The organism is Streptomyces finlayi (assembly GCF_014216315.1).
In the GTDB taxonomy this organism is placed as follows: domain Bacteria; phylum Actinomycetota; class Actinomycetes; order Streptomycetales; family Streptomycetaceae; genus Streptomyces; species Streptomyces finlayi_A.
Genome location: NZ_CP045702.1, coordinates 2,744,748 through 2,799,781 on the forward strand (window position 1 = coordinate 2,744,748; position 55,034 = coordinate 2,799,781).

The following is a 55,034-nucleotide window of genomic DNA, read 5'->3' on the forward strand; positions in this document are numbered from 1 at the left end:
GAGCAGCTCCGGTTCGTCCTCCACTGGTACGCCGTGGACGAGAACGGCCGGTTCACCAACCGCAAGGGCGTCCTTCAGCGCATGAAGGGGTGGGGCAAGGACCCGCTTCTCGCGGTGCTCTGCCTCGTCGAGCTGTGTGGGCCGTCGCGCTTCTCCCAGTGGGACGAGGCCGGCGATCCTGTCGGCGTTCCTCACCCTCGCGCGTGGGTCCAGGTCACGGCGGTCAACCAGTCGCAGACCACGAACACGATGGCGCTCATCCCGTCCCTGATGTCCGACCACTTCAAGGCGAAGTACGGGATCAAGGACGGTGCGGTACTCATCCGCGCCAACGGCGGGAAGTGCCGGCTCGAAGCGGTGACGTCCTCGTTCCGTGCCCTGGAGGGCAAGCGGACGACGTTCACGCTGCTCAACGAGACGCATCACTGGGTGCTGGGCAACAACGGGCACAAGATGTACGAGACGATCGACGGTAACGCGACCAAGCAGGACAGTCGCTATCTCGCGATCACGAACGCTTACCTCCCCGGCGAAGACTCTGTGGCCGAGCGGATGCGCGAGTCCTTCAACAAGATCGTTGAGGGCCGGGCGGTCGGCATCGGCTTCCTGTACGACTCGATCGAGGCTCACCCGAAGACGCCCCTGACGCCCGAGGCGTTGGAGATCGTTCTTCCGAAGATCCGCGGTGACGCGGTCTGGCTGGTGCCGGCCACGATCATCCAGTCGGTTCTCGACACGACGATCTCAGCCAGCCGGTCACGGCGTATGTGGCTGAACCAGATCGTGGCCGAGGAAGACGCGCTGTACGGGCCTGAGCAGCTCGCCGACATCCTTCATGAGGGTGCCGTCCTGGTGCCCGGCGACGAGATCGTCATGGGCTTCGATGGCGGCAAGACGGACGATGCGACTTGTTTGGTCGCGGTCCGCGTACGCGACATGTGCGCCTTCACCCTCGGGGTGTGGGAGAAGCCTGACGGCCCGCGCGGTGACGGCTGGTCCGTCCCTCGGGCCGAGGTCGACTCCTCCGTTCACGACGCGTTCCGCACCTTCAAGGTGCAGGGCATGTACGCGGACGTCGCCCTGTGGGAGTCCTACATCTCCGAGTGGGATGAGACGTACGGCGAGGGCCTGGCCGTGAAGTCGCCGGCCGGTAAGGACCGGATCGGCTGGGACATGCGTTCCAGCCTGAAGGCTTCGACGATGGCGCACGAGCGCCTCATGCGGTCGATCTTCGACCGGAAGCTGAAGTACGACGGCGACCTGACGTTGAAGCGACACACGCTCAACGCCCGGCGTCGCACGAACAACTACGGCCTGAGCTTCGGCAAGGAATCCCGCGAGTCCCCTCGCAAGGTCGACGCGTACGCGGCGCTGATGCTCGCGCACGAGTGCCTGTACGACCTGCGCGCCCGTGGCAAGAAGGTCCGTCAGCGGACTGGTCGCGGCTACTTCATCTAGCACTGTGATAGTGGTACAGAAAGGTGGTGAGTGCATGGCCGACACCAGTCCGGTATCGCTGGCGCGGGAACTCCTCGCCATCCTCGACCGCGACGAAGGCCGGCTGGCCCGGATCGATCGCTTCGTCCAGGGCAAGCACGACGACCCGTACATGCCGGCCCAGGCCGACGACGAGTACAGGATGCTGGCCAAGCGGGCGGTGTCCAACTGGATGCCGCTCCTGATCGGCACTCCGGCGCAGGCCCTGTACGTGGACGGCTTCCGGCCCGGCTCGGACGGTACGAGCCTGCCCGAGGCGCCGGCCTCCCGCTCTGTGGAGTGGTCGCACTGGCAGCGCTCGCGGCTCGACGCCCGCCAGGCCGCGATCTATCGCGGTGCCCTGTCCTTCGGTCACAGCTTCGTCCTGACGGAGAAGGCCCAGAAGGGCGTCATCTCGAAGGGCCTGTCCGCGCAGCGGACAGCCGCACTGTACGAGGACCCCGCGAACGACGAGACGCCCTATGCGGCCCTGACCGTCACCGCCTGGCCGAAGGGCGAGGCGCTCGGCAAGGCCCGGCTGTGGGACGGCAAGCGCGAGTACGCGGTGACGTTCCGGACGAAGACCGATGCCGAGGGCATCCGGGTCGGGGCCGGCAAGTCGCACGGCGCGAGTGAGTGTCCGGTCACCCGGTTCGCCGCCTCCGTCGACCTGGAAGGTCGCACGGTCGGTGTCGTCGAGCCGATGATCCCGCTCCAGAACCGCATCAACCAGACCGTCTTTGACCTCCTGGTCGCCCAGACGTACGCCTCGGTGAAGGTGCGCACGGTCACCGGCATGGCTCCGCCCATGCAGACCGAGCCGGTCATCGAGAACGGCGAAGTCGTCGGCAGTCAGGTCAAGCTCGACGCGAACGGCAACCCGATGCCGGCGCCGGTCTACCACAACGCCCGTCGCTTCCTCTTCGCCGAGGACCCCGACGTCAAGTTCGGCAGCCTGGATGAGACCCCGCTCGGCGGGTTCATCGAGTCGATCGACATGTCCATCCGGCACTGGGCGGCCGTCTCCCAGACGCCTCCGCACCACATGTTGGGGCAGATCGCCAACCTGTCAGCAGAGGCTCTACTGGCCGCCGAGCAGGCCCTTGCCCGCAAGGTCGCCGAGTTCCAGTCCGTCTTCGGTGAGTCCTGGGAGCGAGTCTTCCGGCTGGCCGCCGAGATGGAGGGCCACGAATCCGCGGCCGACGACTTCCACGGCGAGGTCAACTGGCGCGACATGGAGTCCCGTTCGCTGGCGCAGGCCGCTGACGCCCTGGGCAAGCTCGCCGAGACGCTCGGCATCCCGAAGCGTGCGCTCTGGAAGCGCGTACCCGGCGTGACCCAGCAGGAGTACGAGGACTGGGTCGACACGGCCGAGGACGATGACTCTGTCGGTCAGCTGGCGTCCGCGCTGACGCGGGCCACTCCGTCCGTCACCTCCATCCGGTCATCCCCCGGTAGCGAGGTGCTCGCCGCGTGACGTCCGCAGCCAAACAGGCTGAGGCCGATCAGGCGTCCACCGCCTTCCAGGTGGCCCTCACCCAGATCGGGGCGGGGACCGTCGAGGAGGCGCTGAAGCTGTGGCAGGCAGTCCCCGCGACCGCGAGGGCTGCCCAGTCCTCGGCGTGGCTGAAGCGGGCCATCACGATGGTGATGACCCGGCGCCGCATGAGCCGTGACCTGGCTCGTGCGTACTACCGCCTGGTGCGCGCTCTGCGCACTGGGACGACGGTGGCAGATCCGTACCACCCGGAGCCCACGTACGTGACTCTGGAGACCTTGCGTCGCGAGTTCGCCGCGCTGGTCGGAGATTCAGAGGATGGCTCCCTGGAGGGGTCTTCGTCTGACCCCGACCGGGCTGCAGCCAGTTCTGTTGAAGATTCAACGAAACCTCGTGATTCGGAATCGCCCGAGGAAGCGCCCGCCCAGGAGGCGGACGACGATCCGGACGACGACCAGATCCTGGTCGAGGAGCTGCCGAACCTGCGCGAGGACGAGGAGCGGATCGAGCGCGAGGCCGAAGAGGAAACGAGGCTCGTCCTCGAACTTCTCGGCCCGGCCAACCTGGACCGCAAGACCTCGGCTATCGACGAGAGCAAGCCCGCGACGGACGTAGACAAGGCCCGCGAGGAAGCGCACCAGCAGAGCGGCGGCCGGCAGGCTGCGGCGGCTGAGCGCCTCGTGAACAACGGTGGTCGCTCGGCAGTGTGGAACCACATGTCGAAGGACCGCCGAGTCCTCGGCTACATCAGACTTTCGCGTACCGGCACCCCTTGCGGGTGGTGCGCCATGCTCATCTCACGCGGCTTCGTCCGCAGTGACGCGTACCGCACACAGAAGGCCGCGGGGCCGACCCTGGCCCAACTGGATTCGGGCGAGTACGCCGATGGCGACAAGTACCACGACAACTGCCACTGCTACGCCGAGCCCGTGTTCTCGGCCGAGCAGTACGACAGCCCCGCCTACGCCCTGAACCGCTCCTATGCGGAGCTGTGGCCGAAGGTGACGCGGGGCCTGTCCGGCAAGGCGGCTGTGTCCGCCTGGCGCCGGTTCATCCGGCAGCAACAAAGGGCCGCAGCCCAGGAGGCGCGGCAGTCCACCACAGACGTCCAGGAGGCGTGAGCGTGCCCGAGCAGGAAACCCCCAGCACCGAGACCGAGACCGTTGAGACGCCCCCGGAAGGGGAGCAGTCGACGGGGCAGGAAGCCCAGGAGCCGGCCGAAGAGTCGGTCCCTGCGGACGTGCTGCGCAAGAAGCTGACCGACGCGAACGCGGAGGCGGCGAACTACCGCACCAAGCTCCGAGAGGTCGAGGCCCGGTTCACCGGCGCCAAGACGCCCGAGGAGTTCGAGACTGCGGTCGCCGAGCTGAAGGCGCAGAACGAGGCGCTGGAGCGGAAGATCCTGCTCTCCTCTGTGGCAGCGAAGTTCGAGCTGCCCGAGGCCCTGGCCAAGCGCCTTACCGGCGCGACCCCGGCGGAGCTGGAGGCCGACGCGAAGGAGCTTCAGAAGCTCGTCTCGCCGCAGGCCCCGGAGTCCCTCGGTGGAGGTCTGACCCCGGCTGACGGGGACGACACCTTCGACCCGGTCAAGGCCGCCCGTGCTGCGCGCAGGCGCAGTTACTGAGCCTTCCTTCTGGCCACGGTGTGATAGTCGTTCACGCCCCAGCCTCCCCCTTCCCAACTGACAGGAGAACCACCCCGTGGCTTACACCGAACACGATGTAGTCAAGCCGGACAAGATCGCCGCGACTGCGGCGGTCGCTCTCGAAGAGAGCCTCGTCGTCCCCGCCGTCTTCCAGCGCGAAGGCATCGACCAGTTCAAGGGCGCCAAGGACGACGCCATCAACGTGAAGGTCGAGGGAGTCCTTCCCTACCGCACGTACGGATGGCGCAACGACCGCAGCACCGAGATCCAGTTCGACACCTACGCCGAGCGGACCGTCCAGGTCAACTTCGGTGGGGACGTCTACTCGGGTGTTCAGCTCACCGACGAGCAGAACGAGATGGATCTCCAGGGCTGGGCCAAGCTCATGGCCAAGCAGACCGAAGCGGTCGGCAAGGGCCTTGAGTACCAGGCCGTCGACTACCTCCTGAACGCCCCGTACGAGGTCACCCTGGGCGGCGCGGTCTCCGGCCGCAGCCTGCGCAAGACGCTGATCCGGGCTCGCGAGGTCATGAACAAGCTCCGCGTCCCGAAGGAGGGTCGCACTCTCCTGATCGGTTCCGGTTGGGAGAACGAGCTTCTGTCCGACGCGGACCTGAACCTGGCGGTCAACGTCGGCGAGGCCGAGGCCGTGTCCGCGCTGCGTGAGGCCACTCTTGGCCGCCGGTACGGCTTCAACATCGTCACCTCTGACGAGCTGCCGGCCGACTTCGCCGTGGCGATGGTCTCCAGTGCGTTCATCTTCGCGACGGGCGCCCCGTCCGTCCCGCAGAGCGTTCCCTTCGGCGCCTCGGCCAGCTACAACGGCGTGGCCCTGCGCTGGATTCGTGACTACGACTCGACCCGTCTCATGGACCGGTCGATCGTCAACACGTACAAGGGCTTCCGTACCGTGTCCGACTTCCTGATCGGCCGCGATAACGCGAACCCGAGCCAGGGCTTCGTCTCCGAGCACGAGCACTTCGTGCGCGCGATCAAGCTGGACCTCGACGCGACCGCTGACGTGCTGCCCGACCCGGACGGCCCGGACGCGAAGCAGAAGGAACTGTTCGAGATCACCGGTATCGGTGGCACTGCGGACGGCGCCTCGGCCTAAGACCAGTCGATGAGTCGGGGCAGAGTGTGATAGTCGTGCGCTCTGCCCCTTCTCGCCCCACCGAGTAAGGAGACTCCCGTGGCTTTCGCCACCCTCGAAGACCTGAAGGGGCGACTGGACTGGACGCTGGACGCGGACGAGGAGCGGATCGCAGAGAACGCGCTTGAGGACGCCTCGGACCTCGCCACGCACTACGGCCGCGACTGGCCCGAGGCCACCGCCCCCCGCATGGTGCGCACGCTCGTCCTGAAGGCGTGCAAGCGGTACATGTCCAACCCGGACGGATACACCCAGTCGCGAGCAGGCGACGAGACCCTGGCCTGGAACGACAGCGCGGGGGAGAACGCGGGGACCGTCTACTTCACCGATGAGGAGATCAAGCTCCTCGCCGGTCTGGCCGGCCGAAGGGCCGGCCTCTACACCGCAGGCGTCACCGCCTGGCAGTCGGTACGTCGCCCCGTGACTGCCGGCCTGGTGCCCGTCGAGAACGGCTGGAAGGGCTTCCCGCTCTACGCCGACGAGACGGAGCCCTGGTGAGCAGTCTCCAGCGCAGGCGCGGAGTGCCAGCCAAGATCTTCCGGACCGTCGAGCGCATCGACGGCCGAGGCAACAAAGTCCTGGTCGCCGACATGGAGCACCCCATCGAAGTGCGCTGTGCGCTGATCCCCCAGCGCTCCTCGAAGGCCGAGGTGCCCGGTCAGCAGCAGATCAACATCACCCGCATGATCGTGGACGCCGAGCTTCCCGATGTGACCCTCTGGTCGCGCGTTGACTGCCTCGGCCGCCACTGGGACGTCGTCACGCCCCCGGCCTACCACCACGGCACCCGCAAGACCCGGCACTGGTCCATCGACATCCGGGAGCGGCCGTGAGCATCGAGTGGGAAAGGTCTGTCGACGGCAAGAAGCTCGAAGAGTTCCTCGCCCTCATGGACGGCGTCCAGGGCGAACTCGACGTGCAGCAGTTCGAGATGCAGGTCCGTGCGGAGGAGAACCTCCAGCGGGTCAAGGCGAGCCCGAAGACGCGAGGCTCTGTCAGCCAGTCGAGCATCGAGACCGAGCGCGGCCGGGTCGACCGGTACGTGATCCTCCAGGACATCACCAAGAGCGACTCCGCAAGCGTCAACTCCGCGATGTCGATCGAGGTAGGCCGCGGTGCCTACGACGTGACCCTCCTGAGCCCGGACGGCGAAACCGTCAGCGAGTACACGGTCGCCGGGTTCGAGGGCCTCTACATCCTCGCCAACGCGGCCAAGCTCCCGAGGAAGAACAAGGGCGGATCGAGGACCAAGCGTCACGTCACGATCCGCCGCAAGAAGGGGGTGAAGTATGGCCGGCCTTCCCGCAGGGATTAAGGCGCTCGCCGAACTCAGCCCCGTTGAAGACCTCCTCCTTGCCGTGCTCCGCGAGGGCCTGCCGGGCATCGCTGTCCGCTCGCTCATCGCGAAGGACCAGGACTTCCCCCTCGTCCTGGTCCGCCGAGACCCCAGCTTCGGAGCATGGACCGGAGACGCCCGCTTCACGGACTACGCCCGCGTATCCGTGCAGACCTTCTGTGAGGACCCGGACGGCGATGCCGACGCGGCCATCCTCGCCGAGGCCGTACGCGTGGTCATGCGCGACGCCTGGCTGAACCAGAAGGTCTACCCCGCCGGCCACATCACCCGCGTGGACATGGCCTCGGCCCCGCGCCGGGCTACCGACTGGGCCACGGCCACGGGCCCGGTCCAGTACGCGGACCTCCCGACAGGTGTCTGGCGCTACGAGACCCAGTACGACGTCGAGATCCGCAAGCCGCGCTCTCGCCCCTTCCCCATCCCGAACACCCAGCCCTAGGTGTGATAGTAGGACACGCCTGGGGTGAGTAAGGAGACCCCTCGTGGCACTGAACGACGCCGCAACCCTCGTCATCGGCAGCGGTAACTACCTCACCGCCCCCACCGGCACCGCGATGCCCGATGACCTTCTGACCCCGCTCTCGCCCTGGGAGGCCGTAGGCCACACCAGCCTCGAAGAGATCTTTTCGATCACCTCCGAGGGCGGCGAGGCGACCACCATCGGTTCGCTCCAGAACAAGAGCCTGCGCACGAAGTACAGCGCGAGGACTGAGTCGATGACTTTCACCTTGCAGCAGTTCGACGTGCCGGGCCTGAAGCTCTACTACGGCTCCAACGCCCCCGTTCTGCCTGACGGTTCGGTCGGTGTCCCGTCCGACCCGATCCCGACTTCCGCGGCCTTCCTGGCGGTGTTCGTCGATGGCGAGAACCACTTCGCCTTCTACGCCCCCAAGGCGGAGATCTACCGAGGCGATGACGTGTCCTTCGGTGACACCGAGTCCCTCGCCGGCCTCCCGCTCAGCGTGAAGCCCATGCCGCACGGCGCCAACAAGTGGTCGTACGCGATTACCCCGCTCGGCGGCGTGGCTGCGACCGGCGCCACGGCCGGCACCCCCGGCACCTTCACCCCGGCCGGCTCGAACGCCCCCTACGGGCTGACCGACCTGTCCGACGTCACCGCCTCCCCCGCTACCGCGTGGACCTCCGGTCAGTACGTGGTCCTCGGCGACGCGACGCACGCGTTCTGGGACGGCAACTCGTTCGAGGCCGGCGAAGCCGCCTAAGCCTCTCCAACTCCCTCGGTGTGTAAGTGGTGCGGACCTCCTTGCACACCGAGGGCCCCTCTCCTGGGGCTCCCTCCCGATGGTCCGCTCCCCCGCTCTTACTCCCGACCCTTGGAGGTCCGCACCTCATGGCCACGTTCTCTCTCGACGACATCCGTTCCGCCGCTGACGCGAAGTACGGGTCCACTGACATCCAGATCGACGACAAGACCACCGTCGTCCTGCGCAACCCGCTCCGCCTGAGCAAGACCGAGCGCGACGAGCTGGGCTCCCTCCAGGACAAGCTCGACGGCGACGACGCTCTCGACCAGGCCGACGTCCTGGCCGACGCGATCCGCCTGGTGGCCAAGGACAAGAAGATCGCCGAGAAGCTCATCGAGCAGATCGACGGCGACCTCGCCCTCCTGGCCCAGGTCTTCAGCACCTACAGCAAGGGCACCCAGGCGGGGGAAGCCTAAGCCTCGCGCACCTCATAGATGAGTACGGCGAGGGCCTGTACCCCGATCTCCTTCACTACTACGGGATCAACCTCGTAGACGTGATCGAAGGTCGGGGCCCTTCGCCGGCCCTCGTCCTCCTCATGGTGCAGAGGCTGCCTGACACCTCCCTGACCTACGCCCTCGCGTCGGGCGGTCGGGAGTACTTCGGCTGGGGCGTGGACCGCCACATGCGAGCCGACATCTTCGACGCGATCAACCAGAACACCCGAGCCACCGGCAACTGGGGCAAGAAGGCGCCCAAGTTCCCCGAGTGGCCCCGCCCCAAGGTCAAGAAGAAGGCCACGAAGGGCGAGAAGAAGCGCCGCTCCGTGGCGGAGATCTACAAGCAGTTCAGCGCCCGGAGGTAGGTCTATGTCAGATGCCCAGGTAGTCGGCCGCGTAGCGGTCAAGATCCTCCCGGACACCTCGAAGTTCAAAGAGGAGGCCCGCAAGGAACTGGCCGAGGCCGAGAAGGGCCTGGAGGTCAAGGCCAAGCTCGTCCTCGACGGCGACGGCCTCAAGGAGGAAGCCAAGAAGGTCCGGGCCGAGGCCCAGCAGGCGCTCAGCGACATCTCGATCAAGGTCAACCTCGACAACGAGAACTCCGTCAAGTCGGCCATCGCCCGCATCGAGAACGAGCTGAACAAGCTCGGTCAGATCGACATCCCGGTCGACCTCAACGAGGACGATCTCAACGCGGCGCTGGACATGTTCCATGACCGGCTCGGCGAGATCCAGACGGTCACGATCCGAGTCGACGAGTCGAGCCAGGAGTCCATCCGGCAGGCCATCGCGAAGATCGACGCCGAGCTGGCGAAGATGCGCGAGATCGAGCTGGACGTCCACCTGGACGAGGCTTCTCTCCAGTCCGCCCGCGACATGCTGGCGGACGACCTACGCCTGGACCTGAAGGTCGACTGGGACGACGACGCCTCCCTTCGTTCCGCCATCGCGAAGATCGAAGCCGAGCTGGCCAAGATCCGTGAGGTCGATCTCGAAGTCGGCCTAGACGAAGAGTCGCTCCGCAAGGCGCGGGACGATCTCCAGAAGCGCCTCGACCTCCAGGCCGAGGTCGAGCTGAACTGGAACCTGGCCGAGGCGCAGGCGATCCACGACGAGATCCAGGAAACCCTCGACGCCATCAGGGTCAACCCCAAGCTGGACGAGAAGGAAGTCGCCAAGCTCAAGCGTCAGCTCGAAGCGGCCTTCACTCAGATGCAGGCCCTGAAGGCGACGATCACTCCCGAGATGGACGCCCTGGCCAAGGCCAAGGTCGAGCGGGAGATCGACGACCTCCAGGACAAGATCGATCACCTCAAGTCCGAGGTCGAGCCCGAGACCAGCAAGGGCGCAGTAGCCGCGGTGATGGCTGCGATGGCCAGGCTGACCCGAGACCGCATCGTCAACATCTTCCCGAAGGTCTCCTTGTCCGCCATGGCTACGGCCACGGCGATGCTGAAGGCGCTGTCCGGCGCCCGCGTGCTGGGCAACATCTTCGAGCGCCTCGGCAAGACGATCCGGAACCTCGACAAGTCCACGCCGATCATCGGCACGCTCGCCACGGCGATAGCCGGCCTGGCCGGCTGGGGCATCTCGGCCGCGTCGAACCTCTTCACGCTGTCGGCCTCGCTCGCGCAGATCGGCGCAACGTCCCTCGCCCTCCCCGGAATTCTCGGCGGCATGGCGATCGGCCTTGGCGCCACGATCGCGGCGTTCAAGGACTTCAACAAGGTCCTGCCCGAGGTCAAGGGCCAGCTCTCGCAGCTCCAGGACCTGATCAGCGAACGCTTCTGGGCCGAGGCCAAGACGCCGATCCGCGAGCTGATCGACACGCTCCTTCCCGAGCTGACGTCCGGCTTCAAGCAGACGTCCACCCAGCTCGGCCAGTTCTTCGGCGGCTTCGCCGATTCGCTCAAGTCTTCCCTCGCCCCCGCGCTGGGCGGCATGTTCGACGACCTCTCCAAGTCGATCGACATCGCAACCACCGGCACCGGCGCCTTCGCCAACATCATCAAGGTGCTGGGCGAGGTCGGCGCCGGCTACCTCCCGCAGCTCGCCCAGTGGTTCGTAGACGTCGCCACCAAGGCGTCGAACTGGCTGAACCAGAAGGGCGAGTCCGGCCTCCGCGAGGAGATCGACGCAGGCATCCAGGCCCTGAAGGATCTCGGAGGCGTCCTCTTCGAGACCGGCGGCATCCTGGCCGGCATCTCCCGCGCGGCACAAGAGGCCGGCGGGTCCACGCTCGGGATGCTCCGCGAGACGCTCGCAGGCGTACACGAAGCGATCGACAGCAGTGCCGTACAGGCCAAGCTCGTCGGCCTCTTCACCGCAGCCCACGAGGCGATGTCCAACATGGCATCGCAGGGCGGCGCCGAGGTGAAGGCGTTCCTCGGCCAGTTCGTTGGACTGCTGACTCAGATCCTGCCGCAGGTCGGCACGATCATCGGGACTGCACTCGGCGGCATCGCCGAGGCGCTCAACCAGGACGCCGTCTTCGCAGGCGTCTACGCCCTGTTCGATGGCGTCCAGGCGGGTGTCAACGGGCTCCTGCCCGTACTGGCTCCGCTAGGTGCTGCACTCGGTGCTGTCCTGACGATCGTCGGTGCGCTCGCCGCCCAGCTCGGCCCGCTCGTCGCCGCCGCCCTGACTCCGCTGGCCAACGCCTTCACCGCGCTGGCTCCGTCGATCCTGCCGATCATCGATCTGCTCGGCGGTGCGCTGACCAGCGCCTTTACGATGCTTTCGCCCGTGATCATGCAGCTCGTCCCGATCGTCCAGGACGCGCTCGGCATGGCCTTCCAGGCGCTGAGCATCATCCTGCCGGTAATCGCTCAACTGTTCGGTCAGATCCTGGCTGCCGTACTTCCGATTATTTCGGCGCTTCTGAGTGGGCTTGCCCCGATTCTGCCGGTTGTTGCCGAATTCCTGTCCGGCATCGTCCAGGCGGCGATGCCCCTGGTCGACGTGCTCCTCCAGATCCTCTCGGCCGTTCTCCTCCCGCTGATCCCGGTGGTCCAGGAGATAGCCGCGACGATGCTGCCTCTGCTGAAGGACGCCTTCGATCGCCTGGTCCAGGCGCTCATGCCGTTCCTGGATGCGCTCAAGGCAGTGATCGACTTCCTGATGCCGATCTTGGCTCCGGTCATCCAGTTCATAGCCGAGCTGCTGATCGGAACGCTGGTCGCCGCGATCAACGGCGTGGCCCTCGTCCTTGAGGGATTCGTCGAGATCTTCAAGGGCGTCTGGAACATCATCAAGGGCTTCTTCGAGATCTGGATCGGCCTGTTCAAGGGCATCTTCACCGGCAACTGGGACCTTCTCCAGAAGGGCTTCAAGGATCTCTGGAACGGCATCTGGCAGTTCCTGAAGGGCCTGTGGGACGTCATCCTCGGCGCCCTGATCACGTGGCTCTCTGTCGGCGTTCTCGGTGCTGCGAAGAAGGGTCTCACCGCTATCGGTGAAGGCTTCAAGGCCGGCTGGAAGGCCGTGCAGAAGTTCGGCTCGGACGCGTGGAAGGCGATCAGCGAGGGCTTCACCGGGTTCTTCTCGGGCCTCGGCTCGAAGGCGCTGAGCGGGCTCCAGAGCATCAAGAACTTCTTCACGCAGGGATGGTCAAACGTCGTCTCGACGACGCGCGAGAAGTTCAGCTCGATGGTCTCGACCGTCGCGGAGTGGCTCGGCAAGGCCGTGGCCAAGGTCCGGGAACTGCCCGGCAAGGCCAAGGAAGCGCTGAGCAACCTCGGCTCGACGCTGAAGAACGCCGGTATCCAGTTGATCAAGGGCTTCATCACCGGCATCACCGGCATGTTCGGCGACGTCAAGGACACCCTCGGGAACCTGACGGACAAGCTCACGAGCTGGAAAGGCCCCGAGTCCCTCGACCGGGTCCTCCTCGTCGGCGCCGGCCAGCTCGTCATAAACGGGTTCATCAACGGCCTGGAGTCCCGGTACGACGCGGTCAAGAAGTCCCTTCGAGGACTGACCAACGACGTGGCCGGCACTGAGTTCGGCGCCCCCACGGTCAGCGCGTTCGGCGCATCCCGTGGTGTCACGGCCGCGGTGACCTCTGCCCTCGCGGGCGCAGGCCAGGGCGGCACGACCAAGACCCTCAACTACTACGCGGCACCCGGCAACTCCCTCGACTCCGAGGAAGACCTGTTCGCCGCAGCCAACCGAGCCAGGATGGGATGGTGATTCGGGATGCCCAAGCTCCTTCTGAGCAGCGGTGCAGACACTCTTGATCTCGACGAGATCGCGACCAAGGGCCTGGGTTACCAGGCCAAGACGGGGACGACCGGCTTCGGTCTCCCCGCCGTCAACATCCAGTGGCTCGAAGGGGCCGGCGACGGTGCCACCTACCGGCGCAGGCGCGTTCTCGCGCGGGACATCGACATACCCATCGAGATCCTCGCGAGGAACCGCAACGACCTCAGTGCGCGCATCTCCCGGCTGGCCCTCGCGCTGGCCGGGAGGTGCACCCTCACCGTCCTCAACGATGACGGAACGAGCTGGTTCACCGACGTCTACCGCTCGGGCGGAGGCGAGTACACGTACGGCGTGGAGACCATCGGCGAGCGCGAGTTCGAAACGGTCGTCTCCTTCCGTGCGCCTGACCCGTACTGGACCTCCTCGGTCGCCGAGGCCCGAACGATCACCGGCGCCACCTCGGCGCCGTTCCTGTCCTCCCTGTCCAAGCTGAACGTCGCGGCCTCGCAGGCGATCGGCGAGATCGAACTCAACAACTCGGGTGACGCCGAGGCGTATCCGATCTGGAAGATCTACGGCCCCGGCAAGACCTTCACGGCCGTCTCGCCCACGGGTGAGCGGCTGCGCTGGACCGGCACCCTCACCGCCGGCCAGATCCTCACCATCGACACCAAGCGAGGCACGGTCACCGACCAGACGGGCGCCAACCGATACAACCTGCTCGACACGGCGCCCCGGTTCTGGACGGTCAAGCCGGGCCTGTCCACGGCGGAAGCCTCCCTCCTGGACATCACGAGCGCCTCGCGCATCGTCTGCTCCTGGCAGCCGCGCAAGTGGATGGTGGTGTGATAGTGCGACTACAAGACATCACCGTCGAGGTACGGGACAAGGCGCTGACTCGGGTGGGCATGGTCCGCCCCGAGGAACTGATCTTCGAGATGCAGGACACGTTCAACAACGTCGGCTCCTGGAAGATCACCCTCGGGGCGGAGCACCCCCTCACTCCGCACCTGCGCACCCCCGGCTCGGGCCTGGTCGTCACCGGCCCGACCTACACCATGCTGTCGGGCCCGACCACGAAGTTCGAGTACGCGGCCACCCCAGAAGATCCGGGCGGCTCGGTCGTCTTCGAGGGCGTGTCCGACGACATCGTCCTCTCCGACATGCTGGCCTTCCCCGAACCGACCAACCCGGACGGGGCGACGCAGGCCCTGGCGCACGACGTCAGACAAGGCCCCGCGGAAAGCGTCATGCACTCGTTCGTCAAGGCGAACATCGGTCCAACAGCCCCGGTTGGACGCCGTAAGACAGGGCTCACGATGGGGACCGACCTCGGTCGGGGCCCGAACGTCGTGAAGAGTGCGCGCTTCCCCGTGCTGGGCAACCTGCTCACCGAGCTGGCCCTTCTGGGGAACCTCGGTTTCCGTGTCATACAGCGCGGGTCCAACCTCGTCTTCGAGACGTACGAGGTGACGGACCGGTCGGACTTCATCCGGCTGGACGTCCTGAACGGAACACTGTCCGGCCAGCGCGCGACGATCTCCGCCCCCGGCGTGACTCGCGCCATCGTGGCCGGACAGGGAGAGCTGACCAAGAGGCAGCTCCTCCAGGTCTCCTCGCCGACGAGCGTCACAGCCGAAGGCGACTGGGGCCGGCGCATCGAGCAGTGGATCGACCAGCGCAACACGGACGACTGGAAGGAACTCCAGCAGTCCGGGGACGAGGCCATCGCGGACGCTGGTTTCACGAAGGTGGACGTCCAGCTCGTGCCGATGGAAGACACCGCGATGACCCTCGGCAAGGACTGGGGCCTCGGTGACCGCGTCGCCGTCGTGGTGGACAACCAAGAGCTTCTGTCCAACGTGACCGGCATCGCGATGAAGGCAGGGTCCAACGGCTTCCAGGTCGGCGCCGTCCTCGGTGACGCGACCGGGTTCAACCTCGACATCGCGTTGAACAAGCGGCTGTCCAACGCCGAGAAGCGTGTCTCACACCTGGAGCGCTCGGACGCCGGGACCGGCGGCACATCAGAAATCATGTCGATCATGGGGGTGTGGTGATGGCTACGCCCATCAGCTTCTTCCGGGGCACGGCCCCGACAACCCTGACGACCGCCTACACCGTCCCCGAGGCGGGCACGGCGATCGTCACGAACATCGTCGCGGCGAACCCCGGCACAGCCGTGGGCGCGGTCGTCGTGAAGCTCGACGGAGTCGAGATCCTCCCGGCTGTCGGCATCGCCGCGAAGGGCGTCCTCACGCTGGAGATCAACCAAGTCATCTCCGAGGACCAGACGATCCAGGTACAAGGCAGCGGCTCGGCGTGCACCCTGCACGTCTGCGGAGTGGAGGTTGTGTAAGTGGGACTGAGCGTATGGCCGGCCCCAGAGGATTCCGGCGTCGTCGGTCCCACTGGAGCAGCCGGCCCGAAGGGCGACACGGGAGCGACCGGCGCCAAGGGTGCGACCGGATCGACCGGAGCGCAGGGCGTTCAGGGAGTGGCCGGCAAGTCCGTCCTCCAGGGCGTAGAGGTCCCCGCGGCCTCGCTCGGAACGGACGGCGACGTCTACCTCCAGAAGACCGAGAACACCTTCCTGGGCGTGACCAGCGCGACCGTCGCCGTCTACGTCAAGGCGGCCGGCACCTGGTCCAAGGTCGGGACCGACCTGCGAGGCGCGGCCTGGTACGTCAACTCCGGTTCGACGCCGAGCACTGACACCAAGCCCGGCGACATGCTCCTCAACACCACGTCCGGCGCCCTGTACCAGCGCACCGCGAGCGGCTGGGGCTCCTCGATCGGAACCCTGAAGGGCGCGACTGGCGACACCGGCCCGGCCGGACCGCAGGGCCCGAAGGGTGACCCCGGCACCGTCGAGAACGCGGTCCCCAAGGTCGGCACGGTCGACGGCGCCAACATCTATCTGAAGGGCGACGGGGTCTCCGCCCCGCTCAACGTCTACGGCAACAACGTGGACGACAAGCGCATAGCCGTCCTGAAGTCCGGCTCGGTCTACAGCAACGGCGCGGCGAACACTTTCTACACGGTGGGCGTCGGCGACACCACGACCGACTTCGCGGGCGGCAGCTACGTCATGGCGATGAAGAACGCCGCGACCTTGCCCACCACGAATCCGGTGAACGGTGTCGTCGCCTACTCGCAGGCCGGCGTTTTCAAGGTCAAGCAGGCGGACGGCTCGACCGTCGTTCCTGCCGACGCGCTCCCGAAGGCTGGCGGAACCCTGACGGGGTCCGTCGACATGAAGCCCACCTCCGGGGACGCCCTCACCGCGTACGGCAGTACCGACCCGGCCACGTACTTCCGCGTCACGTCGGCCGGCCACCCCTACAGCAACAGCCTCCGGTCCACCTTCTACAACGTCGGCGTAGGCGACACGACCACCCCGTTCGGCGGTGGCGTCCGCGTACTCGGGATGCAGAACGCCACGACCGTCCCGACGACCAACCCGTCCAACGGTGTCGTGGCCTACGCCGAGGGTGGCGTGATGAAGGTCCGCCAGACCGATGGACAGGTCATCACCGTTGGCTCGCAGCCCGCGCTTCCCAGCCTGTGGGAACCGGAGGATCTCGGCCTGAAGGCGTGGGCCTACGACCCGGCCGTCTCCCAGTCGGCGCCGATCTACTGCGGGACCACGCCGCGCCTGGCTGCGGTCAAGCTGAACAAGCGCACCTCGATCACGAAGATCGTGTGGCACTTCGGCGGCTACGCGGGCGGCCTGATCGCCGGGTCCTGGGCCGCGATCTACAACGCGTCCACCATGGTCCGCGTCGGCAACGCGACCACGATCGAGGCAGGCAACGAGCCGGCCGAGCAGCACGACCCCGGCGGCAACGCCTCGGCGACGACGCTGGACGCGGCCGTGACCCTGGACCCCGGCGTCTATTACGTGGTGTGGCGGTTCAACTACAACACCACCACGGGCGACGGGCCGATGATCCTCGGCATCGAGAACTCGTACGGAGGGCCGGCAAACCAGTTCGGCCTCAACAACCTCTGGCGCTACGGCCGACTGTCCACGTCGCCGACGACGTCGCCCTCCCCGCTCTCTGGCGTCGCCAACGAGTCCAACCGTTTCTGGGTCGCCCTCGCGTGACCCTCCCCCTCTAAGGAGTCACCCCCTTGGCCATCACTGGCGGTCTCGTCCGCGCCCACTACGGCACCGACGAGATGAAGCTCCAGGACTACATCCACATCACGATCGACCCGGACATCCCGGAATACCTCCAGGGCTCGCTCAGCCACATCGAGCGGGCGGCCGTCGTCGATGCCGCGCTGGCTGCGGCCGTGGCCGCACTGCCGGCCTCCTTCGGTCTCGCTGTGGCGAGTCGGATCGACGAGGTGCCCACCGAGGTTGCCCGCCGCTAACGCCGACTCGCCCCGACCCGCAGGCCCCCGAGTGACTTGGTCGCTGGGGGCCTTTCCTATTCCCAGGAAGGACCCCCAGTGACCATCACGTCCTACCCCTTCGATGAGCAGCCGGTCAGCGAAGGCCAGTTCTCCTACCTCTTCCGCGAGCTTCAGTCCACGGGCGTCGCCGATCAGGTGGGCGGCTCCTCCTTCAACACCTACGGCGACAGCTCGGGTATGCAGGTCAAGGTGGCCCCCGGCTTCGCCCTGGTGCGTGGCCACGCGGTGCAGTCGACGGGCACCGAGACGATCACCATCGCGGCGGCCTCGACGAGCGCCCGCATCGACCGCGTGGTCCTGCGCCTGGACCCGGCCGCGAACTCCATCGTGCTCGCCGTTGTGCAGGGAGCGCCCGGCGGTGGCGTTCCCGCCCTCACCCAGACCGACACCGGTGTCTACGAGTTCCCGCTGGCTCAGGTCTCGGTCGCCGTGGGTGCTGCAACGATCTCGGCCTCGGCCGTGACGAGCGAGCGCCGGTTCATCGGCAACACCGTGGGCGGCTGGACGAGCACGACTCGACCCCAGTCACCGCGGATCGGCCGGCTCGGGCTGAACACCTCGACGAGCACGTGGGAGTACTGGACCGGCTCGGCCTGGTCCGCGCTCGCCCCGACCGTGACGTGGGCCTCGATCTCCGGTCGGCCCAACGAGTTCACGCCTGGCAGTCACACGCATGACTGGGGCGACGTCATCAACAAGCCGACCGCCTTCAACCCCAGCACCCACACGCACGACTGGGCGCAGGTCACGGGCAGGCCGGCCACGTACCCGCCCAACTCGCACGGGCATGACTGGGACGAGATCAGCGGAAAGCCGTCCACGTTCGCGCCGGCCTCCCACTCGCACACCTGGGCCTCGATCACCTCGAAGCCTGACACCTTCGCGCCGTCGTCCCACTCCCACTCGGGCTACCTCACGTCGGGCTCGACGATCGCCTGGGCCAACGGCTCGAAGAAGCCGCACGCGAACTCTGCCAGCGGCTCGGGCACCTGGTACGCGGTCTGGGTTGAGGGAGACGGCACCTTCTGCCGGAACACCTCCTCGATCAAGTTCAAGGAGAACGTCAGGGACTTCGACGTCCACGCCGAGGACGTCCTTGCCCTGCGCCCCGTGGTCTACGACCGCAAGGACCAGGTCAAGGAAGACGGCTCCGTGAAGGAGGGCCGCAAGGACGAGGTCGGCCTGATCGCTGAAGAGGTCGAGGCCGCCGGCCTTTCCTGGCTGGTCAACTACCTCGACGGCGAAGTGGACGGCCTGCGGTACGACCTCCTGGGCGTCGCGCTGCTCCCGGTCGTCCAGCGCCAGGCCGCCCAGCTCGCGGCCATGGAGACTCGCCTCGCCGCGCTGGAGTCCAAGGCCGCCTGATGATGACGCTCGCTCTCGAACCCACTGTTCAGGTCGCCGCCGTCACCGCAGGCGGCACGATCCTGGTCACCCTGATCGGCATCGGAGCCGAGTTCCTGCGCCGTCAGACTCGCGCCATCAACGAGATGCGCGAGCACACCCAGGAAGCACGCGACCAGGTCGCGAACACGCACACCACGAACCTGCGAGATGACCTCGACTCCGTGATGTTCCGGATCGATCGCGTCCTCGCCGGCCAGGAGCGCCACGACGACGCCCTCCGTCAGCAGGGCGCAGAGATCGCCGGCCTCCGCTCGGACATCGCGCACGAGCGCCGTGAGCGCCTGGCGGTGGCCGAGCGCCTCGACGACCACATGGCATCCACCAACGCCTGACCCATCCCCTTCCGAAGGCCCTGTCTCCCAGTGAGGCGGGGCCTTCGGCGTTCCCTTGGAGGCACACCCTTGACTGCTCACATCTACCCGAAGGCCGACGCGACGTCGCAGTGGTTCCACACCGCGTACCAGGGCGACACCATGGCCCACCCGAACGTGATCGTCCTGCACACCACGGAGGGCAGCTCGTTCCCGTCGTACGGGGGCGGTGGCTCCGCGCCCACCTTCACGATCAAGGGCGGCACCGTCCGTCAGCACTTCTACGCCAACGAGTCCGCTCGGGCTCTGGTCAACGCGGCCGGCGGGGTTCAGACCAACACGCTCAACGCGATCCAGATCGAGCTTGTGGGCACGTGCGACAAGGGCGGCCCTGGCCTGTACTGGCCGGACGCTGATGACGCGGACCTTGCGGCCCTGGCCGAGCTGGTGAAGTGGCTGACGGACACCTACCCGATCCCGGTCGTGTCGACGTCCAAGCCGTGGCTGTCCTACCCGTCGAGCTACGGGTCCGCCCGTGGTCAGCGCATGTCGTTCGCCGAGTGGGAGAACTTCAACGGGATCTGTGGACATCAGCATGTCCCGGAGAACGACCACGGCGACCCCGGTAACTTCCCGATCAAGCGCCTGATCGAGCTGGTCAAGGGCGCCAAGCCGTCGACCGGCGGTTCGACCGCTCCCTCGGAGCCGGCAGCCTGGGACGGCAAGAGCTTCCCCGGCGCGAGCGCCTTCGTCCTGGGCAAGTCGCACCCGGCCGTCACGGTCCTCGGTCAGCGCCTGGTCGCTCACGGGTACGGCCGCTTCTACTCGGTCGGTCCTGGCCCGACGTTCGGCCAGGCCGAAAAGGACGCGACGCAGGCGTTCCAGAAGGCCCAGGGCTGGAGCGGCGCGGACGCTGACGGCTACCCCGGCTCGTCCACCTGGTCCCGCCTGATGGCGGCCCCGGCGACTGCGGCCAAGACGTACCTGTCCCTGTCCACGGGCGTGAAGCCGGGCGCGAAGCACGCGCAGGTGAAGAAGCTCCAGACGTTCCTCGTCAAGGCCGGGTACGGCCCGATCAAGGGCTCGGTCACGGACTTCTACGGCGCGGAGACGCAGGCCGCGGTGGCTCGCTTCCACAAGAAGAACCCGGCGCTGTCCTCGAAAGCGTACGACCCGGCGATCGGGTCCAAGGGCTTCGTCGAGCTTCAGAAGGAGGCCGAGTGAGCCAGCACGCTAAGCCCTTGGGGCTGATCCTTCCTCTCCTGCCGAAGCGGGTACAGCCGTACGCCAAGGCGGCGGTCGCCCTGCTCGGCGCCCTGGCCGGCCTCGCGGTGATGTACGGCATCGACGAGCCGAGAATCGCGGCGGCCGTCCAGGTGCTCACCGCGCTCGGTGTGTACGTCCAGCCCAACGGAGAGTCCGAGTAACACAGAAGCCCCCACTGACCTCGCGGTCGGTGGGGGCTCTCTTCTCGTCTCAGCCCTTCTGTGCCTGCTTCTGGGCCTCGATCTCCTCCAGGGTCATGATCTTCGGCGCCCTGCTGGCGGTCTTCGCGGGAGTCTTCTTCGCAGGGGTCTTCTTCGCCGCAGCCTTCTTCGCCGTCGTCTTCCTTGTCACCCGTTTGACGGCAGGCGCCGGGGCCGTCCGAGCCTCTGCCGGGGCCGCGACCTGCGCACCCTTCGCCTGCTGGATCAGTTCCTCGATCGGCGCGGCGTGCGTCCCGCAGAGGTCCAGGTCGACAGGCTCCTCACCCTCGGGCGTGATGGTGTAGGTCTTCGCCGGGGTCAGCTTGTCGAGGTCGCAAGCGGTGATCTTCATCGGGGCTCCGGTGGATTCTGTAGCCAGCGCTACGGTCGCGGGTGTGCAGGGTTGACAAGGTCGGGGCATAATGGGAGTGTAAGTAGTGCAAGATCAAGACCGCCGGTAACACACGCGGTAACACACCGAGGGAAGGACGGCCATGGGGGCACGCAAGATCCAGGACAAGGAAGAGGTCATCAGATGGTTCGAGGAGGGCTGGACGTACCAGGAGATGACCGAGGAGTACAAGCGTAAGTACGGCATCGACACCGTCTCCTCGATGTGGGGGAACTTCCGGTACCGCGAGGGGCTGGACCGGCGTATCGCACGGGACGACGAGCTTATCCCGTGGGCGGTGAAGAAGGAGCACCGTCAGCCGTACCCGATCATCATGCTGCGCGTGGAGGCCCGCAGGCGTGCCGGCCTGCCGCTCGACGAGGACAAGACCCAGCGGCTCGCGCGCTGGAAGCAGATGCTCGAAGACAACAACTGCGTCGTGCACTACGACCCGGACACAGAGGAAGGGTGGTTCTATGTGCCCCGCGAGGAAGGCGACGACGACATCATCCGTCGCCCGGAGCGCAAGACGACCAAGCGCAAGAACGCTGACGAGCACACCGACTACAGCAAGACGGACTACAACAAGTAGACGTCCCGACCCCTCTGACCTGCGAAGCCCCCTTCCCCGAAGGGGGCCTTTTCGTTATCAAAGAGGGCTGATCGTTTACTCCTCACCTACTCCGCTTGGGTTAGATTTTCCTTAACTTCTGGAGCTTCGTTGACACCCCCGCTCGGGTGTGCGACACTCCAGCCCCTGCCTAGTCATACTTACACACTTCGGAGATGATAGTGATACGAGTCCTGGAGAGGGCCGCACTGGTTGCCGATTCCGGCAACATCAGCGTTCACATCGACGCTGACGCGGAGGACTATCACATCCTGGTCAACCCCATGCAGCACAGCTCAACCGCGATGCGCGAGCTGCTGAACTTCCTCGGACAGATCGGCTACGAGCTGATCGACGAAGACGAGTACGAGCCCGAGTTCGACGAAGACGGCAACGTCCGTTTCTACCTCGCCGAGTGCGACCCGAAGGTGGCCGAGTGACACTGAACCTGATCGAGATCCCGCAGAAGTCCGCACACCCCAACCACGCCGTACCGCGAGATGGTTGGGGCCGACCCCTGGTAGTGCCGAAGGCCGGCGGGAAGCCGAAGGGCCACACCAGGACCACGACGTTCATCGACTGCATCGAGGACAAGTCCAGCCTGGTCGACTGGGGTAAGCGCATGGTCCTGTTCGGCGCCTCGCGCCGGCCGGACCTGGTGGACAAGGCCCGCGGCCTCGACCCCGAGAACGCGGACGACAAGAAGCAGCTCAACGCCCTTGCCGAGCAGGCAACCGCCGCGTCGGGCGCCAACGACAAGCGCGAGCGGGGAACCTACCTCCACACGCTCTCGGAGCTGGTCGACGCAGGTCAGCCCCTGCCGGCCTCGGCCTCCAAGCAGGACATCGCCGACATGGGCGCGTACCTCATGGAGACGTCGGTCCTGAAGGTGATCTCCGTCGAACAGTTCGTCGTCGTGAACGAGTTGGGCGTGGCCGGCACCTTCGACCGCATGGTCCAGTACGCCGGTCCCGACCCTGACGGGCAGTGGATCGAGGACGAGTTCATCGCGGACCTGAAGACCGGCAGCGTGAAGTACGGCGGCCTGAAGATGGCGGCCCAGCTCGCGGTGTACTCGCGCGGCGAGGTCTACGACCACACCCGCTTCCCGGTGAACGTCGACAGCAAAGCCGAGCTTGCTTCTTTCAAGAAGCGTGTGATAGAAGTACAGGACGCGGAGGGCGCTTACTCGCCTCTGCGGCCGGTCAACCAGAAGTGGGGCATCATCATCCACCTGCCTGCGGGTGAGGGTGAGTGCACGCTGTACTGGGTTGACCTGGAGATCGGATGGAAGGCGGCCCAACTGGCGCTGACCATCCGCGAGATGCGGTCGTTGAGCCGTAAGGCGATGAAGCCCTTCGTGGCGCAGGTCACACAAGACCAGGTCGCTTCGGCCGCCTGAAAGTGTGATAGAGTGACGAAGTCAGCGGGGCAAGAGAGAGGAACAACCACTCAGTGAGTGAAACGAGCAGGGCCCTTACGGTCACGATCAAGTATGGCAAGTCGTATGACGATAGCTGGGCGGTCTTCAAGGGCCGGCCGGGCGAGGTCCGCGACGACATCCTGGATTTCTTCGGGATGGATCGTGATAGTGTGACTGGACTGACGTTGAGCGACATCGTCACGAACGCCACGAACCTTGCGCACGGCAAGGGCCTGATCGCCACGCAGCTCGGCGGCACGGTCATCGCAGAGGACACGCCCCCGGCCAAGCCGGCAGGCGGAGACCCGTGGGCCAGTCTCGGCGGTACGCCGCAGGCCGCGAGCGCGCCGACCGCCAGCCCCGAGCAGGACAAGAACGCGTGGATTCTCGGGGAGATCGAGAAGCAGACCAACCGCGCTGACCTGAAGAAGATCTGGGCCAACAACCAGTCCTTCTTCGCCGAGGCGGCCGTGATGGATGCCTACAAGGCCAAGGGCAAGGCGTTGCCCGCATGAGCAAGGTGACCATCGTCAGCACGGTGACGTACGCGATCGAAGTAGACGTACCCCTCTTCTTCCTGGTCGACGAGAAGCAGTTCGCCGCCTCGCACGCCAAGGAACACGAGCGGTCTTTCCGTGCGGGCCTGCCCGCCGGAACCGAGCTGCTGGACGTGAAGGCGACGGCTGTCGTCGTCGCCGGCCGCCCGAAGTAGCAGCCACCAACACCGAACACCGACACCTTTCACCGAACATAGGAGAACCCCAACAGTGGCACTCAACCTCATCGACATCCCCGTCCAGGCCGGCGGATGGTTCAAGCCCGCAGACGTCCAGGGCTCCGCGGCTTTCCTCGTCGAGGTCCACTCCTTCGAGCGCCAGCGCCCCACGGCCAACGGCCCGAAGGACTCGGCTCTCTGCGACGTGACCGTCTTCCGGACGCCGGACCAGCTCGAAGCTGGCACCCCCGAGATCACCAAGGGCGTGCGCATCGAGCAGACGATCCTTGCCCGTGACCTTCAGGCCGTGGTCGGCGGCGCGACGATCGTGACCCTCGACCAGATCCCGCCGTCCAAGCCGGGTCAGCGTCCGGCGTGGGTGTGGCGCCAGCTCAGCGACGCGCAGGCCCGGAACAAGGTCATCGCGTACGCCAACGAGCGAGAGGCCAAGGCGGAGGCGGCTGTCGACGACGCCCCCGACTTCGACTGATCATAGTGTGTTAGTCGTGCATAAACAAGATCACGAGCCCGGAAGGAGGGCGATGGCAGGCGGTAGCGCCTGCTGGAAGGAGGTCTCCAGTGAGACCTACATGGGACACATGGGCCCTCGGTATCGCCGGGGCCGTAGCGACCCGAGCGGACTGTACGAGGTCCCAGGTCGGGGCTGTACTGCTCAGCCGTAAGCACCGCGTGCTCGGCGTCGGATACAACGGTCTGCCCGCCGGCATCCCTGGATGCGCGAGCGCAGGCAACTGCCCGCGAGGCCAGCTCTCCACCGCGGAGTGTGCCCGCGACACCGATTACTTCAACTGCTCGGCCACGCACGCCGAGAGGAACACGATCGAGAACGCCATCGAACAGGGCGTCGATCCTTCCGAGTTCCCCACCGCCACGTTGTACGTGACCCGCAAGCCGTGTCCGGCCTGCTCAACGCTCATCACTTCCGCCGGTATCCGGCGAGTCGTCGTCCTTGGAGAGGAGAACACCCCGTGCTCACCCCTGGTAGGTCTCTGGCGCTCCATGCAGAGTCGGGCAAAGAACTCCCTCGTGTAGAGGCGTTCGAGGATCTCTACGCCGCTGGTGTCCGCCCTCGTCACGGCGAGGTTGTGATGGTCGCCGGCCGATCCGGTACGCAGAAGTCGGGGTTCGCCCTCTTCTGGGTGGCGCAGATGAACTTGCCCACCCTCTACTTCTCCGCCGACATGAGCGCGTTCACCGCCTCGTCCCGGCTCGCTTCGATGGCGACTCGCGACACCACGGAGATGGTCGAGGCGGGCATGGCCGAGGGCGGGAAGTACCGCCAGGCGTACCTCGACGCGCTGTCCAGCTCGAACATCACGTTCAGCTTCGGCAGCCCGATCACGTGGAAGCAGATCGACGAGGAGATCGAGGCGTACATCGAGCTGTGGGACGCGTATCCGCAGGTCATCGTGTTCGACAACTTGATGGATTTCGAGGGCGCCGAGTCGGACTACACCGAGCAGATGGCGGTGATGCAGGGGTCTACCGAGCTGGCCCGCGACACGGGCGCCACGGTTATCCTGCTGCACCACGCGAGCGACAAGGCATGGGAGGCGAAGTCGTCCCCCTGGAACCCGCCGAGCCGCGACCAGATCAAGGGCGGCCTTTCCGAGAAGCCCGAGCTGTCCCTGTCGGTGGCGCTTGACCCCACGTCGATGGCGTACCACGTGGCGTGCGTGAAACAACGCATGGGCCCGTGCGATCCCACCGCGCAGCGCTACACCACGATGATCTGCGAGCCCGAGTACACCCGCTTCAAGCGGGCGGAGAAGCACACGATCATCCGGGCCCCGAAGCCCGTAGACGACTGGAGCCCGACGAAGGTCTTGCTCGGTTCATAAAGAAGGAGTGTGATAGAGTGACCGACGTTACCGCGAGGAACCGTCGCAACAAGCGCAAGGGCTCGCAGTGGGAGACGGACCTCCGCGAGGGCCTGCGCGGGCTGGGCTTCGACGTCGAGTCCCTGCGCCTGGCCGGCACCGAGGACGAGGGCGACATGGTCGTCCGGATCGACGGCTCGTTCCTGGTGATCGAGGCGAAGAACGCGAAGTTCGAGCCGGCCACCTTCGTCCGTGAGGCCAAGGTCGAGCGGCTGAACTTCGCCAAGCACCGCGGCCTCGACCCCGAGCTGGTCACCTCACTCGCCGTCGTGAAGGCGCGAGGCAAGAACTGGAGACAGGCGTACGTCCTGACCACGTTTGAGGACTACCTCGGCTTGGACGCCCAGTGATCGGTTTCATGGGGACAGACCCCGAGACCGCAGAGCGGGCCTTCGACGAGGCCGAGGCGTTCTTCGCCTACATCGAGGACCCGGACGCAGACCTGACCACGACCCTCGCCGTAGAGGAGCTGTACGGGGTGTCGGTGTGAGGTACGGGCGGGTCGGAGACCGGGACGAGCAGGGCGAGGAAGCCAAGCCCACGCTCGAAGCCGTGATGAACCACTTCGAGGTCGACTTCAACTCGGAGCGCAACACAGGGATGGCCAAGTGCCCCCTCCATGACGACAACACCCCATCGATGTCCTACAAGCTCGACGAGGGCCTGTGGAAGTGCCACTCCTGCGGACAGGGCGGTGACAGCTACTCGATGATCATGCTGAAGGAGGAGACAGATTTCCCAGGAGCACGAGCCCTTGCGACCTCTCTCGGTCTCCCAGAGGGAGACTCTGGAAGAGGCGACCAGGGCGTACGAAGGAGCGCTTACGGCGGAGGTCGCTCAGTATCTCCACGCAAGGGGGCTGGGCAGGGAGGAAGCAACTTCCGCCCGACTTGGCGTCGTCGCTGACCCCTTCCCCGGACACGCGAAGTACAGGGGGATGCTGGCCATCCCCTACCTGGACCGCAACGGCAAGCCGCTGACGATCCGCTTCCGGTGCCTCCAGGAGCACAACCACCGCGACTTCTTCCACGGCAAATACAACACGCTCAAGGACGACATCCCTCGCATGTACGGGATCGACTCCATCCACCAGGCCGGGGACGAGATCCACATCACCGAAGGTGAGCTGGACCGGGCCATCCTGCGCAAGCTCGGCCTGTACGCCGTGGCTGCACCCGGCGCGAACATGTGGGCCGGCCGTCACCGCCGGATGCTCGCCGGGTTCTCGAAGGTCTGGGTCTGGGGTGATCCGGACGAGGCCGGCGCGGAGTTCTCCGCGAAGATCTGCCGCCAGCTCCGCACCGCGAAGGCCGTACGGATGCGCGACGGCGACGTGACGGAGACCTACCTCCAGGGCGGGGCGGACTCCATCTTCAACCTCTACCGAAAGGACTTCGAGACCGCAGCATGAGTGAGACCACCGCGAAGAAGACCACCCGCAAGCCCGACCCCCTGACCCGCGTCTTCAACGACGTACGGGCAGCCGTGAAGAACCTCGGCGAGTACCCGGCGAAGCCCGGCACGGACGACAGGCGCCGCCAGCACGACGGCCGAGCCTCGGCCTGGGGCAAGGAGTATGGACGCCAGGGCACCTTCGAGGCCCTGCTTCTCTCGTACGCCTTCGAGTCGCTCGCCGCCTACGAGCACGAGCAGCGCGAGGCCCTGGTGCAGCTCGCCGCTATCGCCCTGGCTCAGGTCGAGAAGCTGGACGGTGCGAAGTGAACGACGACTTCGAGTTCGAGGCACCGGAGCCCGAGGAGACCGAGCCGGTCATCGACCAGTACGGCACGGTGAAGCGGGCGGCCTCCATCGTGGGTGACCTGCGCAAGTGCCTGCGCGAGGAGGGTTTCACCAAGGAGGAGACCTTCGAGCTGGTTCAGGCGTACTGGGTCTCCGAGATGAGCGTGTTCTAGTGCCGCTGCCTGGAAGTGCCGGCCCGGCGCTCGACAAGATTTGGACCGACCTCGGGGAGCGCGAGCGTGACCTGTTCTTCGATCACCTCTTCGGGGGCACGAGCGCCGACTGGCTGGCCACGACGCTCCGCAAGTGGGGACACGACGTGTCCGCCACGACGATACGAACCTATCGGCGATCCCTTCGCCAGACCGGAGTGTGATAGTAGTGCCTGGATCGCTGAAGGATGAGCTTCTCGCGAAGCCCGTGGGCCCGTCCATCCCGCCCCGTCAGACCGTCCCCGAGAAGGACTTCACCCGGCAGATCGAGGTGAGCGGGGACGAGGCGGCCGTCACGGTCCGCGGTGAGACCTTCGAGGAGAACGAGAGCGCGGCCAGCGCGGTCCTCCAGGGCCAGGGCCTCGACCCGGCCGAGTGGACGGTGACCGGGCTCCGTAGCTCGGAGTGGACGATGGCCAACGGAGAGACGGGCCTGTCGACCCGCTTCACCTTCGCCCGAGCCGGCACTTCCTCGACCGGCGAGCGTCCCCCGATCGATGACCTTCTGGCCGCGATCAAGACGCACGGGACGGAGCCGGCCTTCACGGAGATCGAGGGTGACCACACCTTCATCGTGGCGCTCGGCGACACCCAGTTCGGCAAGATCGACGGCGACGGGATCGAAGGCACCATCACCCGGACGATCGCCTGCCTCAACGCGGCGGCCGACCGGCTGAGCTGGTACCGCGAGCGGTTCAACATCGAGCACGTCCACATCGCGTGGCTCGGTGACCATGTCGAAGGGTTCGTCTCGCAGGGCGGGGCGAACACGTGGCGCACTCAGCTCACGCTGACCGAGCAGATCCGTCTTACCCGCCGGGTCATGCTCCACGCGGTCCTCACTTTCGCGCCGATGGCCAACCGCCTGACGGTGGCCGCTGTGCCGGGCAACCACGGTGAGGCCGTCCGGATCAACGGCAAGGGCACGACGCGGTACGACGACTCCCATGACACCGAGTCCCTGATCGCGGTACAGGACGCGGCCAAGCTGAACCCGGAACTGTTCGGGCATGTCGAGTTCTTCGTCCCGGACACGGACGAACTGACGGTCGTAGTCGAGTGCTCGGGCACGGTCGTCGCCCACGCCCACGGCCATCAGTGGCGGCCGGGCAAGCACTTCACGTGGTGGCAGGGCCAAGCCTTCAACCGCGAGTCGGCGATGCACCAGGCCGATCTTCTGCTGGCCGGCCACCTCCACCACGAGCACGTGGACAGCGACGGCCCGCGCACGTTCATCCAGCCGCCGGCCATGGAGAGCGAGTCGACGTGGTGGCGCCACGCCAAGGGGACGACCGGGGCCCCCGGACTGATCGTCGCAGTGACCAAGGACGGGGCCGTCCCCGTCAAGGAGGTAGTGAGTTGAGCTTCGCGATCACGGAGATCGAGACGCAGGCGTACGGGTCGGCAGAGGCCGCGTACACCGACTGGGCAGTCCTCGACGAGGAAGGTGTGCGGAGCGTTGCCCGAGCCGTGGCCCGCCAGTTCGGCCGGGACTACGCGCTGACCCTCGAAGAGGACGACGCCCACCAGGAGGCCCTCGTCATCCTGGCGACGCGGGGCCGGCAGGCTCGGCAGGCCCTCGCGCAGGGGACGGGCGTGCTGCACCGCTGGCTGCACCAGAGGCTTCGGGACCAGTTCCTCACCGAGGCCGGGCGCCGTACCGCGCTCACCTCCTTCGATGTCCTGGCCGGCGCCTGATGTACCAGCGTGCCGAGGTCGAGCGGGTGCTTCCCTACCTGTTCGATCCGATCGCGGCGTACGGGATCAAGTCCGAGGTCTACGTCGAGGACGGGATGCCGAAGGGGTACTCGGACCCCTCTCACGGCAACTCGGTCTTCGCCTCCCTCTCGGACGTCCGGCGGGCCTGGAAGGAAGCGGACCTCTCGCTCGTCGAGCGTCAGGCCGTGTTCATGCGGTTCGTCCTCGACGACACGTACGAGGACGCGGGCAAGCAGACCGGGAAGCAGAAGTCCGGCGCGAGGAAGGCCACCGAGAGGGGCGTCGGCAAGGTGACGGCCTGGCTCAACGGTGAGCCCTACGTGGACGGCTACGACTCGATGCCCGAGCTAGCCGCAGCGTGAAGTAACGAGGGACCGGGCGGGCCTGATGTGGCCCGCCCCCTCGTTGACCAGAGTGTGATAGACGTACAAAGGAGCCTTACTCAGTGACTGACCTCTTCGACGTTCCGTTCGGACCCTCCGGCCAGATCGTTTACGACCGCACGTACAGCCGGACCCTGGCCGACGGCTCGAAGGAGCAGTGGCCCGACACTGTCCGGCGTGTGGCCAAGGGCAACCTCGCCCTGGTCCACGGTGCCGACATGAGCGCCTGGAGCGCGCCCGTGAAGGCCGAATACGACGCGCTGGTCTCCCACATGGACCGGTTCGCCATCATCCCCGCAGGGCGCCATCTGTGGGCGACAGGCGTGAAGGGCCGGCAGTACCTGTTCAACTGCCACGTCGCGCCGTGGGGCGAGAAGCTCAGCCGGCACTTCGAGTTCCAGTTCATGCGCCTGATGGAGGGCGGCGGGGTCGGCGCGAACTACAGCTCGCGCTTCCTTGCCCCGTACGGTGCCCCGCGCCGTGAGCTGAAGGTCCACATCGTGTGCGACCCGATGCACCAGGACTATGAGGAGATGAAGGCCGCGGGGGTCCTCTCCGACGAATACAACTCGGACTGGGCCGGGGCCTTCGAGATCGAGGACTCGCGCGAGGGCTGGTCCGACGCCCTGGTGGACCTGCTCGACACCTTCATGGACGACCGGCACGTCCAGCACGCCGACCGCGTGTACGACGTCTCGCGCGTCCGCTGCAAGGGCAGCCGCCTGAAGACGTTCGGCGGCACAGCCAGCGGTCCGGGCCCGTTCGCCCGCATGATGCTGGAGATCGCGGCCGTCATGAACAAGGCGGTCGATCCCTTCTTCTTCGGCCACGGCCCGCACCTGTCCCCCACCGACGCCATGGAGATAGCGCACGCCATCGCGGAGTGCGTCGTGTCCGGCGGGGTCCGGCGCTCGGCCCGGATGGCGATCTGTCACTGGGACGACCCGGCGATCGACGACTTCCTGGAGTGCAAGGCAGACGGCTCGAAGCACTGGACCACGAACATCAGCGTCGAGATCGACGACACGTTCATGGCCGCCCTCACCAACGAGGACCACCCCGAGCACGAGAACGCCCGCTTCGTCCACCAGCAGGTCGTTGCCGGGATGCTCAAGAACGGGGAGCCCGGCTACTGGAACAGCTCCGCCTCGAACGAGGGCGAGACCGGCACGGTCATCGCGACCAACCCGTGCGGCGAGATCGCGCTGGAGCCGGCCGAGAACTGCAACCTCGGCCACGTGAACCTGGACTACTTCGCCCCCACGGCGAGCGGCGCCAGGGTGGACCGCGTCGGCCTGCAACGGGCGCACAAGCTGATGACCCGGTTCCTGATCCGGGCCACCTACGGCGACGTGAACGACGACCAGCAGGCCGGCCTTCTCCTGCGGAACCGACGCATCGGCGTAGGCCACCTCGGAGTCCAGGGCTACCTCGCCAAGCAGGGCATCCGGTACTCGAAGGCCGCGTACAACGAGGGCTTCCGGGCCCACCTTGCGGACCTGTACGACGCGGTCCGTGAAGAGGCCCGCGAGTACGCCTTCGAGCTGCGGATACCCGAGCCGGTCAAGGTCACCACCGTGGCGCCGACCGGGTCCATCGCCAAGCTGCCGGGGGCGACGGAGGGAATCCACCCGATCTACGCCCGCCACTTCATCCGCCGCGTGCGCTTCTCGATGCCGGACCCGGCGCAGGCCAAGACCGTCCGCGACTTCGAGGCGCAGGGGTACGCGGTCGAGCCCTGCGTGTACGACCAGTCGGGCAACACCTTCGTGGTGGCGTTCCCGACGAAGGAGAAGCTCGTCGCCGAGGTCGAGGAGCTGGGCTTCGACCCGACGATCGTCGAGTCCGCCGACGAGCTGTCCCTTCACGAGATGCTCGCCTTCCAGGCGATGTATCAAGAGTGCTGGGCGGACAACGCCGTGTCCTTCACGGTGAACTTCCCGGAGGGCAAGTACAAGGTCCACGAAGCGATGGACATCATCCAGTCGTGGTTGCCGGCCCTCAAGGGCACGACCCTGATGCCGGACGGCACTCGTCCGCAGAGCCCTTACGAGCGGATCAGCGAGGACGAGTTCAACTCCTACTCGATGACCACGATCGAGGACTCCACGGACGAGGACTGTGCATCGGGCGCCTGTCCGATCCGGTAACGACACAAGCCCCCGACCCAGCGCAGGGTCGGGGGCTTGTGCGTGTCGCCTGGCTATGGGCGGTTGGTCAACCGGTGCTGCCAGCGCAGCGCCGCCTCGTCGCCGATCCAGTGTGACGACGTGCGGGTGGCGATCTGCTGCCCGCCGATCCAGTACGTGTGACACCGGTCGGTGATGTGCAGCCGAACGGCGGTGATGTCCGGACTGCCCTCTTCCTGCCAGGCCAGGAGAGCTTCCTCGACGTCGTCCCAGAGGGTGACGGGCCCGCCCTGACGGACTTGCCAGTCGTCGCCATCGGGGGTGAACTCAGCCCACGACTCGCGTTCAGGGTCGAAGAGGTAGAGGAGTTCCGCGCCCCCGTTCGTTTTCGCACGGACGAGCTGAGCGCCAGGGGCCGCGACCTGGGCGAGGAAGGCCGGCATCCACTCGTCCAGCATGAGCGGCGACACCTTCGTCTGCCGCTCGCTGTCGGCATAGGCCGTGCGCGCACCGAGATCACCGGCGACTGGAGTCGCTGCCTGTGATCGGGCCTGCATGAACGAGGCCCGCCCGATGATCCGGCCCTCTGCCGTTCCGTCTTCGTTGACGGTCACCTTCGCGAGGCCGGCACCGTTCGCCCATGAGCCGACCGTGGCCAGGATGATCCCGCCGGGCTTGGTCTGTCGGACCCAGGTGTAGGGGATGCGGCGGACTGCACACGTGGCGATGACGCGGTCGTAGGGCGCACGGCGCGGGTGACCAAGGAGGCCATCGCCGGTCACGGTCCACGTGGAGAAGCCTGCGGCTTCCAGGGCGGCATCCGCGCGCGAGGCGACTTCGGGGTCGACTTCCACGGTGGTCACGTTGTCCTCGCCGAGGCGGTGACACATGAGGGCCGCGGAGTAGCCGGTGCCGGTGCCGATCTCCAGGACCTGGTGCCCGTCCTGCACATCCAGGCTTTCGATCATGCTGACCACGAGGGCCGGGGTCGTCGAGGAGGAGGTGGGCAGGCCCGCCACGGGCTCGCTCACCTGGTCTGCGGTGAGGTGCCCGTCGAGCTGCGTGGTCAGCGTGTCGGGGGTGTAGGCGATCCGGAGCCACTCGGCAGGGTCGGACCCGAGGGCCGTTGCGGGCCGCCATCGTCCACCCTCGTACAGGAACACCCCGGGGTTCAGGAACAGCTCGCGCGGCACCGACTCCACGGCCGCTCGCCAGGCCGGCGTCGTAAGAGCGCCCTCCTGCACCAGTCGGCCGGCAAGGGCTCGCCTCTCGGCGGCACCATCGCTCATGTGGTCTCTCCTGCCAATAGGGCCGCGAAGGCGGCGGACATCTGCAAACCGGTGTGCGGCTCTAGCCAGCCCCACTGACCGTTCGGGTTCAGCTCCAGCCACCACAGATCCCCCGCCTGATCCACGGCGAAGTCGAAGCTGCCACTGACCAGCCGGTAGTAGTCCAGATAGGCGAGGAGCGCCTTCTCTACCACTGCGGGCAGGTCTACCACGCTGTACGACAGGGCCGAGTAGTCCTTGCGCCAGTCCAGGAGGCCCGACGCTATCCGCACTGCGAAGACTTGCCGCCCGACAACCAGCACCCGAAGATCGGCCACCTTGTCCACGACGGCTTGGAACAGGTGGGGAGCCACTCGCAGGCTCTCGTCGATCTCTTCGGCGGTGACTGGGTCTGCCCACCCCGTCACGGCTACACCGTCGCGCTGGTAGGGCGTCCAGCGCAGCGTTTTGTAGATCACGCGATCGTGTTCCGAGATGAACTCCCGCGCGTCGTCCGGATCGTTGGTCACCAGCGTGGGCGGCACCGTGAGGCCGAGGCGCTGGGCCGTGGCGAGCTGTGCGGGCTTGTAGTCGGCCTCTGCGACGCGTAGAGGGTGGTTCACCCAGAGGGGCCCCTCCATGGCGTACAGAGCGCCACCGAGGCCGTACCGAACCTGCGCCGCAGCGAACTGGGCATCGTCGGACTCCAGGCTCGGGAACGTCGGCCAGATGGGGCGACGCCAGTACACCGCGCGGACGTCGGCGAGGTCGGCGGTTCTCGACGGGGTGCGCACGTGCCCGACCACGGGGGCCGGGCACGTGCCGAACCGAGCCGAGACCGTCAGGTCTGCCCCGATGTCAGCCGGGTTGAATCTGACTACCGGCACATCGAGCCGGTTGAGTTCCGTGATCACCATGTCGGCGGTGACGTCGTCCGCCTCGGTGGCCACGAGTACCGGCCTCTTCTCGGTCGCGGTCATCAGTCCGTGTCGCTGCCCTGGTCGGACCCCTGGTCGTTACCCGACTGGCCGTCCGAACTCGTGGACGTGGTCGTCTCGGTGCCCGTACTGGTGCCGTGCTTGCCCATCTCGACGACGCGGCCGGCGTGGTCCAGGAAGGTGCCGAGCTGGGTGTCGGGGTCGATGGAGACCGACGCGTGCGGGAGGGGGATGGTGGTGGGGTACGGCGCGAGTCGGCCGGTGCCCCACGGGCGGACGGTGGTCGGGCTTGCGAGGGCGGTCATCAGTGCTCCTTTGGGTCTGGGGGCCAGCCTCGGAGAGAGGCCGGCCCACGGCCTTCCATGGGGTTGTCGTTGCAGACCCGCCCCGGTCGTCACTCGACCTGTCCAGGGTTTTGATACGACCGGGGCGGGGGCTTGTTGGGCCCGTCCTGCGGGGGTGACGGGGGAGCCATGGGGTGGGCACCGCGCAGGACGGACCGGTCTAGGGGTTGGTCGCCCGCCAGGCGAACGCCAGGACGAAGCCGATCGAGGCGGCGATCGTCAGGGCGAGCAGAGGGCCGGCCGCTCGGGATATCGCTCGCCAGATCACGAGCGGTCTCCGGGCTGGGGCTTCATCCACGTACGCCACGGGCGCGTGATCTCCTCGCGGTACGAGTTATGCGAGGGGTGCCGTCCGGAGTGCGCGAGACCCCACCCCTGCGGCTCGCCCCAGTCCTCGGAGCGCTCGGACTTCTCGGAGCAGGTGACGCACTGGAGCGCGTAGGTCATCGGCTCGGCGTTCGGCTCCTGGTCCGGGGCGATGGTCCACATGACGTGGCGGACGATGGCTCGCGGCTGTGTCGTCACGGTCGGCACCGGGTCTCGTAGTTGGCCACGGCGACGCGGGCGCTGAGCCGCTCCGTCTGGGTCAGCTCCCGAAGGTCGACGGGGTCGACCTCCCAGTAGTCGTCATCCGACAGGCCGTGTAAGCGCGTCGTGCCTTCGGGGCCACGTCGGACAACCCCGACTCGGCCGGTCTGCGTGTCCCTCATGACCGAGCCGATCTCGATACGGGGCTCGGCTTGCTGGTTGCTCGCCATGACCATGAAGCTACGAGGGGTAATGGCGGCGGGCCAGACATATAGCGATGCACTTCCAACGATGCCCCGTCAGAAGTGCATCACCAGCGTGTAGTTAGGCGAATACGCCCAGGTGAGTGCCTACCTCGCGCATGTCCGCCGTGAGGGTGCGGCGCTTCTTCGTGATCTCCTCGAAGGTGACCGCTGCGGACGACTGATGCCGGAACCACTCGGGCGCGATCCCGTCGAGGTGCGACAGCTCCTCCATGGCGGCCGTGGGGTCGCCAGTGCGCACCATGGCGCGGGCCAGGTCGAGGCGGTAGCGGTTGCCGTCGTTGGTGCTCGGTCCCCCGAGCTGCTTCCAGTGCTTTTCCTGGAGGGTGGCGTCTTCCTTCGACTTCCGGATCACAGAGCGCGCGTCGCCCTCGATCATGTAGTCCTCAAGCTCCTTCATGGCAGCCGTGACCGGGCCGAACATCGACCAGTGACGCAGCAGGTTCCTGTGCGTCTTGCCCACGGCCTTCGCGGCGGTGCCGGCCGCCCTGCGCAGAGCCTTGGCCTCGCCGGGGCGGTTGTTCCGCGCAGCCGCAGCCGCCGCTTCCATCGCCAGGCCGCCCCAGGTCGAGTACTCGTCCGGGGTGGCTCCCATGATCTTCGGCTCGACGATGTCCATCGTCGCGACCGCGATATCCTCGGCCTCGTCGAACCGCTCGGTCCGCACGAGCAGCCAGCACATCCCGCCGACCCCGGACGCGGCCACGAGGTTGTTGCCTGCCGCCTTCGCGTCCTCGATAGCGCCCCTGGCTGCCACGTGGGCAAGATCGAACTGCCTGATCTGTGTCAGGTACCGCCCGACCAGGTTCAGGGCTCGTGAGCGCTCCACCAGGGCCTTCGTACGCTCCTCACCGGAGTCGTAGTAGGCGACGGCGTCGTTCGCCGCCCTGATGAGCGTAGGCAGATCCGCGGCGATGCTCTGGTAGGTGTCGCCGAAGTACAGAACGGAGTTGTCGTACGTCATGCGGTTCAGGCGGCGCAGGTCCGGTTCGTCGCCCGCCGGGGCACTGACCGGGCCGAGGCTGAGCGCAGGGGTGAGGGCGATGCGCAGCTCGCGCAGGTTCTGACTGTTCGGATCGTCATGCTTGACCGGCTGCGGAGGCCCGGCCGCCATCAGGTCCGACGTCTTTACACCGAGGATGCGGGCGAGCTTGTGCAGGGTTTCCATGCGGACCCCGTCGTGACCCTGTTCGATCTTCCGGATCGGCCCGACCGACATGTTGCCGCGATGTGCGAGCTGCTCCTGACTCAGCCCCGCAGCGCGGCGGTACTTCCGTAGGTTCTCTGCGAGTTCAGCGGACATGCGACACCACCTCTCTCAGCCAGAGTAAGCCCTTCGGGAAAAGCACAAGCCCCCTTCAGGACTGGCCTGTCGGGGGCTTGGACGCTCAGACGGAGCTGTCCTGAGTCTCCTCGGTCGAGGGGATCAAGATCGGCGGCAGCTCGATGGGGTTGAGCTGCTCGTACCGGTCGGGCTGCGGGGTGTCGCCGACCGACTCAGTCAGCACGGGCAAGACCTCCTCCAACTTCTCTTCCATGTCCTGTCGTTCCGGAGGCGTCGACTCCACGTACTGCTCGATGACCTCTTCCTTCCACTCCTGGAACTCGGGCGGCAGTGCCGCGAGCGAGGCCATGAACGGGTTGAACGCACCCCAGAAGTCGCCGAAGTCGTCCCACGCGTTGTGCTCATCCTTCGGCGGCGTCGAGACCTCGAAGCCCTCGACGTTCTGAACGATGAAGGTGTTCGGGGTGACGGGAGCGACCGGAACCTTGGGTGCGGCCGTCTTCGGCACGCTCGGAGTCTTCTTGCTGGGGGCCTTCGCAGCCGGGGCCTTCTTGGCGTCCGCCTTCTTTGCCGCCGAGGCTCCGGGGACCGGTCTGGCTGCCTCCGTGAGGGCCGGGACGGGCTTGCCCACCGAGACGGGCGCATCGCTCGCCGACATGGGGTCCTGGGCCACGGGAGGGCGCACGGCAGGGGTCTGGGCAGGCTGTGCGGCACTCGTCACCCCCGCGACGGGAGTCGTGCCCTGCGTGGGCGTGGGGAAGGTGTCCGAGACGGCTACGTCGTCTCTCTGCTCGGTCGGGATCTCATCATCGTCATCGACGCTGACGTCATGCGTATGTGCTGCATCGTGCTGCGGTCCACGGATACCCACAACGAGCATCCAAGACATGCTGAGCACCATCGTCACTGCGCCTGCGACTGTCCCTGTCCGGCCGGACTTCCTTCGGCGGTGTTCGGGCATAGCGGCCCCCAAGAAGGCTGTGCAAATTTGAAGTACGCCAGTCATAGGAACACACCGAACATCATGATCGGAATCCAAGATTCCGCTTTTCCATTAGTTCGTTATGGTCACAAAAGCCCTTACTCGTCGGTACACCTGTGCTGACCAGCCAAAACGCAGAAACCCCCACACTTTGTGGGGGTTTAGCTCGTGCACGATTCGATCATGTGCAACGTAAGTCAGACGTGAGAGTCGTTCAGCTTCCGACTACTCGTCCGCTGCGGGTGGCTTCACAGCGTCATCAGACGGCTGCCTTGCGGTACTTGCGAACTGCAAGGGTTCTGAAGGTCGCGATGATCACCACGGACCAGATGATCGAAGCCCACACGGGGTGAACCATCGGCCATGCGTCGGAGGGCGAGACTCCAGGGTTCCCGAACAGCACGCGGCACGCCTGGACTGTCGCACTGAACGGGTTCCACTCGGCGATGGGCTGGAGCCAGCTCGCCATGTTCTCGGTGGGGACGAAGGCGTTCGAGATGAAGGTGACCGGGAACAGCCAGATCAGTCCGCCGGACGTAGCCGCCTCCGGCGTCCGCACGGTCAGGCCGATGAGGGCGCCGATCCAGGAGAAGGAGTATCCGAGAAGGAGCAGGAGGCCAAAGGCCCCGAGCACCTCTCCGATGCTGGTGTGCGTACGCCAGCCGACCAGCAGGGCCACGATCGCGAGCACGATGACGGTGAGCGTGGTCTGTACGAGGTCGGCCAGCGTGCGACCCGTCAGCACCGCACCGCGCGCCATGGGCAGGGACCGGAAGCGGTCGATCAGCCCCTTGTGCATGTCGTCCGCGATACCGGCGCCGGCTCCGGCGGTGGCGAAGGTGACCGTCTGCGCGAAGATCCCGGCCATGAGGAAGTTGCGGTACTCGACGGCACTGGTCGAGCCGTCGACCACGAGCGACCCGCCGAAGACGTAGGCGAACAGCACCACGAACATAACTGGCTGGATCAGCCCAAAAAGGATCATCTCAGGAATCCTGGACATCCGAATTAGGTTCCTGCGGGCGATGACCAGGCTGTCGGCGGTGCTGCTCACTGCGTCCCCTCTTTCCTGGCACTCAGGCGCAGGTCATGACGTCCTGACGAGTTGAACTGAAATCCACCTTGGCGAACAAGATTCGGAATCCGGCTCATCCGGATCAGGTTCCTTCGGGCGATGACCAGGGAGTCGCTCGTGGTGCTCATACGACGGCCTCCTTGCCGGTCTCCCCGTTCGTATCCAGCTCCGCGGCATGGCCGGTGAGGGACATGAAGACGTCGTCGAGGGTGGGCCGGCGCAGGCCGATGTCGTCGATCTCGACGCCTCGGGCGTCGAGATCGCGGATGATCTCGGCGAGCAGTTTGGCGCCGCCGCTGACCGGGACGGTCAGCTTGCGGGTGTGCGCGGCGACGGAGACCTCGCCCTCGCCGAGGGCGGTGAGCACCTCGCGGGCGCGTTCGATCTCGTCCCGCTGGTGGACGACGACTTCGACGCGCTCGCCGCCGGTGCGGGCCTTCAGTTCGTCGGAGGTGCCGCGTGCGATGACCTTGCCGTGGTCGATGACGCAGATGTCGTCGGCGAGGTGGTCGGCCTCCTCCAGATACTGCGTGGTCAGCAGCAGTGTCGTACCACCCGCGACGAGTTCCTGGATGACCTCCCAGAGCTGCTGCCGGTTGCGCGGGTCGAGTCCGGTCGTCGGCTCGTCCATGAACATCACGGGCGGGGAGACGACGAGGGCCGCGGCGAGGTCGAGGCGGCGGCGCATACCGCCGGAGTACGTCTTGGCCGTGCGGTCGGCCGCGTCGGCCAGGTTGAACCGCTCCAGGAGCTGCCCCGCCCGGGTCTTCGCGTCGCGGGAGCTCATCTGGTAGAGCTGCCCGACCATCTGGAGGTTCTCGCGGCCGGTCAGATACTCGTCGACCGCGGCGAACTGGCCGGAGAGACCGATCGAGCGGCGGACCTCGTCGGGGTGCTTCAGCACATCGATACCCGCGACGACCACCCTGCCGCTGTCCGGCTGGAGGAGGGTGGTCAGCACGCGCACCGCCGTGGTCTTACCGGCACCGTTGGGACCGAGGAGACCGAGGACCGTGCCCTCCGGCACATCCAGGTCCACGCCGTCCAGTGCTCGTACATCGCCGAAGGCCTTCACCAGACCTTCGGCATATATCGCGCCTGGCATGTGGGATTCCCCCAGTTGCTTTCTTGGGTGACTTCCTGTGCAGATCCTAGGGACGTCCCGCGTGCCGCGCGCGGCGAATCCACGATTCCGGGGGCCTCAGCCCATCACGAGATAGCCCGCTTCGCGCAGCGTCGCCGCCACCTCTTCACAGTGCGCGGGGCCCTTGGTCTCCAGGTGGAGTTCGACCTCGGCCTCGGTGAGGCCGAGGCGCGGATCGGTCCGCACATGGCTCACGTCGAGGACGTTGGCGTCGACGACGGAGAGAGCCGCGAGGAGCGTGGCCAGCGCGCCGGGGCGGTCGGTCAGGCGCAGCCGCAGGCTCAGATAGCGGCCTGCCGCCGCCATGCCGTGGGTGAGGATGCGCTGCATCAGGAGGGGGTCGACGTTGCCGCCGGACAGCACCGCGACGACGGGCCCCGCGAACGCCTGCGGGTCGCTGAGCAGCGCGGCCACCGGGCTGGCCCCGGCCGGTTCGACGACCATCTTGGCGCGCTCGAGGCAGAGCAGGAGTGCGCTGGACAGCTCGTCCTCGGAGACCGTACGGACCTCGTCGACCAGTTCCTGGACGAGCCGGAAGGGGATGTCGCCCGGGCGGCCGACCTTGATCCCGTCGGCCATCGTCTGGGGCGAGGCGACGGCCACGGGGTGTCCGGCGGCCAGGGAGGGCGGATAGCCGGCCGCGCCGGCGGCCTGCACACCGATGATCCTGACGTCGGGGCGCAGCGCCTTCACGGCGACGGCGATCCCCGCGGCGAGCCCGCCGCCGCCGATGCCGACGACGATCGTGCGGACCTCCGGGCACTGTTCGAGGATCTCCAGGCCCACGGTGCCCTGACCGGCGATGATGTCTGGGTGGTCGAACGGGTGGATGAAGACGGCCCCGGTCCGCTCCGCGTACTCCTGCGCGGCGGCGAGCGTCTCGTCGACGACATGGCCGTGCATCCGGACCTCCGCGCCGTACTGCCGGGTCGCGGAGACCTTCGGCAGGGGTGCGCCGACGGGCATGAAGACCGTGGACCGTACGCCGAGGAGGGAAGAGGCGAGTGCGACACCCTGCGCATGGTTTCCGGCACTCGCGGCGACCACCCCGGCGGCCCGCTCCTGCGGGGTCAGCCCCGAGATCCGTACGTACGCGCCGCGCAGCTTGAACGATCCGGTGCGCTGGAGGTTCTCGCACTTGAGGTGGACCGGTGTGCCGACCAGCTCCGTCAGATACCGGCTGCCCTCCATCGCGGTCACTCTGGCCACCCCGGAAAGCATCTTCCACGCCCCGCGGACATCGTCGAGGATCACGGGAGGAAAGGGGTGGGACGTGCGGTAGGCCATGACAGCAAGTCTTGCAGTTCGGGCCGGTCGCGGCCGACTCGTCTCATGGTGGACTGCGGCGTTGTCCACAGGTTTGCGCAGCGCTGGTACGCGTTGCCCCGAGGCGGCGTACTCTGTCCCCCACTCATCCGACACCGCACGAAGAGAGCCCGGCCATGCCCCCTCAGGACATGACGACTGCTGCGTCTCCCTCCGGGGGCACCGCCCCCGGTAACCCGGGTACCGACCACCTTCTCGACGCGCTCCAGCATCAGGTGGCCGTCTTCGCCCGCCGTGCCGAACAGACCCGCCTCGGCGGTGTCGGCCAGGTCCGCAATTCCATGGACCGGGCCGCCTACCTCCTGCTGAACCGGCTGGACAAGGAAGGTCCGATGGGCGTCAAGGCGCTGGCCGCCGGCATGGGCATCGACTCCTCCACCGTGACCCGTCAGGTCGCCCCACTCGTCGACACCGGCCTGGTCAAGCGCACCTCCCATCCGGAGGACGGCCGTGCGGTCGTGCTCCAGCTGTCACCGCGCGGACAGGCCCGCCTCAACGAGGTCCGCTCCTCGCGGCGTGAACTGATGTCGCAGGTGACCGACGACTGGACCACGGGGGAACGCGACACGTTCTGCACGCTGCTCACCCGGTTCAACGCCGCGCTGGCCGCGCGCCAGGCCGCGCACCAGCCCCCGCCGGAGGACTGACCGCCGGCCGGTCGCGCACGCCTCTTGACCGGGGGCTCCCTCCGGGTCTCCGATGGGGTATGCGAGAGCGGCGGGCCCACCGACAACGCCTCCACGCCGAGGAGTTCGAGGACTTCGCGGCGGGCGCGGCAGGCCGCCTGCTGCACACCGCCACCCTCTTCACTGCCGAACCCGCCGAACCGCCGGGTGCGAATCCACGGGCACTGCGGCTGCTCACGGCGGCGCTCGCGCACACGTACGCGCGGTGGGACCGGCTGCGCGGCGAGGACCCGTACGACCGGACCCGCCACGAGCTCGTCACCCGGTTCGCGCGGGACGCCTGGCGCCATCGCCGGCCCCGCGGCGGTCTGCTGGAACGGCTGACCCCGCGGGAACGCCTCGTTCTCGTCCTGCGTCTGTACGAAGGCGTGGCGGAGGAACAGACCGCCGCGCTGCTCGGACTGCCGGCGGAACGGGTGCGCTCGATCTGCACCAGGGCCGTCGTCACGGCGTACGCACCGCCGGAGCGCCCGGGGCGGCCCGGCGGGCGGCTGCCGCGGGGCACGCGATGAGCCGCCGCGACCGTGCCGACCGGAAGGTGGACGAGGTCCGCCGGATGCTGGAGGGCCCGCGTCCGCAGGTGCCCGCCGATCTGGCGCTGCGCGCGGCGGAACGCGGTACCCGGCTGCTGCGCCGCCACCGCGCCGCCCGGCTGGTGGTGAGGTGCCTGATGTGCGCGGCGGTGGTGGCGTTCGTGGTGTGGGCGGGGATCACCCGTCCGTGGGAGCTCCCGCCGTCCGGGACGACACCACCGCTGGAGGGCTGGTGACGCGGGCGTGCGATGACCCGGCGGATCTATCCTGGAAGAGCCTGCATGTGGTACGAGCCAAGGAGGCCGTCATGACCAGGAAGATCGCCGACTGTCGCAATTCTCCGAGCGTTTCGAACTGCTCGCTCACCATCTCCGGTGAGGAGGAGGAAGTCGTACGGGCCGCCACCGAGCACGCCGTCTCGGTGCACGAGCACACCGACAGCCCGGAGTTGCGCGCGGAGGTCCGCGCGACGCTGGAGGACGAGAAGACCGCCGTCTGACAGGGAACGGGCCCGTCCGGTGGTGACCGCGGCGCGCTCACCACCGCAACGCTCTCACCGCCGGACGGACGCCGCAAGGCCCTGCCCCTCGTGACGAAAAGCCCTAGGTCCTGTCTGGAGTTCCCCCGCGGCGTCGCGGCGTCCGCTCCTTCTCCCGCGCTGGAACTCCAGACAGGACCTAGCCGAGCGCCTGCGTCAGGTCGGCCAGCAGGTCGTCTGCGTTCTCGATGCCGACAGACAGCCGCACCAGGTCGGCCGGTACCTCCAGCGGAGAGCCGGCGGCGGACGCGTGCGTCATCCGGCCCGGGTGCTCGATCAGTGACTCGACACCGCCCAGCGACTCACCGAGCGTGAACAGCCTGGCGCGGTTGCAGACCCTGACCGCCGCTTCCTCGCCGCCCGCGACGCGGAAGGACACCATTCCGCCGAACGCCTTCATCTGCTTGGCCGCGATCTCGTGCCCGGGGTGCTCGGGCAGTCCCGGGTACAGGACGCTGTCCACCTTCGGGTGACGGGTCAGCAGGTCCGCGACCTTGGTGGCGTTCTCGTCGTGCCGGTCCATGCGGACCGCCAGGGTCTTGATGCCGCGCAGCACCAGCCAGGCGTCGAAGGGGCCGGCGACCGCACCCATCGCGTTCTGGTGGTAGGCCAGCTCCTCGGCCAGCGTGGGATCGCCGGTGATCAGCGCACCGCCGACGACGTCCGAGTGGCCGCCCATGTACTTGGTCGTCGAGTGCACCACGACGTCCGCGCCGAGGGCCAGCGGCTGCTGGAGGTAGGGGCTGGCGAACGTGTTGTCGACGACCAGCCGCGCGCCCACCTGACGGGCGATGTCGGCGACGGCCGCGATGTCCGTGATGCCGAGGAGCGGGTTGGACGGGGTCTCCACCCAGATCAACTTGGTGCGCGGGGTGATGGCCGCCCTGACCGCGCCCACGTCCGAGGTGTCGGCGACGGAGAACTGGACGCCCCAGCGCGAGGCGACCTTCGCGAACAGCCGGAACGTACCGCCGTAGGCGTCGTTCGGGATGACCACGTGGTCGCCGGGGGTGAGCAGCGTACGGAGCAGGCAGTCCTCGGCGGCGAGGCCGGAGGCGAAGGCGAGCCCCCGGCGGCCGCCTTCCAGGGCTGCCAGGTTCTCCTCCAGGGCGGTACGGGTCGGGTTGGCGCTGCGGCTGTACTCGTAGCCGCCCCGCAGCCCGCCCACGCCGTCCTGCTTGTACGTGGACACCTGGTAAATGGGCGGAACAACGGCGCCGGTAAGGGGATCGGCGGTGTTGCCCGCGTGGATCGCGAGAGTCTCGAAGCTGTGCTGGTCGCTCATGAGGACCGAGCGTAGTTCGTCACGAGGGCGCTCACGGGTCACGGCGCCGTACGGGGACAATGGCCGTATGGAGATTCTCTGGTTCCTGATCGCACTGTGCATGATCGCCGCCGTCGTCGGCCCCATCGTGCGGCGTAGTCGGGGCGGTATCCGTCAGGTCGCGCCCGGCTCCCCCGACGCCGCCGACCCGGACGCGTACGGCTTTCTGCGCCAGGAGGAGCTGGACGTACGGATGCCCGGACCCGACCAGGACCTCCTGGACGTGCTGGACGTCGTGCAGGCCACCCAGGACTGGCGGGCCGCCTCCCAACTGCTGGCCGGCACGCCCAAGGAGAGCGAGCTGCGGTGGCAGCGGGTGCAGGCGTTCGCCGGCGCGGCCTCGCTCGAACTGCTGCGGCAGCCGGGGGTCGGCGGCGCGTGGCTGCGGACCTGGCGGGCCGAGTCCCCGAAGGACGCGGGCGGCGCGGCGGTGCACGCGGAGTTCCTGGTGCAGCAGGCGTGGCGTTCCTCCGGTGCCGGCCAGGACGACTTCCGGATCATCCTGGAGGAGGCCCGTACGGTCTGCGGGGAGGCCGCACTGCTGGCGCCGGGCGACCCCGTCCCGTACATCGTCGAGCTGGCCGTGGCCCGGGGACTCGGTTACTCCCATGAACAGTTCGACCAGCTCTGGGCGAAGATCATCGACCGGGACCCGGCCCATATGGGCGCGCACATCGCGGCGCTGCACTTCTGGTGCGAGAAGTGGCACGGTTCGCGCGAGGAGGCCGAACGGTTCGCCACCACCGCCGCCGCCCGCGCCCCGCAGGGGTCGCTGCTGGCGGCGCTGCCGTTGTTCGCGCTGTACGAGCACCTGCCCGAGGTCAATCTGGTGCAGGGCTTCTACCGGGGCGTCGTGGTGACGAAGGCGGTCGAGGGCGCGCTGTTCGCGGTGCACGCGGCCCGCGCCGACGATCCGATGCTCGCGCACGTCCGTCATCTGCTGGTGATGTTCCTGGTCCGGATGGAACGCTGGTCGGAGGCGATGAACCAGCTCGTCCACATCGACGGCCACGTGGGCGCCCTGCCGTGGACCCAGGACCCGGACCCGGCCGCCGAGTACACCGTCTACCGGGCCCTCGCGGTCGCCGGGTACGAAGCGAACGGCGGCAGCCCGGCGACGCTGCCTCATTAGGCGCCAGGTCGCAGGGTCCCGGAAGCCCGTTGCCGCACCGCCATCCGGTGAACTACAGGAGCCCGGGACTGGTGGCCGCCGTGGACGTACGCGGGGGACCCGAAGGAGCGCTACGTCCAGCCCGCGACTTCTCCGCCAGGCAGGTCGTCGCGGCAGGCCGGAACTGACCGACGGGCGATGAGCACACGTACGGGGGCGCCGGAATCCACGGCGCCCCCATCGCGTTGCACACACTGAACCCCGACCCCCGGAGGAGCCCCGCATGTTCCTGAATTCCCGCACCCCTCAGCTCCCCACCCCGGAGCAGGCCCTGCGCGGCCGGCCCACCCCCGAATTCACGGTGCCCACGCGCCACACGGTGCTCGGTAACCCGCTGGTGGGGCCGTATCCGGAGGGCATGGAGGTCGCCGACTTCGCGCTGGGCTGCTTCTGGGGGGCCGAGCGCAAGTTCTGGCAGACGGAGGGTGTCTGGACGACCCTCGTCGGTTACCAGGGCGGCTACACGGAGAACCCCTCCTACGAGGAGGCGTGCTCGGGTCTGACCGGCCACACGGAAGCGGTCCGCGTCGTCTTCGACCCCCGGGTCGTGTCGTACGCCGACCTCCTGAAGCTCTTCTGGGAGTCCCACAACCCGACCCAGGGCTTCCGCCAGGGCAACGACGTGGGCACCCAGTACCGCTCGGCGCTCTACCCCCACTCCCCCGAACAGGCCGAGGCCGCGACCGCCTCCCGCGAGGCGTACCAGCAGGTGCTCACCGCCGCCGGTTTCGGCGAGATCACCACGGAGATCCTCCCGGCGCAGGGCCGCCCGTTCTGGCCGGCGGAGGCGTACCACCAGCAGTATCTGGACAAGAACCCGGACGGCTACTGCGGAATCGGCGGTACGGGCGCGAAGCTGAGTTCCCCCTCGGAAACGAACTGGGGCCGCTCCTGCCCGACGGGCATCGCCCCCGCACCCGCTGACTAGAGTGGATCAACAGGACCCTCGTCAAGAGGGCCCGTGGTTCTTGGAGGCCCAGGCCGTCGCACACGCGACGACCGAGGCCTCAGTCAGGCCCAGACAGGGGGATGCACATGTCGTTCGACGAGGAATGGGCGCAGCAGAAGCAGGCGGTCACGGATCAGCAGTCGGCGCACACGCGGCTGAACCAGCTCCCCGCCGACAATTCCGGCACGACAGGTCCGGCGGGTTCCCCGCCGGACCTGCTCACGGCCCCCGCCGCGAAGAAGAAGGCGGCGAACACCATTCAGAACGAGCTGGAGCCCGGGACCAGAGGCAATGGTCCTGAGTTAGCTGCCCGGGGTGCGATGATCTTGGGGTGGAGCGGATTGAGGGTGTGGCCGCGGGGCGGCTGACGGATGACGTGTCGATCGGGTTGCTGGCGGCGGTGTTCCCGGAGGAGGCCGTGCGGGCGGCGATCGATGAGGCGGGGGCGCGTGAGGAGCGAACGCGGTCGTTGCCGGCGAAGTTGATGATGTATTTGTCGCTGGCGTTGTGGTTGGAGCCGGGCAAGGGGTACGTGCGCACCCTGCGGGGCCTGCTGGAGGGGCTGCGGTGGTCGCGGGGCGGCTGGGGCGAATACCGGGTGCCCAGTGACGGGGCGATCTCGCTGGCCCGTTACCGGTTGGGTGAGGCGCCGTTGCGGAACCTGTTCGACGAGGTCGCAGCCCCGGTGGCCGATGAGCGCACCCCGGAGGCGTTCTGGCGGGGGCTGCGGTTGATGGCGGTGGACGGCACGGTCTTCGATGTGCCCTCGGGGAAGCGGAACGAGGCGGCGTTCGCGGTTCCGGCCGGTGGAAGCCGGCCGCAGGTCCGCCTGGTGGCGCTGGCCGAGTGCGGCACGCTGGCCCTGACCGGGGCGGCCTTCGACTCCATCGCGGTCGGTGAACGCACCCTGTTCACCCGCCTGTTGGACCGGTTGGCGCCCGGCATGCTGCTGCTGGCCGACCGCGGCTTCCCCTCGTTCGGCCTGTACCGGGCTGCCGCCGCGACGGGCGCACAACTGCTGTGGCGCGTCTCGGCTTCCTTCACCCTGCCCGTCAAGAAACGGCTGGCCGACGGCACGTACCTGTCCGAACTGCGCGGCGAGCGGAAGTCGCAGCGGGTCACGGTACGAGTCATCGAGTACTCCGTCGCCGACGACGGCGGAATCAGCGAGGTCTTCTGCCTCATCACCACCCTGCTGGACCCTGAGCACGCGCCCGCTTTGGAGCTGGCCCGCAACTACGCCGAACGCTGGTCGGTGGAAGTGCTCTTCAAACTGCTCAAGGTCGACCTGCGGCAAAGTGGCGGCATCCTGCGCTCGGGCAAACCCGAGGGAGTACGACAAGAACTGTGGGCGCTACTCTGCGTCTACCAGGCCCTGCGCACCCTGATCGCCAGGGCCGCCGTGATCGCGGGCATCGACCCCGCCCGCATCAGCTTCCCGCCCGTCCTGGACGCCGTCAAAAGCTCCCTCAGGACGGCTTTTTCCCCCTGACCAGCTCGCGAAGGCCCTGCACTTCCTCATAGCCGACCTCCCCGGCATGCACATCCGAGACCGCCCCACCCGCACCACGCCCCGCACCACGAAACGCCCCCATCTCAGCTACCAAACCCGCAGCTCAACCGACCCCGGAACCCGGCGCGTCACCCGCACCATCGTGCTCCACACACTGACACCCGACCCGATCTAACTCATGGCCATTGGGACCAGAGGGGCCGCCGACGCGGCCGACGAATCCACCCGGAACGCCATCAGCGAGTTCGGCGGCTGGGACACCGGAGCCGGCCTGAAGAAGGCCCACGCGCACTGGGACACCCAGGTGAAGCGGCTGATGGCACGGCTGGACACCGAGAAGGCCAATCTGCGGAGCACGTCGGTGCGGTTCACCGATCAGGACATCACCACGGGGCAGGGTTTCATCCCTCTTCAGTCCAGGGTGAACGGGATCTGAGTGAACGGGATCTGAGTGCGTTCACGACTGTCCGGCGTTTGAGGGGGAACGATGCCCAGCTATTACGAAATACTGCATGTCAAGCTCGCCAAGCTCACTTCGGCCGCGGACGGCTGGAAGGAAATGGCCACCAGGCTCAAGAAGCTTGAGGATCTGTACGAGAAAGACGTGCAGAGCGTCGCCAAGGGTGACATCTGGATCGGGGAGAGCGCGTCGGTCGCCGCACCCAACTTCGCGATAACGCGCGGTCAGTACGACGCGGCGCAGAAGGAAGCCCTCGCCATGGAGTCGCTGCTCCGGGACGCCCATGGGCAGTTCACGGATCTGAAGGCGAAGGTGGAGTCCGCCGTCGCGGATGCGGTCAAGGCCGGGATGAAGGTCTCCGACAGCGGCGTGGCCAGTTACGACTACAGCAAGGTGGACGCGGCCACCGCGAACAGTGTTCGCCACGATCCTGATCTCAGGAACGTCGAGATATCCTACACCAGCAACATCGGCGCCGCGGTGAAGGCGGTCAACGAATTCGACCAGGACGTCAAGACCGCACTGCTGAACGCCTCCGGTGCCGACGGCACGGCGCCCTTCGGATTCAACGCCAAGCCGGTCGGGGACGTCGAGGCCGTCGAGGCGATCGCCCTGTCCGAAAAGGTCAAGTCCGGCGAGGCCTCGGACAGGGAGCTGCAGCACTACCGCGATGTCATGCGTGAGAACGCCAAGGACAAGCACTTCAGCGAGGCATACCTGCACGCCCTCGGTGCCGAGGACGCGGTGCGGATCGCCGACCGGATGCACCTCGCGGCCAGCGATTCGGGCGTGTCGGCGAGCGACAAGAAGCTCTACAACTCGATCTCCGAAAGCCTCGCCAACACCGTTGCCTCCGGCACGAAGGACCCGAACAGCTACGCCTACAAGCCCTTCCTCGACGGGCTGAAGGGCGTGGGCCCGGACCGGATCGACAAGGGCGTGTCGGTCACCTCCGGCTACCAGGCGTTCGTGACGCTGATGAAGCACGGCGACGGGTACGGCAAGGAATTCCTCAATGACGTCGGCCACGACATCATCAAGAACGAGGACCCGGACCGGCGCGCGCACGCCTTCGACGCGACCCGTCCCGGACTTTCCGTCGACCCCCTGGACGACCTGCTCGGCGTCATGAGCAAGGACCCGGCAGCGGCGGAGTACTTCCTAGACCCCAAGGCCGAGGGCAACAAGAACGAGCACCTGGACTACTTGCTGACCGACCGCAAGTGGCCCTACGACGACATCATCGCGCCCGGCGGCGCGATCATGGACGTGCCGGATCCGGACAAGGCCGCGGGCCTCGGAGCCGCGATCGAGGCCGCCTCCACCGGCCACGAGCCGGGAGGAAAGCCCGGCGAACCCGGTCCGCACACGGACGGCCAGGCACGCGTGATGCACAACGCCATCCGGTTCCTGGACGAGGACGCCAAGGGGGACGAATTCCCGCCGGACCTGGAGAACATCCGCCAGCCGATGGCCAGGGCGCTCACGGACTACGTGGCGGACACGCACATCATCCTGAACGGCCAGGAGTCGGCGTACGGCGGTGTCGGCGGCAAGGACTCCATCAACGGGTCGGACGACAAGTCCCACATCGCCGTGGGCCAGGCGAGCCTTGTACGCGTCATGCGCGGTATCGGGGAGGACGCGCCGTCCTTCTCGCTGCTGTACGAGACCGAGCGGGCCTACGCGGCCGACCAACTGGCCACAGCTCCCCCGTACACCGGCGACCGAAAGCACGATTCGAGTGCCGAATGGGACCACCGCAGCCGTGATATCGGTGGAGCGATGGGCGCACTCAACGGCATAGGCGCCGACGTGTACGAGGACAAGGAGAAGGACAAGGCGGAGTGGGCCGAGGACACCGCCGCGTACTCGGCCGCCGGGGCGAACGGTCTGATCGGCGAGATCCCGGTCCTGGGCACGGTGGGCGGGTCGATCATCGATGCGGCCGCGTACGACTGGACCAAGGACGTCGTCGACGCGGCAGAGGCGCAGGGGAAGAAGGATTCCAGCGACAACTTCACCGCCGGCATGGATGGAACCTACACCCTGTTCGACAAGTGGGGCGAAGCGAAAGGGATTTCCGAGGATGGGGCATTCAAGTCGGCAAAGGACGCGGCGAGCGAGGGGCACGATGCCGGACGCAATGCAGCTGCAGCCCATCTGTGACATGCGAGGTCGTACGGTGCTGAAGCGTTCGATCGTCGCTTCAGCACTGATCGTGGCAGCGACCTCGTGCACCACCGCAGAGAGCCCGGATCAACCGATCAGTCAGATGTGCAGCCACTCCCGCACCTCCACCGAAGGCAAGCTCGTACAGCGCATGCTCGGAACAGAGCAATACAAGATCAATATCCGCAATACGAACGATGACCTCACGGAAAAGATGAACGAAAACCTGCGGGAGTGGAAGCCTGAGATCTCGGCGCCCAACATTCAGACGTGCGCACTAATTCCGGCGTATCCCAAGACCAGCGGGGGAAACACCCTGGGAACAGAATTCTCCTGGACCTCGCGAGAATCCCCTGCCCCCTCCGGTCGCCCTGCGGACACGCACAGCTATTACAATCTCAACGGCACATACGGCGAATCGGACGAAACTCTGGCCAAGCTCCACATCGAGTGCGACCTGCCCGGAGAATTGAGCACACTCTCGAAACGCACACTGCTCGTGGCCCGAAGCTGGAACACTGCATACACCGGCCCCCGCGAAAGCCAGGACGCCAGGGACCGTCAGATGCACTACCTGCACCTCATGGCGCGAAAGGCCACCGACGCCCTCGGCTGCGAGAACGAGCCCCTCGAAAAGGACCCCGTCATCAAGGGATTCGAGACCCCCGAGGAAGCCGCGGAGGCCGCTCGGTAGTCCCCGTCAGGCCGCGAGGCGGACCTCTCCCTGGCGTGGGGTCCGCCGCGCCGGGCGGAGGGCCGTGCCGACACGGCGGACCGGGGCCGGGGCGGCGAGGCGGATCAGTTCGCGGTGGGACAGTGCGAGGAGGTCGACCAGCCCCAGGCCGAGAGCATGGGCGGCTGCTGCCAGGACCTCGGACGACGGTTCCTTCAGGCCCCGTTCCAGCTCGGAGAGGTACGGCATCGAGATGCGCGCCGCCTCCGCCACGTCCTTCAGCGTGCGCTCCTGCGCCTGGCGCTCACGGCGCATGACGTCGCCGACGACATGCCGCAGGAGCGGCTCCTTGGCGGGGACCGGGGACGGGGCCCCGGTGACCGGGCGCAGGGGGATGACGCGGGCACGGTCCGGCTGGTGGCTGCTCACCCGACCCAGCTTAGGAGCCCCCGGCACACCGCCGGGAGCGTTCCGCCTCCGGCGAAATCCCAGCTGGCTACGCCGCCGTACGAAACATCGGGATCCGAAGGGACGTGACTCAGATCAGGCCCTGCGCCAGCATCGCGTCCGCCACCAGTTCGAAGCCAGCGATGTTCGCGCCGACCACGTAGTTGCCGGGGCTGCCGTAGCGCTCGGCGGTCGTGTAGCAGGAGTCGTGGATGTGACGCATGATCTCCCCGAGCCGCTCCTCCGTGTGGGAGAAGGTCCATGAGTCGCGCGAGGCGTTCTGCTGCATCTCCAGCGCGCTGGTCGCCACCCCGCCGGCGTTGGCCGCCTTGCCGGGGGCGAAGGCTACGCCCGCCTCCTGGAAGACGTGGACGGCCTCAGGAGTGGTCGGCATGTTGGCGCCTTCGGCGACCGCCTTCACGCCGTTGCGTACGAGGGCCAGCGCGTCGGCCTCGTGCAGCTCGTTCTGTGTCGCGCAGGGCAGGGCCACGTCCACGGGGACGCTCCAGACTCCCGTACCGGCGACGTAACGCACGTGGGGGCCGCGGCGCTCCGCGTACTCGGAGATGCGGCCGCGCCCCTCCTCCTTGATCTCCTTGAGCAGGTCGAGGTCGACGCCCTTCTCGTCCACGACGTAACCGCCCGAGTCGGAACAGGTCACCACGGTCGCGCCGAGCTGTTGCGCCTTCTCGATGGCGTAGATCGCCACGTTCCCCGAGCCCGACACGGCGATGCGCTGGCCGTCGAGGGAGTCGCCGCGGCTCCTGAGCATCTCGGCGGTGAACAGGACGCAGCCGTAGCCGGTCGCCTCGGTGCGTGCCTGGGCGCCGCCCCAGCCGAGGCCCTTGCCGGTGAGCACGCCGGACTCGTAGCGGTTGGTGATCCGCTTGTACTGGCCGAAGAGGTAGCCGATTTCACGGCCGCCCACGCCGATGTCGCCCGCGGGAACATCGGTGTACTCGCCCAGGTGGCGGTGGAGTTCCGTCATGAACGACTGGCAGAACCGCATGATCTCGGCGTCGGAGCGGCCCTTGGGGTCGAAGTCCGAGCCGCCCTTGCCGCCGCCGATCGGCATACCGGTGAGGGCGTTCTTGAAGATCTGCTCGAAGCCGAGGAACTTCACGATGCCGAGGTTGACCGAGGGATGGAAGCGCAGTCCGCCCTTGTAGGGGCCGAGCGAGCTGGAGAACTCGACGCGGAATCCGCGGTTCACGTGGATGGTGCCGGAGTCGTCCGACCACGGCACCCGGAAGATGAGCTGACGCTCGGGCTCGCAGAGCCGCTCGATGATCCGGGCGTCGACGAACTCCGGCCGCTGCGCCAGCACCGGTCCGAGGGTCTCCAGGACCTCCCGTACTGCCTGGTGGAACTCCTTCTCGCCCTGGTTGCGCCGCAGGATCTCCGCGTAGAGCGGCTCGATGACTCGGTTCGCGGCACTGCGCGGGCTTACGGAGTCGGCGATGGCCGGCATCTGATCAAGACCTTCCATAGTGGGCGTGACGTACGTCGGCGCTCCCTGTCCCCTGGGGCGCCCACGGTCCGTCCAGGACCGTTGCACCGGCCAATAGTCCCAGCGCGGTCCGGAGATCCGCAGCCGGCATCCACATGCCGGCCACGTCCCCGGATGTCAGCGTCGGTCACCCCGCGGGTAAAGGGTGGGAAGCAGGCGGACGATGTGCGACATTGTCGCGATGAACGACAAGGACGCGGCTGCGCGCCGAGGCACCGGAAGCGATAGCACCCCGATCACCCTGCGGCGCGCGGAGCCCGGGGACGGGGCCGCGGTCGCCGAGGTCTACCTGCGGTCCTTCGACGCCGCGCTGCCGACGGTGCGCCGCGCTCATGACGACGACGGTGTACGGGCGTTCTTCCGCGATGTGGTCGTGGTGCACCACGAGACATGGGTGGCAGACGAGGCGGGCACCGTGGTCGGAATGATGGTGCTGGAGGACGGCCGAATGGAGCAGCTCTACCTGGATCCCGCCCGCCGCGGGCACGGCCTCGGCGACCGCTTCGTACAGCTCGCCAAGGAGCGCAGCCCGCAGGGGCTCGACTTGTGGACCTTCCAGGTCAACGCGCCCGCGCACCGCTTCTACGAGCGGCACGGTTTCCTGGCGGCGGAGCGCACGGACGGTTCGGACAACGAGGAGCGGGAACCGGACATCCGCTATGTGTGGAAGGGAGACGCGGCAGCGGACGATCGGCCATGATGCCGTAATGAACGCGCCACGGGGGCCGAGAAACGGTCAACAGCCCTATTTCCAAAGGCCGTTGTACGGATTGCGGCGGCCCGGCAGCCCTCCGGCGAGGTGGGCCGCCCCGCCGGGCCCGTACGAGCGGCGGCGACCGTCCGGCGCTTACGGGTCCTTACGTCCCCCGCCGGGCATCCCGGGCGCCGGTGACATGCGGCGGTACCTCGCGGTCGCCGTCGACTGCTACCTCTGTCTGCTGGCGGCCGGACTGCTGACCCGGCCCCACGTGGGCACCTCCGAGGCGGGCCGGGCCCTTCCGCTGCTGCTCGCCTTCGCGCTGGTGCTCTCCTTCGTCAACCAGGTCCTCCTGACCGCGGCGTTACGGGCCAGCGCCGGCAAGCTGGTGATGGGCGTACGGGTCGTGGAGATGCCCGGCGTCGAACGCCCCGGGTTCGGCCGGCTCGTGCGGCGCTGGATCCTCGGACTGTGCTGGGCGCCGCTGCAGGCGTGGCACCGGCTGCGCTCGCTCACCGGGCACGGCCGGGGCGGCGAGGACGGCGGCCCGTACGAGGACGTGGCGGGGCTGCGGCAGGTGCGGCACGTGGACCTGCTGGTCTACCGGGCGAGCGGCCTGAGGCCGGGCCGCCGGGCGAGCGGGCACGGGGTCAGGTGGCGGCGTTCTCCGTCACCGTGACCCGGCCTTCACGGATGGTGGCCACCCTCGGCGCCTTGCGGGCCAGGGAACTGTCGTGGGTGACCATGACGAAGGTCAGCCCGTGCTCCTACCACAGCCCGTCGAGCACCTCCATGATCTCGTCGCGCATGAACTCGTCGAGATTGCCGGTGGGCTCGCCGGCGAGCAGCACCTTGGGCCGCTTCACCAGCGCCCGCGCGATCGCGACCCGCTGCTTCCGGCCACCGGACATCTCGCCCGGCAGATGGGCCGGACGGTCACCGAGACCCACGGATTCGAGCCCTCCGCCGCCCGACACGCGTGCGTGCGCCCGGATACGCCGAAGGCGGCGGCACCGGGAATCCGGGGTGCCGCCGCCTTCGTACGCGGGGGGGGGGGGGGGGGAATGCGGGTCGGACAGGGGATCAGGCGGCGGAGCCGGCCGTCCACTCGGCCCAGCTCATGTTCCAGCCGTTGAGTCCGTTGTCGGGCGCGATGGTCTTGTCCGGGGAGTTCTTGACGATGACCACGTCGCCGACCATGGAGTTGTTGAAGAACCAGGCTCCGGGCGCGTTCGCGTCGCCCGCACCCTTCACGTCGGCGAGGCCCACGCAGCCGTGGCTGGTGTTGGCGCTGCCGAACATCGACTTGGCGCCCCAGTAGTTGCCGTGGATGAAGGTG

69 protein-coding genes and 1 pseudogene (2 of these 70 cut by a window edge) are annotated in these 55,034 nt (G+C 67.4%); 53 read left to right on the plus strand and 17 right to left on the minus strand.

Annotated features, from left to right (window positions below; translation table 11 throughout):
* From F0344_RS12405 to F0344_RS12510, 22 genes are all read left to right on the plus strand, one after another.
* A protein-coding gene (locus F0344_RS12405) for a terminase (protein ID WP_185298847.1) crosses the window boundary here: on the plus strand, positions 1–1,458 show its 3' portion. The gene continues 186 nt to the left of window position 1, outside the view; the window shows 1,458 of its 1,644 coding nt (coding positions 187–1,644); its start codon lies beyond the left edge, outside the window; the stop codon is at positions 1,456–1,458.
* 34 nt (positions 1,459–1,492) lie between these two features.
* Complete coding sequence (locus F0344_RS12410) at positions 1,493–2,953, plus strand: phage portal protein (protein WP_185298848.1); 1,461 nt, start codon at positions 1,493–1,495, stop codon at positions 2,951–2,953.
* The gene (locus tag F0344_RS12415) at positions 2,950–4,095 is read left to right on the plus strand and encodes a VG15 protein (RefSeq protein WP_185298849.1); all 1,146 of its coding nucleotides are present in this window, start codon (positions 2,950–2,952) and stop codon (positions 4,093–4,095) included. Before F0344_RS12410 ends, F0344_RS12415 begins: the two co-directional genes overlap by 4 nt.
* 2 nt (positions 4,096–4,097) lie before the next feature.
* On the plus strand, positions 4,098–4,598 hold the full coding sequence (locus tag F0344_RS12420; RefSeq protein WP_185298850.1) for a hypothetical protein: 501 nt from the start codon (positions 4,098–4,100) through the stop codon (positions 4,596–4,598).
* Between the two features lie 76 nt (positions 4,599–4,674).
* On the plus strand, positions 4,675–5,733 hold the full coding sequence (locus F0344_RS12425; protein WP_185298851.1) for a hypothetical protein: 1,059 nt from the start codon (positions 4,675–4,677) through the stop codon (positions 5,731–5,733).
* Between the two features lie 78 nt (positions 5,734–5,811).
* Positions 5,812–6,270 (plus strand): hypothetical protein, encoded by a 459-nt coding sequence (locus tag F0344_RS12430; RefSeq protein WP_185298852.1) that lies wholly within the window; start codon positions 5,812–5,814, stop codon positions 6,268–6,270.
* Entirely contained in the window at positions 6,267–6,605 is a 339-nt protein-coding gene (locus F0344_RS12435) for a phage head-tail adapter protein (protein ID WP_185298853.1), read from the plus strand. The genes F0344_RS12430 and F0344_RS12435 overlap by 4 nt, the downstream gene beginning before the upstream one ends.
* Positions 6,602–7,087, plus strand: coding sequence for a hypothetical protein (locus F0344_RS12440; protein ID WP_185298854.1), 486 nt, complete (start codon positions 6,602–6,604; stop codon positions 7,085–7,087). The genes F0344_RS12435 and F0344_RS12440 overlap by 4 nt, the downstream gene beginning before the upstream one ends.
* Entirely contained in the window at positions 7,062–7,568 is a 507-nt protein-coding gene (locus F0344_RS12445; protein ID WP_056701734.1) for a hypothetical protein, read from the plus strand. The genes F0344_RS12440 and F0344_RS12445 overlap by 26 nt, the downstream gene beginning before the upstream one ends.
* Before the next feature lie 43 nt (positions 7,569–7,611).
* On the plus strand, positions 7,612–8,352 hold the full coding sequence (locus F0344_RS12450) for a phage tail tube protein (protein WP_185298855.1): 741 nt from the start codon (positions 7,612–7,614) through the stop codon (positions 8,350–8,352).
* 128 nt (positions 8,353–8,480) lie between these two features.
* On the plus strand, positions 8,481–8,810 hold the full coding sequence (locus tag F0344_RS12455; RefSeq protein ID WP_185298856.1) for a phage tail assembly protein: 330 nt from the start codon (positions 8,481–8,483) through the stop codon (positions 8,808–8,810).
* Positions 8,811–8,890: 80 nt separating this feature from the next.
* On the plus strand, positions 8,891–9,199 hold the full coding sequence (locus tag F0344_RS12460) for a hypothetical protein (protein WP_219732130.1): 309 nt from the start codon (positions 8,891–8,893) through the stop codon (positions 9,197–9,199).
* A 4-nt stretch (positions 9,200–9,203) separates the two neighbouring features.
* Entirely contained in the window at positions 9,204–13,025 is a 3,822-nt protein-coding gene (locus F0344_RS12465) for a hypothetical protein (protein WP_185298857.1), read from the plus strand.
* A 6-nt stretch (positions 13,026–13,031) separates the two neighbouring features.
* Entirely contained in the window at positions 13,032–13,886 is an 855-nt protein-coding gene (locus F0344_RS12470) for a phage distal tail protein (RefSeq protein ID WP_185298858.1), read from the plus strand.
* Between the two features lie 2 nt (positions 13,887–13,888).
* Positions 13,889–15,097, plus strand: coding sequence for a siphovirus ReqiPepy6 Gp37-like family protein (locus tag F0344_RS12475; RefSeq protein ID WP_185298859.1), 1,209 nt, complete (start codon positions 13,889–13,891; stop codon positions 15,095–15,097).
* Positions 15,097–15,396, plus strand: coding sequence for a hypothetical protein (locus F0344_RS12480; RefSeq protein WP_185298860.1), 300 nt, complete (start codon positions 15,097–15,099; stop codon positions 15,394–15,396). Before F0344_RS12475 ends, F0344_RS12480 begins: the two co-directional genes overlap by 1 nt.
* Positions 15,397–17,148, plus strand: a complete 1,752-nt coding sequence (locus F0344_RS12485; protein WP_185298861.1) for a collagen-like protein — start codon at positions 15,397–15,399, stop codon at positions 17,146–17,148. It begins immediately after the preceding gene.
* Between the two features lie 26 nt (positions 17,149–17,174).
* The gene (locus tag F0344_RS12490) at positions 17,175–17,420 is read left to right on the plus strand and encodes a hypothetical protein (RefSeq protein ID WP_185298862.1); all 246 of its coding nucleotides are present in this window, start codon (positions 17,175–17,177) and stop codon (positions 17,418–17,420) included.
* Positions 17,421–17,498: 78 nt separating this feature from the next.
* Entirely contained in the window at positions 17,499–18,827 is a 1,329-nt protein-coding gene (locus tag F0344_RS12495; RefSeq protein WP_185298863.1) for a tail fiber domain-containing protein, read from the plus strand.
* The gene (locus tag F0344_RS12500; protein ID WP_185298864.1) at positions 18,827–19,201 is read left to right on the plus strand and encodes a DUF2746 domain-containing protein; all 375 of its coding nucleotides are present in this window, start codon (positions 18,827–18,829) and stop codon (positions 19,199–19,201) included. The genes F0344_RS12495 and F0344_RS12500 overlap by 1 nt, the downstream gene beginning before the upstream one ends.
* Positions 19,202–19,270: 69 nt before the next feature.
* A complete protein-coding gene (locus F0344_RS12505) occupies positions 19,271–20,404 on the plus strand; it encodes a peptidoglycan-binding protein (protein ID WP_185298865.1) in 1,134 nt (377 codons plus the stop codon).
* Entirely contained in the window at positions 20,401–20,607 is a 207-nt protein-coding gene (locus F0344_RS12510; RefSeq protein ID WP_185298866.1) for a DUF7439 family protein, read from the plus strand. Before F0344_RS12505 ends, F0344_RS12510 begins: the two co-directional genes overlap by 4 nt.
* A gap of 49 nt (positions 20,608–20,656) precedes the next feature.
* On the opposite strand, the gene F0344_RS35705 is transcribed toward F0344_RS12510, so the two are convergent.
* Positions 20,657–20,998 carry a hypothetical protein gene (locus F0344_RS35705; RefSeq protein ID WP_185298867.1) on the minus strand — a complete coding sequence of 114 codons (342 nt, stop codon included), beginning with the start codon at positions 20,996–20,998 and terminating at the stop codon, positions 20,657–20,659.
* A gap of 142 nt (positions 20,999–21,140) precedes the next feature.
* Between F0344_RS35705 and F0344_RS12520 the strand changes: the two genes are divergently transcribed.
* The 18 genes from F0344_RS12520 to nrdJ all read left to right on the plus strand — a co-directional run bounded on the left by F0344_RS12520 (position 21,141) and on the right by nrdJ (position 31,890).
* Positions 21,141–21,629 carry a hypothetical protein gene (locus F0344_RS12520; protein ID WP_185298868.1) on the plus strand — a complete coding sequence of 163 codons (489 nt, stop codon included), beginning with the start codon at positions 21,141–21,143 and terminating at the stop codon, positions 21,627–21,629.
* Between the two features lie 194 nt (positions 21,630–21,823).
* The gene (locus F0344_RS12525; RefSeq protein WP_219732131.1) at positions 21,824–22,087 is read left to right on the plus strand and encodes a hypothetical protein; all 264 of its coding nucleotides are present in this window, start codon (positions 21,824–21,826) and stop codon (positions 22,085–22,087) included.
* Complete coding sequence (locus tag F0344_RS12530) at positions 22,084–23,049, plus strand: hypothetical protein (RefSeq protein WP_185298869.1); 966 nt, start codon at positions 22,084–22,086, stop codon at positions 23,047–23,049. Before F0344_RS12525 ends, F0344_RS12530 begins: the two co-directional genes overlap by 4 nt.
* A 53-nt stretch (positions 23,050–23,102) precedes the next feature.
* Entirely contained in the window at positions 23,103–23,585 is a 483-nt protein-coding gene (locus F0344_RS12535) for a hypothetical protein (RefSeq protein WP_185298870.1), read from the plus strand.
* A complete protein-coding gene (locus tag F0344_RS12540) occupies positions 23,582–23,782 on the plus strand; it encodes a hypothetical protein (RefSeq protein WP_185298871.1) in 201 nt (66 codons plus the stop codon). Before F0344_RS12535 ends, F0344_RS12540 begins: the two co-directional genes overlap by 4 nt.
* Before the next feature lie 55 nt (positions 23,783–23,837).
* Complete coding sequence (locus tag F0344_RS12545; RefSeq protein ID WP_185298872.1) at positions 23,838–24,275, plus strand: hypothetical protein; 438 nt, start codon at positions 23,838–23,840, stop codon at positions 24,273–24,275.
* Between the two features lie 89 nt (positions 24,276–24,364).
* A complete protein-coding gene (locus F0344_RS12550) occupies positions 24,365–24,838 on the plus strand; it encodes a deoxycytidylate deaminase (protein WP_185298873.1) in 474 nt (157 codons plus the stop codon).
* 56 nt (positions 24,839–24,894) lie between these two features.
* Positions 24,895–25,647: a helicase RepA family protein gene (locus F0344_RS12555; protein WP_258049901.1), complete on the plus strand. Its 753-nt coding sequence runs from the start codon at positions 24,895–24,897 to the stop codon at positions 25,645–25,647.
* 17 nt (positions 25,648–25,664) lie between these two features.
* Entirely contained in the window at positions 25,665–26,036 is a 372-nt protein-coding gene (locus F0344_RS12560; RefSeq protein WP_185298875.1) for a hypothetical protein, read from the plus strand.
* An 8-nt stretch (positions 26,037–26,044) separates the two neighbouring features.
* Positions 26,045–26,176 carry a DUF7215 family protein gene (locus tag F0344_RS35710; protein WP_258049903.1) on the plus strand — a complete coding sequence of 44 codons (132 nt, stop codon included), beginning with the start codon at positions 26,045–26,047 and terminating at the stop codon, positions 26,174–26,176.
* 110 nt (positions 26,177–26,286) lie between these two features.
* Positions 26,287–26,592: a CHC2 zinc finger domain-containing protein gene (locus F0344_RS12565; protein WP_258050258.1), complete on the plus strand. Its 306-nt coding sequence runs from the start codon at positions 26,287–26,289 to the stop codon at positions 26,590–26,592.
* A gap of 31 nt (positions 26,593–26,623) precedes the next feature.
* Positions 26,624–27,097, plus strand: a complete 474-nt coding sequence (locus F0344_RS12570; RefSeq protein WP_185298877.1) for a toprim domain-containing protein — start codon at positions 26,624–26,626, stop codon at positions 27,095–27,097.
* Entirely contained in the window at positions 27,094–27,408 is a 315-nt protein-coding gene (locus F0344_RS12575; RefSeq protein WP_185298878.1) for a hypothetical protein, read from the plus strand. The genes F0344_RS12570 and F0344_RS12575 overlap by 4 nt, the downstream gene beginning before the upstream one ends.
* Positions 27,405–27,599, plus strand: a complete 195-nt coding sequence (locus tag F0344_RS12580; RefSeq protein WP_185298879.1) for a DUF7187 family protein — start codon at positions 27,405–27,407, stop codon at positions 27,597–27,599. The genes F0344_RS12575 and F0344_RS12580 overlap by 4 nt, the downstream gene beginning before the upstream one ends.
* 208 nt (positions 27,600–27,807) lie before the next feature.
* Entirely contained in the window at positions 27,808–29,001 is a 1,194-nt protein-coding gene (locus F0344_RS12585) for a hypothetical protein (RefSeq protein ID WP_185298880.1), read from the plus strand.
* Positions 28,998–29,336 carry a hypothetical protein gene (locus F0344_RS12590; RefSeq protein ID WP_219732132.1) on the plus strand — a complete coding sequence of 113 codons (339 nt, stop codon included), beginning with the start codon at positions 28,998–29,000 and terminating at the stop codon, positions 29,334–29,336. The genes F0344_RS12585 and F0344_RS12590 overlap by 4 nt, the downstream gene beginning before the upstream one ends.
* Positions 29,336–29,719 (plus strand): hypothetical protein, encoded by a 384-nt coding sequence (locus tag F0344_RS12595; protein WP_219732133.1) that lies wholly within the window; start codon positions 29,336–29,338, stop codon positions 29,717–29,719. Before F0344_RS12590 ends, F0344_RS12595 begins: the two co-directional genes overlap by 1 nt.
* A gap of 83 nt (positions 29,720–29,802) precedes the next feature.
* Positions 29,803–31,890 carry a ribonucleoside-triphosphate reductase, adenosylcobalamin-dependent gene (gene nrdJ / locus F0344_RS12600; protein ID WP_185298881.1) on the plus strand — a complete coding sequence of 696 codons (2,088 nt, stop codon included), beginning with the start codon at positions 29,803–29,805 and terminating at the stop codon, positions 31,888–31,890.
* Between the two features lie 53 nt (positions 31,891–31,943).
* On the opposite strand, the gene tgmC is transcribed toward nrdJ, so the two are convergent.
* The 11 genes from tgmC to ilvA form a co-directional block, all read right to left on the minus strand.
* Positions 31,944–33,158, minus strand: a complete 1,215-nt coding sequence (gene tgmC / locus F0344_RS12605; protein ID WP_185298882.1) for an ATP-grasp peptide maturase system methyltransferase — start codon at positions 33,156–33,158, stop codon at positions 31,944–31,946.
* Positions 33,155–34,117 (minus strand): ATP-grasp ribosomal peptide maturase, encoded by a 963-nt coding sequence (gene tgmB, locus F0344_RS12610; protein WP_185298883.1) that lies wholly within the window; start codon positions 34,115–34,117, stop codon positions 33,155–33,157. The genes tgmC and tgmB overlap by 4 nt, the downstream gene beginning before the upstream one ends.
* Entirely contained in the window at positions 34,117–34,380 is a 264-nt protein-coding gene (tgmA, locus tag F0344_RS12615) for a putative ATP-grasp-modified RiPP (protein ID WP_185298884.1), read from the minus strand. Before tgmA ends, tgmB begins: the two co-directional genes overlap by 1 nt.
* Before the next feature lie 303 nt (positions 34,381–34,683).
* Positions 34,684–34,944, minus strand: coding sequence for a DUF7848 domain-containing protein (locus F0344_RS12620; RefSeq protein WP_258049904.1), 261 nt, complete (start codon positions 34,942–34,944; stop codon positions 34,684–34,686).
* Positions 34,941–35,177 (minus strand): hypothetical protein, encoded by a 237-nt coding sequence (locus F0344_RS12625; protein WP_185298886.1) that lies wholly within the window; start codon positions 35,175–35,177, stop codon positions 34,941–34,943. Before F0344_RS12625 ends, F0344_RS12620 begins: the two co-directional genes overlap by 4 nt.
* A 94-nt stretch (positions 35,178–35,271) precedes the next feature.
* Positions 35,272–36,513 carry a helix-turn-helix domain-containing protein gene (locus tag F0344_RS12630; protein ID WP_185298887.1) on the minus strand — a complete coding sequence of 414 codons (1,242 nt, stop codon included), beginning with the start codon at positions 36,511–36,513 and terminating at the stop codon, positions 35,272–35,274.
* An 85-nt stretch (positions 36,514–36,598) separates the two neighbouring features.
* On the minus strand, positions 36,599–37,180 hold the full coding sequence (locus F0344_RS12635; protein ID WP_185298888.1) for a hypothetical protein: 582 nt from the start codon (positions 37,178–37,180) through the stop codon (positions 36,599–36,601).
* A gap of 556 nt (positions 37,181–37,736) precedes the next feature.
* Positions 37,737–38,531: an ABC transporter permease gene (locus F0344_RS12640; protein ID WP_258049905.1), complete on the minus strand. Its 795-nt coding sequence runs from the start codon at positions 38,529–38,531 to the stop codon at positions 37,737–37,739.
* Entirely contained in the window at positions 38,528–38,680 is a 153-nt protein-coding gene (locus tag F0344_RS12645; protein WP_185298889.1) for a hypothetical protein, read from the minus strand. The genes F0344_RS12640 and F0344_RS12645 overlap by 4 nt, the downstream gene beginning before the upstream one ends.
* Positions 38,677–39,657: an ATP-binding cassette domain-containing protein gene (locus F0344_RS12650; RefSeq protein WP_185298890.1), complete on the minus strand. Its 981-nt coding sequence runs from the start codon at positions 39,655–39,657 to the stop codon at positions 38,677–38,679. Before F0344_RS12650 ends, F0344_RS12645 begins: the two co-directional genes overlap by 4 nt.
* A gap of 96 nt (positions 39,658–39,753) precedes the next feature.
* Positions 39,754–40,983, minus strand: coding sequence for a threonine ammonia-lyase (gene ilvA / locus F0344_RS12655; protein ID WP_185298891.1), 1,230 nt, complete (start codon positions 40,981–40,983; stop codon positions 39,754–39,756).
* A gap of 155 nt (positions 40,984–41,138) precedes the next feature.
* Between ilvA and F0344_RS12660 the strand changes: the two genes are divergently transcribed.
* The 4 genes from F0344_RS12660 to F0344_RS12675 all read left to right on the plus strand — a co-directional run bounded on the left by F0344_RS12660 (position 41,139) and on the right by F0344_RS12675 (position 42,740).
* The gene (locus tag F0344_RS12660) at positions 41,139–41,669 is read left to right on the plus strand and encodes a MarR family winged helix-turn-helix transcriptional regulator (protein ID WP_185298892.1); all 531 of its coding nucleotides are present in this window, start codon (positions 41,139–41,141) and stop codon (positions 41,667–41,669) included.
* A 59-nt stretch (positions 41,670–41,728) separates the two neighbouring features.
* A complete protein-coding gene (locus F0344_RS12665) occupies positions 41,729–42,220 on the plus strand; it encodes a sigma factor-like helix-turn-helix DNA-binding protein (protein WP_185298893.1) in 492 nt (163 codons plus the stop codon).
* A complete protein-coding gene (locus F0344_RS12670; protein WP_185298894.1) occupies positions 42,217–42,477 on the plus strand; it encodes a hypothetical protein in 261 nt (86 codons plus the stop codon). The genes F0344_RS12665 and F0344_RS12670 overlap by 4 nt, the downstream gene beginning before the upstream one ends.
* Before the next feature lie 71 nt (positions 42,478–42,548).
* Complete coding sequence (locus F0344_RS12675; protein ID WP_185298895.1) at positions 42,549–42,740, plus strand: DUF1059 domain-containing protein; 192 nt, start codon at positions 42,549–42,551, stop codon at positions 42,738–42,740.
* A 178-nt stretch (positions 42,741–42,918) separates the two neighbouring features.
* On the opposite strand, the gene F0344_RS12680 is transcribed toward F0344_RS12675, so the two are convergent.
* Complete coding sequence (locus tag F0344_RS12680; protein WP_185298896.1) at positions 42,919–44,064, minus strand: cystathionine gamma-synthase; 1,146 nt, start codon at positions 44,062–44,064, stop codon at positions 42,919–42,921.
* A 67-nt stretch (positions 44,065–44,131) separates the two neighbouring features.
* Here F0344_RS12680 and F0344_RS12685 point away from each other — a divergent pair, with 67 nt between their 5' ends.
* From F0344_RS12685 to F0344_RS12715, 7 genes are all read left to right on the plus strand, one after another.
* Positions 44,132–45,235, plus strand: a complete 1,104-nt coding sequence (locus tag F0344_RS12685) for a hypothetical protein (protein WP_185298897.1) — start codon at positions 44,132–44,134, stop codon at positions 45,233–45,235.
* A 262-nt stretch (positions 45,236–45,497) separates the two neighbouring features.
* A complete protein-coding gene (gene msrA / locus F0344_RS12690) occupies positions 45,498–46,202 on the plus strand; it encodes a peptide-methionine (S)-S-oxide reductase MsrA (protein ID WP_185298898.1) in 705 nt (234 codons plus the stop codon).
* Between the two features lie 107 nt (positions 46,203–46,309).
* Entirely contained in the window at positions 46,310–46,591 is a 282-nt protein-coding gene (locus F0344_RS12695) for a hypothetical protein (protein ID WP_185298899.1), read from the plus strand.
* Positions 46,555–47,715: an IS4 family transposase gene (locus F0344_RS12700; RefSeq protein WP_185297178.1), complete on the plus strand. Its 1,161-nt coding sequence runs from the start codon at positions 46,555–46,557 to the stop codon at positions 47,713–47,715. The genes F0344_RS12695 and F0344_RS12700 overlap by 37 nt, the downstream gene beginning before the upstream one ends.
* Before the next feature lie 199 nt (positions 47,716–47,914).
* Complete coding sequence (locus F0344_RS12705; RefSeq protein ID WP_185298900.1) at positions 47,915–48,172, plus strand: hypothetical protein; 258 nt, start codon at positions 47,915–47,917, stop codon at positions 48,170–48,172.
* A 51-nt stretch (positions 48,173–48,223) separates the two neighbouring features.
* On the plus strand, positions 48,224–50,365 hold the full coding sequence (locus F0344_RS12710; RefSeq protein ID WP_185298901.1) for a hypothetical protein: 2,142 nt from the start codon (positions 48,224–48,226) through the stop codon (positions 50,363–50,365).
* On the plus strand, positions 50,343–51,062 hold the full coding sequence (locus F0344_RS12715) for a hypothetical protein (protein WP_185298902.1): 720 nt from the start codon (positions 50,343–50,345) through the stop codon (positions 51,060–51,062). Before F0344_RS12710 ends, F0344_RS12715 begins: the two co-directional genes overlap by 23 nt.
* Positions 51,063–51,068: 6 nt before the next feature.
* On the opposite strand, the gene F0344_RS12720 is transcribed toward F0344_RS12715, so the two are convergent.
* Together F0344_RS12720 and gdhA are read right to left on the minus strand one after the other, a co-directional pair.
* A complete protein-coding gene (locus tag F0344_RS12720; RefSeq protein ID WP_308460971.1) occupies positions 51,069–51,470 on the minus strand; it encodes a helix-turn-helix domain-containing protein in 402 nt (133 codons plus the stop codon).
* Positions 51,471–51,579: 109 nt separating this feature from the next.
* Complete coding sequence (gdhA, locus tag F0344_RS12725; RefSeq protein WP_185298903.1) at positions 51,580–52,959, minus strand: NADP-specific glutamate dehydrogenase; 1,380 nt, start codon at positions 52,957–52,959, stop codon at positions 51,580–51,582.
* A 220-nt stretch (positions 52,960–53,179) separates the two neighbouring features.
* Between gdhA and F0344_RS12730 the strand changes: the two genes are divergently transcribed.
* Positions 53,180–53,698, plus strand: a complete 519-nt coding sequence (locus tag F0344_RS12730; protein WP_185302650.1) for a GNAT family N-acetyltransferase — start codon at positions 53,180–53,182, stop codon at positions 53,696–53,698.
* 193 nt (positions 53,699–53,891) lie between these two features.
* A complete protein-coding gene (locus tag F0344_RS12735) occupies positions 53,892–54,374 on the plus strand; it encodes an RDD family protein (RefSeq protein WP_185298904.1) in 483 nt (160 codons plus the stop codon).
* On the opposite strand, the pseudogene F0344_RS12740 reads toward F0344_RS12735, so the two are convergent.
* Positions 54,346–54,654: pseudogene (locus F0344_RS12740) on the minus strand (ATP-binding cassette domain-containing protein); the annotation flags it as partial. The gene F0344_RS12735 and the pseudogene F0344_RS12740 overlap by 29 nt on opposite strands.
* A 124-nt stretch (positions 54,655–54,778) precedes the next feature.
* Positions 54,779–55,034 carry the final stretch of a L,D-transpeptidase gene (locus tag F0344_RS12745; protein WP_185298905.1) on the minus strand. Its footprint extends 1,016 nt past the window's final position, so 256 of the gene's 1,272 nt are visible here — the last part of the coding sequence; the start codon falls outside the window, past its right edge; it ends in the stop codon at positions 54,779–54,781.

Bases quoted from the DNA above. Each gene is read 5' to 3' on its own strand.
- F0344_RS12730 (WP_185302650.1), top strand. From the start codon at position 53,180: ATGAACGACAAGGACGCGGCTGCGCGCCGAGGCACCGGAAGCGATAGC.
- F0344_RS12660 (WP_185298892.1), top strand. From the start codon at position 41,139: ATGCCCCCTCAGGACATGACGACTGCTGCGTCTCCCTCCGGGGGCACC.
- F0344_RS35710 (WP_258049903.1), top strand. From the start codon at position 26,045: ATGGGGACAGACCCCGAGACCGCAGAGCGGGCCTTCGACGAGGCCGAG.
- F0344_RS12480 (WP_185298860.1), top strand. From the start codon at position 15,097: ATGGCTACGCCCATCAGCTTCTTCCGGGGCACGGCCCCGACAACCCTG.
- F0344_RS12570 (WP_185298877.1), top strand. From the start codon at position 26,624: ATGCTGGCCATCCCCTACCTGGACCGCAACGGCAAGCCGCTGACGATC.
- F0344_RS12715 (WP_185298902.1), top strand. From the start codon at position 50,343: ATGCAGCTGCAGCCCATCTGTGACATGCGAGGTCGTACGGTGCTGAAG.
- F0344_RS12465 (WP_185298857.1), top strand. From the start codon at position 9,204: ATGTCAGATGCCCAGGTAGTCGGCCGCGTAGCGGTCAAGATCCTCCCG.
- F0344_RS12565 (WP_258050258.1), top strand. From the start codon at position 26,287: ATGGCCAAGTGCCCCCTCCATGACGACAACACCCCATCGATGTCCTAC.
- F0344_RS12555 (WP_258049901.1), top strand. From the start codon at position 24,895: ATGGTCGCCGGCCGATCCGGTACGCAGAAGTCGGGGTTCGCCCTCTTC.
- tgmA (WP_185298884.1), bottom strand. From the start codon at position 34,380: ATGACCGCCCTCGCAAGCCCGACCACCGTCCGCCCGTGGGGCACCGGC.
- F0344_RS35705 (WP_185298867.1), bottom strand. From the start codon at position 20,998: ATGAAGATCACCGCTTGCGACCTCGACAAGCTGACCCCGGCGAAGACC.
- F0344_RS12470 (WP_185298858.1), top strand. From the start codon at position 13,032: ATGCCCAAGCTCCTTCTGAGCAGCGGTGCAGACACTCTTGATCTCGAC.
- F0344_RS12695 (WP_185298899.1), top strand. From the start codon at position 46,310: ATGTCGTTCGACGAGGAATGGGCGCAGCAGAAGCAGGCGGTCACGGAT.
- F0344_RS12680 (WP_185298896.1), bottom strand. From the start codon at position 44,064: ATGAGCGACCAGCACAGCTTCGAGACTCTCGCGATCCACGCGGGCAAC.
- F0344_RS12540 (WP_185298871.1), top strand. From the start codon at position 23,582: ATGAGCAAGGTGACCATCGTCAGCACGGTGACGTACGCGATCGAAGTA.
- F0344_RS12710 (WP_185298901.1), top strand. From the start codon at position 48,224: ATGCCCAGCTATTACGAAATACTGCATGTCAAGCTCGCCAAGCTCACT.
- F0344_RS12685 (WP_185298897.1), top strand. From the start codon at position 44,132: ATGGAGATTCTCTGGTTCCTGATCGCACTGTGCATGATCGCCGCCGTC.
- F0344_RS12500 (WP_185298864.1), top strand. From the start codon at position 18,827: ATGATGACGCTCGCTCTCGAACCCACTGTTCAGGTCGCCGCCGTCACC.
- msrA (WP_185298898.1), top strand. From the start codon at position 45,498: ATGTTCCTGAATTCCCGCACCCCTCAGCTCCCCACCCCGGAGCAGGCC.
- F0344_RS12645 (WP_185298889.1), bottom strand. From the start codon at position 38,680: ATGAGCACCACGAGCGACTCCCTGGTCATCGCCCGAAGGAACCTGATC.
- F0344_RS12595 (WP_219732133.1), top strand. From the start codon at position 29,336: ATGTACCAGCGTGCCGAGGTCGAGCGGGTGCTTCCCTACCTGTTCGAT.
- F0344_RS12445 (WP_056701734.1), top strand. From the start codon at position 7,062: ATGGCCGGCCTTCCCGCAGGGATTAAGGCGCTCGCCGAACTCAGCCCC.
- gdhA (WP_185298903.1), bottom strand. From the start codon at position 52,959: ATGCCGGCCATCGCCGACTCCGTAAGCCCGCGCAGTGCCGCGAACCGA.
- F0344_RS12675 (WP_185298895.1), top strand. From the start codon at position 42,549: ATGACCAGGAAGATCGCCGACTGTCGCAATTCTCCGAGCGTTTCGAAC.
- F0344_RS12705 (WP_185298900.1), top strand. From the start codon at position 47,915: ATGGCCATTGGGACCAGAGGGGCCGCCGACGCGGCCGACGAATCCACC.
- ilvA (WP_185298891.1), bottom strand. From the start codon at position 40,983: ATGGCCTACCGCACGTCCCACCCCTTTCCTCCCGTGATCCTCGACGAT.
- F0344_RS12520 (WP_185298868.1), top strand. From the start codon at position 21,141: ATGGGGGCACGCAAGATCCAGGACAAGGAAGAGGTCATCAGATGGTTC.
- tgmC (WP_185298882.1), bottom strand. From the start codon at position 33,158: ATGAGCGATGGTGCCGCCGAGAGGCGAGCCCTTGCCGGCCGACTGGTG.
- F0344_RS12630 (WP_185298887.1), bottom strand. From the start codon at position 36,513: ATGTCCGCTGAACTCGCAGAGAACCTACGGAAGTACCGCCGCGCTGCG.
- F0344_RS12670 (WP_185298894.1), top strand. From the start codon at position 42,217: ATGAGCCGCCGCGACCGTGCCGACCGGAAGGTGGACGAGGTCCGCCGG.
- F0344_RS12735 (WP_185298904.1), top strand. From the start codon at position 53,892: ATGCGGCGGTACCTCGCGGTCGCCGTCGACTGCTACCTCTGTCTGCTG.
- F0344_RS12665 (WP_185298893.1), top strand. From the start codon at position 41,729: ATGCGAGAGCGGCGGGCCCACCGACAACGCCTCCACGCCGAGGAGTTC.
- tgmB (WP_185298883.1), bottom strand. From the start codon at position 34,117: ATGACCGCGACCGAGAAGAGGCCGGTACTCGTGGCCACCGAGGCGGAC.
- F0344_RS12410 (WP_185298848.1), top strand. From the start codon at position 1,493: ATGGCCGACACCAGTCCGGTATCGCTGGCGCGGGAACTCCTCGCCATC.
- F0344_RS12455 (WP_185298856.1), top strand. From the start codon at position 8,481: ATGGCCACGTTCTCTCTCGACGACATCCGTTCCGCCGCTGACGCGAAG.
- F0344_RS12575 (WP_185298878.1), top strand. From the start codon at position 27,094: ATGAGTGAGACCACCGCGAAGAAGACCACCCGCAAGCCCGACCCCCTG.
- F0344_RS12650 (WP_185298890.1), bottom strand. From the start codon at position 39,657: ATGCCAGGCGCGATATATGCCGAAGGTCTGGTGAAGGCCTTCGGCGAT.
- F0344_RS12525 (WP_219732131.1), top strand. From the start codon at position 21,824: ATGATAGTGATACGAGTCCTGGAGAGGGCCGCACTGGTTGCCGATTCC.
- F0344_RS12625 (WP_185298886.1), bottom strand. From the start codon at position 35,177: ATGGCGAGCAACCAGCAAGCCGAGCCCCGTATCGAGATCGGCTCGGTC.